Source organism: Hylemonella sp. P2_B10, assembly GCF_056404875.1.
Genome location: NZ_JBFUDE010000001.1, coordinates 503,974 through 559,838, shown reverse-complemented (window position 1 = coordinate 559,838; position 55,865 = coordinate 503,974). Strand labels below are relative to the sequence as shown.

Annotated in this window: 53 protein-coding genes and 1 tRNA gene (2 of these 54 only partly in view); 23 read left to right on the top strand and 31 right to left on the bottom strand. The window is 64.8% G+C overall.

The annotated features are described in order from the left end of the window. The 9 genes from AC1DX2_RS02620 to AC1DX2_RS02580 all read right to left on the bottom strand — a co-directional run. Window positions 1-663, bottom strand: partial view of a glutathione S-transferase N-terminal domain-containing protein gene (locus AC1DX2_RS02620; protein ID WP_477194725.1) — the 5' portion only. The gene continues 108 nt to the left of window position 1, outside the view; the window shows 663 of its 771 coding nt (coding positions 1-663); its start codon is at window positions 661-663; its stop codon lies off the left edge, out of view. 27 nt (window positions 664-690) lie between these two features. Then, window positions 691-1,590 carry a peptidylprolyl isomerase gene (locus tag AC1DX2_RS02615; protein WP_477194724.1) on the bottom strand — a complete coding sequence of 300 codons (900 nt, stop codon included), beginning with the start codon at window positions 1,588-1,590 and terminating at the stop codon, window positions 691-693. A 60-nt stretch (window positions 1,591-1,650) separates the two neighbouring features. Beyond that, window positions 1,651-2,496, bottom strand: a complete 846-nt coding sequence (locus AC1DX2_RS02610) for a 2OG-Fe(II) oxygenase family protein (protein WP_477194723.1) — start codon at window positions 2,494-2,496, stop codon at window positions 1,651-1,653. A 33-nt stretch (window positions 2,497-2,529) separates the two neighbouring features. Next, the gene (locus AC1DX2_RS02605; RefSeq protein WP_477194722.1) at window positions 2,530-3,516 is read right to left on the bottom strand and encodes a nucleoside hydrolase; all 987 of its coding nucleotides are present in this window, start codon (window positions 3,514-3,516) and stop codon (window positions 2,530-2,532) included. Between the two features lie 38 nt (window positions 3,517-3,554). After that, window positions 3,555-4,490 (bottom strand): ribokinase, encoded by a 936-nt coding sequence (locus AC1DX2_RS02600; protein ID WP_477194721.1) that lies wholly within the window; start codon window positions 4,488-4,490, stop codon window positions 3,555-3,557. A gap of 67 nt (window positions 4,491-4,557) precedes the next feature. After that, window positions 4,558-5,523, bottom strand: a complete 966-nt coding sequence (locus AC1DX2_RS02595) for an ABC transporter permease (RefSeq protein WP_477194720.1) — start codon at window positions 5,521-5,523, stop codon at window positions 4,558-4,560. Next, the gene (locus AC1DX2_RS02590) at window positions 5,523-6,632 is read right to left on the bottom strand and encodes an ABC transporter permease (RefSeq protein WP_477194719.1); all 1,110 of its coding nucleotides are present in this window, start codon (window positions 6,630-6,632) and stop codon (window positions 5,523-5,525) included. Before AC1DX2_RS02590 ends, AC1DX2_RS02595 begins: the two co-directional genes overlap by 1 nt. After that, window positions 6,629-8,161 carry an ABC transporter ATP-binding protein gene (locus AC1DX2_RS02585; RefSeq protein WP_477194718.1) on the bottom strand — a complete coding sequence of 511 codons (1,533 nt, stop codon included), beginning with the start codon at window positions 8,159-8,161 and terminating at the stop codon, window positions 6,629-6,631. Before AC1DX2_RS02585 ends, AC1DX2_RS02590 begins: the two co-directional genes overlap by 4 nt. Before the next feature lie 58 nt (window positions 8,162-8,219). After that, window positions 8,220-9,215, bottom strand: coding sequence for a BMP family lipoprotein (locus AC1DX2_RS02580; RefSeq protein WP_477194717.1), 996 nt, complete (start codon window positions 9,213-9,215; stop codon window positions 8,220-8,222). 216 nt (window positions 9,216-9,431) lie between these two features. Here AC1DX2_RS02580 and AC1DX2_RS02575 point away from each other — a divergent pair, with 216 nt between their 5' ends. Continuing rightward, window positions 9,432-10,214: a response regulator gene (locus AC1DX2_RS02575; protein ID WP_477194716.1), complete on the top strand. Its 783-nt coding sequence runs from the start codon at window positions 9,432-9,434 to the stop codon at window positions 10,212-10,214. Between the two features lie 35 nt (window positions 10,215-10,249). Here the strand turns inward: AC1DX2_RS02575 and mnmC1 are convergent, their stop codons facing one another. Continuing rightward, a complete protein-coding gene (gene mnmC1, locus AC1DX2_RS02570) occupies window positions 10,250-11,986 on the bottom strand; it encodes an FAD-dependent 5-carboxymethylaminomethyl-2-thiouridine(34) oxidoreductase MnmC1 (RefSeq protein ID WP_477194715.1) in 1,737 nt (578 codons plus the stop codon). A gap of 26 nt (window positions 11,987-12,012) precedes the next feature. After that, the gene (locus AC1DX2_RS02565) at window positions 12,013-12,285 is read right to left on the bottom strand and encodes an oxidative damage protection protein (protein ID WP_477194714.1); all 273 of its coding nucleotides are present in this window, start codon (window positions 12,283-12,285) and stop codon (window positions 12,013-12,015) included. Window positions 12,286-12,408: 123 nt separating this feature from the next. Between AC1DX2_RS02565 and AC1DX2_RS02560 the strand changes: the two genes are divergently transcribed. Beyond that, entirely contained in the window at window positions 12,409-13,443 is a 1,035-nt protein-coding gene (locus AC1DX2_RS02560) for a sulfate ABC transporter substrate-binding protein (protein WP_477194713.1), read from the top strand. Between the two features lie 61 nt (window positions 13,444-13,504). Here the strand turns inward: AC1DX2_RS02560 and AC1DX2_RS02555 are convergent, their stop codons facing one another. The 7 genes from AC1DX2_RS02555 to AC1DX2_RS02525 all read right to left on the bottom strand — a co-directional run bounded on the left by AC1DX2_RS02555 (window position 13,505) and on the right by AC1DX2_RS02525 (window position 19,045). Further along, on the bottom strand, window positions 13,505-14,302 hold the full coding sequence (locus tag AC1DX2_RS02555; RefSeq protein ID WP_477194712.1) for a DUF6065 family protein: 798 nt from the start codon (window positions 14,300-14,302) through the stop codon (window positions 13,505-13,507). 39 nt (window positions 14,303-14,341) lie between these two features. Beyond that, the gene (locus tag AC1DX2_RS02550; RefSeq protein ID WP_477194711.1) at window positions 14,342-14,530 is read right to left on the bottom strand and encodes a hypothetical protein; all 189 of its coding nucleotides are present in this window, start codon (window positions 14,528-14,530) and stop codon (window positions 14,342-14,344) included. Between the two features lie 203 nt (window positions 14,531-14,733). Next, window positions 14,734-14,931 carry a hypothetical protein gene (locus AC1DX2_RS02545; protein ID WP_477194710.1) on the bottom strand — a complete coding sequence of 66 codons (198 nt, stop codon included), beginning with the start codon at window positions 14,929-14,931 and terminating at the stop codon, window positions 14,734-14,736. Window positions 14,932-14,995: 64 nt separating this feature from the next. Further along, window positions 14,996-16,810: an adenylate/guanylate cyclase domain-containing protein gene (locus AC1DX2_RS02540; RefSeq protein ID WP_477194709.1), complete on the bottom strand. Its 1,815-nt coding sequence runs from the start codon at window positions 16,808-16,810 to the stop codon at window positions 14,996-14,998. Between the two features lie 86 nt (window positions 16,811-16,896). Next, window positions 16,897-17,559 carry a Crp/Fnr family transcriptional regulator gene (locus tag AC1DX2_RS02535; protein ID WP_477194708.1) on the bottom strand — a complete coding sequence of 221 codons (663 nt, stop codon included), beginning with the start codon at window positions 17,557-17,559 and terminating at the stop codon, window positions 16,897-16,899. 124 nt (window positions 17,560-17,683) lie between these two features. Next, window positions 17,684-18,427: a helix-turn-helix transcriptional regulator gene (locus AC1DX2_RS02530; protein WP_477194707.1), complete on the bottom strand. Its 744-nt coding sequence runs from the start codon at window positions 18,425-18,427 to the stop codon at window positions 17,684-17,686. A gap of 252 nt (window positions 18,428-18,679) precedes the next feature. Then, window positions 18,680-19,045 carry a thioredoxin family protein gene (locus AC1DX2_RS02525; protein ID WP_477194706.1) on the bottom strand — a complete coding sequence of 122 codons (366 nt, stop codon included), beginning with the start codon at window positions 19,043-19,045 and terminating at the stop codon, window positions 18,680-18,682. Between the two features lie 122 nt (window positions 19,046-19,167). Here AC1DX2_RS02525 and AC1DX2_RS02520 point away from each other — a divergent pair, with 122 nt between their 5' ends. From AC1DX2_RS02520 to AC1DX2_RS02480, 9 genes are all read left to right on the top strand, one after another. After that, window positions 19,168-19,752, top strand: a complete 585-nt coding sequence (locus AC1DX2_RS02520; protein ID WP_477194705.1) for an RBBP9/YdeN family alpha/beta hydrolase — start codon at window positions 19,168-19,170, stop codon at window positions 19,750-19,752. After that, window positions 19,749-20,780: a sulfate ABC transporter substrate-binding protein gene (locus AC1DX2_RS02515; protein ID WP_477194704.1), complete on the top strand. Its 1,032-nt coding sequence runs from the start codon at window positions 19,749-19,751 to the stop codon at window positions 20,778-20,780. The genes AC1DX2_RS02520 and AC1DX2_RS02515 overlap by 4 nt, the downstream gene beginning before the upstream one ends. After that, complete coding sequence (cysT, locus tag AC1DX2_RS02510; protein ID WP_477194703.1) at window positions 20,781-21,665, top strand: sulfate ABC transporter permease subunit CysT; 885 nt, start codon at window positions 20,781-20,783, stop codon at window positions 21,663-21,665. A 55-nt stretch (window positions 21,666-21,720) separates the two neighbouring features. Further along, window positions 21,721-22,677: a sulfate ABC transporter permease subunit CysW gene (gene cysW / locus AC1DX2_RS02505; protein WP_477194702.1), complete on the top strand. Its 957-nt coding sequence runs from the start codon at window positions 21,721-21,723 to the stop codon at window positions 22,675-22,677. Then, entirely contained in the window at window positions 22,674-23,786 is a 1,113-nt protein-coding gene (locus AC1DX2_RS02500; protein WP_477194701.1) for a sulfate/molybdate ABC transporter ATP-binding protein, read from the top strand. The genes cysW and AC1DX2_RS02500 overlap by 4 nt, the downstream gene beginning before the upstream one ends. 62 nt (window positions 23,787-23,848) lie before the next feature. Continuing rightward, window positions 23,849-24,499, top strand: coding sequence for a DUF2306 domain-containing protein (locus AC1DX2_RS02495; protein ID WP_477194700.1), 651 nt, complete (start codon window positions 23,849-23,851; stop codon window positions 24,497-24,499). Beyond that, entirely contained in the window at window positions 24,496-25,008 is a 513-nt protein-coding gene (locus AC1DX2_RS02490) for a TlpA family protein disulfide reductase (RefSeq protein WP_477194699.1), read from the top strand. The genes AC1DX2_RS02495 and AC1DX2_RS02490 overlap by 4 nt, the downstream gene beginning before the upstream one ends. A gap of 69 nt (window positions 25,009-25,077) precedes the next feature. After that, on the top strand, window positions 25,078-26,208 hold the full coding sequence (locus AC1DX2_RS02485) for a transglutaminase-like domain-containing protein (protein WP_477194698.1): 1,131 nt from the start codon (window positions 25,078-25,080) through the stop codon (window positions 26,206-26,208). A 153-nt stretch (window positions 26,209-26,361) separates the two neighbouring features. Then, window positions 26,362-26,871: a disulfide bond formation protein B gene (locus tag AC1DX2_RS02480; protein ID WP_477195748.1), complete on the top strand. Its 510-nt coding sequence runs from the start codon at window positions 26,362-26,364 to the stop codon at window positions 26,869-26,871. Between the two features lie 11 nt (window positions 26,872-26,882). Here AC1DX2_RS02480 and AC1DX2_RS02475 read toward each other — a convergent pair whose 3' ends face one another. Continuing rightward, window positions 26,883-28,151, bottom strand: coding sequence for an SGNH/GDSL hydrolase family protein (locus AC1DX2_RS02475; protein ID WP_477194697.1), 1,269 nt, complete (start codon window positions 28,149-28,151; stop codon window positions 26,883-26,885). Between the two features lie 167 nt (window positions 28,152-28,318). On the opposite strand from AC1DX2_RS02475, the gene AC1DX2_RS02470 reads away from it, so the two are divergent. Continuing rightward, a complete protein-coding gene (locus tag AC1DX2_RS02470) occupies window positions 28,319-29,227 on the top strand; it encodes a LysR family transcriptional regulator (protein WP_477194696.1) in 909 nt (302 codons plus the stop codon). Window positions 29,228-29,280: 53 nt separating this feature from the next. On the opposite strand, the gene argA is transcribed toward AC1DX2_RS02470, so the two are convergent. After that, window positions 29,281-30,633: an amino-acid N-acetyltransferase gene (gene argA, locus AC1DX2_RS02465; protein WP_477194695.1), complete on the bottom strand. Its 1,353-nt coding sequence runs from the start codon at window positions 30,631-30,633 to the stop codon at window positions 29,281-29,283. A gap of 215 nt (window positions 30,634-30,848) precedes the next feature. Between argA and hrpA the strand changes: the two genes are divergently transcribed. After that, window positions 30,849-34,670 carry an ATP-dependent RNA helicase HrpA gene (hrpA, locus tag AC1DX2_RS02460; RefSeq protein WP_477195747.1) on the top strand — a complete coding sequence of 1,274 codons (3,822 nt, stop codon included), beginning with the start codon at window positions 30,849-30,851 and terminating at the stop codon, window positions 34,668-34,670. Window positions 34,671-34,709: 39 nt separating this feature from the next. Here the strand turns inward: hrpA and AC1DX2_RS02455 are convergent, their stop codons facing one another. Beyond that, complete coding sequence (locus tag AC1DX2_RS02455; RefSeq protein ID WP_477194694.1) at window positions 34,710-35,477, bottom strand: tetratricopeptide repeat protein; 768 nt, start codon at window positions 35,475-35,477, stop codon at window positions 34,710-34,712. A gap of 170 nt (window positions 35,478-35,647) precedes the next feature. Here AC1DX2_RS02455 and AC1DX2_RS02450 point away from each other — a divergent pair, with 170 nt between their 5' ends. Further along, the gene (locus tag AC1DX2_RS02450; protein WP_477194693.1) at window positions 35,648-35,977 is read left to right on the top strand and encodes a hypothetical protein; all 330 of its coding nucleotides are present in this window, start codon (window positions 35,648-35,650) and stop codon (window positions 35,975-35,977) included. Between the two features lie 293 nt (window positions 35,978-36,270). Next, window positions 36,271-36,777, top strand: a complete 507-nt coding sequence (locus AC1DX2_RS02445) for a lysozyme inhibitor LprI family protein (RefSeq protein ID WP_477194692.1) — start codon at window positions 36,271-36,273, stop codon at window positions 36,775-36,777. A 217-nt stretch (window positions 36,778-36,994) separates the two neighbouring features. On the opposite strand, the gene AC1DX2_RS02440 is transcribed toward AC1DX2_RS02445, so the two are convergent. The 3 genes from AC1DX2_RS02440 to AC1DX2_RS02430 are packed head-to-tail and all read right to left on the bottom strand — an operon-like array spanning window position 36,995 to window position 40,702. Next, window positions 36,995-38,734, bottom strand: a complete 1,740-nt coding sequence (locus AC1DX2_RS02440; protein WP_477194691.1) for an ABC transporter ATP-binding protein — start codon at window positions 38,732-38,734, stop codon at window positions 36,995-36,997. Next, the gene (locus tag AC1DX2_RS02435) at window positions 38,709-39,767 is read right to left on the bottom strand and encodes an ABC transporter permease (RefSeq protein ID WP_477194690.1); all 1,059 of its coding nucleotides are present in this window, start codon (window positions 39,765-39,767) and stop codon (window positions 38,709-38,711) included. The genes AC1DX2_RS02440 and AC1DX2_RS02435 overlap by 26 nt, the downstream gene beginning before the upstream one ends. Continuing rightward, window positions 39,764-40,702, bottom strand: coding sequence for an ABC transporter permease (locus AC1DX2_RS02430; protein WP_477194689.1), 939 nt, complete (start codon window positions 40,700-40,702; stop codon window positions 39,764-39,766). The genes AC1DX2_RS02435 and AC1DX2_RS02430 overlap by 4 nt, the downstream gene beginning before the upstream one ends. Before the next feature lie 284 nt (window positions 40,703-40,986). Here AC1DX2_RS02430 and AC1DX2_RS02425 point away from each other — a divergent pair, with 284 nt between their 5' ends. Genes AC1DX2_RS02425 through AC1DX2_RS02415 form a run of 3 tightly spaced genes read left to right on the top strand, consistent with a single transcriptional unit; the run spans window position 40,987 to window position 46,374 of the window. Further along, window positions 40,987-42,633, top strand: coding sequence for an ABC transporter substrate-binding protein (locus AC1DX2_RS02425; protein ID WP_477194688.1), 1,647 nt, complete (start codon window positions 40,987-40,989; stop codon window positions 42,631-42,633). A 23-nt stretch (window positions 42,634-42,656) separates the two neighbouring features. Continuing rightward, window positions 42,657-44,486, top strand: coding sequence for an ABC transporter substrate-binding protein (locus AC1DX2_RS02420; protein ID WP_477194687.1), 1,830 nt, complete (start codon window positions 42,657-42,659; stop codon window positions 44,484-44,486). Between the two features lie 52 nt (window positions 44,487-44,538). After that, complete coding sequence (locus AC1DX2_RS02415; protein ID WP_477194686.1) at window positions 44,539-46,374, top strand: ABC transporter substrate-binding protein; 1,836 nt, start codon at window positions 44,539-44,541, stop codon at window positions 46,372-46,374. Window positions 46,375-46,449: 75 nt separating this feature from the next. Here the strand turns inward: AC1DX2_RS02415 and AC1DX2_RS02410 are convergent, their stop codons facing one another. From AC1DX2_RS02410 to lptF, 5 genes are all read right to left on the bottom strand, one after another. After that, window positions 46,450-47,598 (bottom strand): pyridoxal phosphate-dependent aminotransferase, encoded by a 1,149-nt coding sequence (locus AC1DX2_RS02410; protein ID WP_477194685.1) that lies wholly within the window; start codon window positions 47,596-47,598, stop codon window positions 46,450-46,452. Between the two features lie 134 nt (window positions 47,599-47,732). Continuing rightward, entirely contained in the window at window positions 47,733-48,686 is a 954-nt protein-coding gene (locus AC1DX2_RS02405; protein ID WP_477194684.1) for a CysB family HTH-type transcriptional regulator, read from the bottom strand. A 52-nt stretch (window positions 48,687-48,738) separates the two neighbouring features. Further along, window positions 48,739-49,104, bottom strand: coding sequence for a sirohydrochlorin chelatase (locus AC1DX2_RS02400; protein WP_477194683.1), 366 nt, complete (start codon window positions 49,102-49,104; stop codon window positions 48,739-48,741). A gap of 11 nt (window positions 49,105-49,115) precedes the next feature. Beyond that, window positions 49,116-50,228 (bottom strand): LPS export ABC transporter permease LptG, encoded by a 1,113-nt coding sequence (gene lptG / locus AC1DX2_RS02395; RefSeq protein WP_477194682.1) that lies wholly within the window; start codon window positions 50,226-50,228, stop codon window positions 49,116-49,118. Further along, a complete protein-coding gene (gene lptF, locus AC1DX2_RS02390; protein ID WP_477194681.1) occupies window positions 50,225-51,340 on the bottom strand; it encodes an LPS export ABC transporter permease LptF in 1,116 nt (371 codons plus the stop codon). The genes lptG and lptF overlap by 4 nt, the downstream gene beginning before the upstream one ends. Before the next feature lie 25 nt (window positions 51,341-51,365). On the opposite strand from lptF, the gene AC1DX2_RS02385 reads away from it, so the two are divergent. The 5 genes from AC1DX2_RS02385 to AC1DX2_RS02365 all read left to right on the top strand — a co-directional run bounded on the left by AC1DX2_RS02385 (window position 51,366) and on the right by AC1DX2_RS02365 (window position 55,178). Then, window positions 51,366-52,859: a leucyl aminopeptidase gene (locus AC1DX2_RS02385; RefSeq protein ID WP_477194680.1), complete on the top strand. Its 1,494-nt coding sequence runs from the start codon at window positions 51,366-51,368 to the stop codon at window positions 52,857-52,859. Window positions 52,860-52,885: 26 nt separating this feature from the next. After that, window positions 52,886-53,311 (top strand): DNA polymerase III subunit chi, encoded by a 426-nt coding sequence (locus AC1DX2_RS02380; protein WP_477194679.1) that lies wholly within the window; start codon window positions 52,886-52,888, stop codon window positions 53,309-53,311. An 8-nt stretch (window positions 53,312-53,319) separates the two neighbouring features. After that, the gene (locus AC1DX2_RS02375) at window positions 53,320-53,658 is read left to right on the top strand and encodes a hypothetical protein (protein ID WP_477194678.1); all 339 of its coding nucleotides are present in this window, start codon (window positions 53,320-53,322) and stop codon (window positions 53,656-53,658) included. Between the two features lie 163 nt (window positions 53,659-53,821). After that, a complete protein-coding gene (locus AC1DX2_RS02370) occupies window positions 53,822-54,952 on the top strand; it encodes a branched-chain amino acid ABC transporter substrate-binding protein (RefSeq protein WP_477194677.1) in 1,131 nt (376 codons plus the stop codon). 136 nt (window positions 54,953-55,088) lie between these two features. Next, window positions 55,089-55,178, top strand: a tRNA-Ser gene (locus AC1DX2_RS02365). 77 nt (window positions 55,179-55,255) lie between these two features. On the opposite strand, the gene AC1DX2_RS02360 is transcribed toward AC1DX2_RS02365, so the two are convergent. Both AC1DX2_RS02360 and AC1DX2_RS02355 read right to left on the bottom strand, forming a co-directional pair. Further along, window positions 55,256-55,849 carry a hypothetical protein gene (locus AC1DX2_RS02360; protein ID WP_477194676.1) on the bottom strand — a complete coding sequence of 198 codons (594 nt, stop codon included), beginning with the start codon at window positions 55,847-55,849 and terminating at the stop codon, window positions 55,256-55,258. Further along, a protein-coding gene (locus AC1DX2_RS02355; protein ID WP_477194675.1) for an SCO family protein crosses the window boundary here: on the bottom strand, window positions 55,846-55,865 show its 3' portion. 637 nt of this gene lie beyond the right edge of the window; the window shows 20 of its 657 coding nt (coding positions 638-657); its start codon lies beyond the right edge, outside the window; the stop codon is at window positions 55,846-55,848. Before AC1DX2_RS02355 ends, AC1DX2_RS02360 begins: the two co-directional genes overlap by 4 nt.

The following is a 55,865-nucleotide window of genomic DNA, read 5'->3' as shown; positions in this document are numbered from 1 at the left end:
TTGCAGCACCTGCTCGCGCTTGCCGCCCTGTTTCGGCTGGTAGGGGCCGGGCTTGACGCGCATCGCCGCCGGCCCCAGGTCGGCCCATTGCTCCTTGCCCAGGTTGTGCAGGGTGTAGGGCAACTCCAGCTCGGTCAGGCGTTCGCGCACCAGGCGCGAATAAGGGCTGGACTCAAAACTCCACAGGTCCAACAGCTTCTTGGGCGACTTCGACGGCCGGGCCTGCTGCCCGCGTTCGCCGCGTACCAGCTTGCCCACCAGGCTGGCAGCGCTGGCCCCGGGATGCGCCTGGTAGTCGGCCGGTACCGCGCCGCCACCATAGGTCTGAAACAGGTAGGCGATGATGTCATCCGGCCGGTGCAGGCGTGTGTCGCTGTTGGCGTCCACCAGCAGCGGCGGCGAGGGCTGGCCGCCCAGGCGCAGCAACTCGGCGCCAAAGCGTTGGCCGCCCAGGGGGCAGGGGTAGATCTGCGCGTCCAGGCCCAGCGCTGTCAGGGCTTCACGCACCAGTCGGCAGTCGGGGTCACCCTCGCGGTCATACAGTTTCAGTGGTTGCGCGGGTTGTTGCGCCGCCCGCCTGACCCGGGTGCCGCGCCACAGCGCCAGCGTGGAGACTGCCACCGAACCCAGCACGGCGAGTTGGTGCTTGGCGGCTTTGAGCATGTGGGGCCCGTCTGGAAGGAAGGGCCGTCAGGGCTTGGCCGGCGGCGTGCGGGTGGGCACGTTGACATTGCACACATTGGTGTGCCCGGGCTTGTAGACAAACCAGTCGCTGGCCGGGTTGCGTCCGGCTTCCACCACAGCGGCAAATGCGGGCGTGTCGGTGCGCATCACCTCCAGCGCCGGGCGTTCAGCAGCGGGAATGTCCGCCAGCAGCCGGGTGCGGCCCAGTGGGATGTGCTGCTCGGGCTTGTCGTAAAAGCCCAGGTTGCCGGTGCCGCGCGGCAGCGCCGAAAGCAACTCCATGCCTTTGAGCACGCGCCCCACGGTGGTGATGTTCAGGTCCAGCCGGCGCGGTGCCTGGCCGATGATGACGTACAGGCTGACGCCGGTACCGCTGTCGGCCTCGGTGCCGCGCGCCACGCCCACCACGCCGTAGCAGTGTGGCAGCCAGGCCTGGTCCTTGGCCGGGTTGGCGGCTGCGGGCATGCCGTCGACGAAGCCGGTTACCGCGGCCCATTCGTCGGTATCGGCCAGTTTGGTGATGGGCAGGTCCTTGTAGCTGACCGAGAACTCTGCGGGTACCTTGGTCTTGGCGCTGCCCAGTGGCAGCGCCTTGGCCTTGTCTTCGTCGTTGGGGTCGCCCCACTGGGTGACGTAGTTGTCTTGCACGCGGATCACCGAAGACTTGCTGTAGAAGCCCTCGCGTGCCAGCGTGCGGATGTTGGCGGCACTCTGAGGTGCGAAACGCGGCGCGAGCTCGATGATGACCTGCCCGCCCTTGAACTCCATCACCAGCGTGTTCTGCGGGTCCAGCGGCCGCCAATCGGTGGGTTTGGAATCCTTCAGGATGTCGGCCACCGAGCGGGCGGGCGCGGTGGTTTGCGCGCCGGCGCTCAGGGTGGCGGCTGTTGCGACGGCCAACAGCATAGCGCGGGCGAGGGCGGGGCGGGTCAGCGGCATGGTGGTTCTTTTTCTTGGTGAGCAGGTTCAGCCGTTGGAGCGCAGCTCGCGCATGCGCTCATCAAAATAGCTTTGCACGGTGTGGCGCTCCGACAGCACCACCTCGCGGCGCGGATGCAGGAACAGCGGCAGCGATATGCGCGACTTGAAACGCCCCTCGCCGGTGGGGTTCAGCACCCGGTGCACGGTGGACGGGTAATAGTGCCCGGAGGCCTCTTCCAGCATGTCGCCGGTGTTGACGATCAACAGGCCGAAGTCGCAGGGCACGTCGTTCCAGCTGCCGTCCTTGCCCAGCACCTGCAGGCCCGGCTCGTTGGCGGCCGGCAGCAGCGTCAGCAGGTTGATGTCGCCATGCGGCGCGGCGCGCAGCGCGCCGGGCTCCTCCTTGCCGGTCAGCGGCGGATAGCGCAACACGCGCAGCAGCGTGCGCTCGCAGCCTTCTATCATCTTGGGCAGCGGCATCGAATAGCGTGCCTTGATGTCGGGCGGCGAGTTGTCCTCCACCCAACCCAGCAGTTCGGCGGCCAATGCCGAACCCGCCGCGTAGTAGCGGCGCGCCGCGTCCGACAGGTTCGTGGGGTACTGGCCATCGGGATAGATGTGGAAGAACTCCTTCAAGTCCCGGTGGGCGTGGTTCTTGGCGGTTTCCGAGATGGAGGGCGGGAAGTAGCCGTCCGAGCCGGCGTCGCCCTTGGCTGTGTACTCGTACTTGACGTCGGTGTCGAAGAAGTCCAACCATTCGCGGTAGATGCCCTCCACCAGGTTCTGGTCCAGCGGGTGGTTGGCCAGCACGCCGAAACCGGTCTCGTGCAGGCTTTGGCAAAACGCCTGGGCGGCGTTGGGGCTGCGATAGTCAACGATGGGGAGTTGCATGGTGCTGCGCCTCTTGGATCTTGTGAAATCTCTTCAATGCCGGAGCCAGTCGCTCATCAGCGCCTGTTCGAACACGCGTATGCAAGCCGGCGCGTCCACCTCCATGCACACCTGGGTCAGCGGCACGTCGGCTTCCCAGCCGGCCTGGGCGTAGGTGATGCCCTTGCGGTCCATCATGGTCTGGCCGTGGGCAATGCCTTCCACCTCGACCCGTATGCGGCCACTTTGCAGCTTGAACAACTCGGGGTTGGTCAGGTAGATGAAGGCCAACACGTCATGGCCGAAGCAGCCTTGTATGGCGGCCACGTGCTCGTACAGGTCGCTGTAAAAGCCGGCATAGAACGTGACCGCATGCAGCAGCGTATCGGTGGCGATGTGCTGGTGCTTGTTGGCCACCTGCTGCACCAGGGCCAGCGGCACGATGACCTGGTGGGTCACGTCCAGGCCCACCATGGTCAGCTTCCAGCCGGCGGTGAACACCAGGTCGGCGGCGTGCGGGTCGTTCCACACATTGGCCTCGGCCACCGGCGACACGTTGCCGGGCTCCACAATGGTGCCGGCCATCAAGATGACCTCTTTCAGCAGCCGGGGCAGCTCGGGCTCCAGCTTCAGTGCCAGCGCCAGGTTGCCCATGGGGCCCACCGCCACCAGCGTGATCTCGCCCGGATGGGCGCGCGCCGTGTCGACGATGAATTGCGCCGCCGCCCGCGGGTCCAGCTGGTTGTGCGTGGCCATGCGCGAGACCAGGTTGCCCAGGCCGTCGGCGCCGTGGATAAAGTCGGGTGGCGTGCCGCTGGTCTTGATCCAGGGTGTTTTCACGCCTTTGGTGACCGGAATGTCGCGCCCGGCGATGGCCGTCAGGTACAGCGCATTGGTGGCGGCTTGCTCCACATAGACGTTGCCGAAGGTGGTGGTGATGCCAATGACATCGATGGCCGGATGCGCCAGCGCGTAATACAGCGCCATGGCGTCGTCGACGCCTGGGTCGGTGTCAAAAATAACTTTCGCGGGGGAACTCATGTTGTGATGGTGCTCAGAGGAATAAGGCTTTCGAGCGGTCAGGCTGGAAAACCACAGAATTTTCGCAGGTCTGCGTCGGCCTGCACAGAAGTGGCTGGCGTGGCCGCCACCAGCGCCGCCACATCGGCCTGGCGCGGGATGCTGGATTGCGCACCCAGCGCGGTGCAGGCCAGGGCGCCGGCGGCGCTGGCTTGCGCCAGTGCCTGAGGCAGCGCCTGGCCTTGGCTGAGTGCTGCGGCCAGCGTGCCGCAGAAGGTGTCGCCAGCGGCAGTGGTGTCCACCGGCTTGACGGGAAAGGCCGCTTGCGTCAGCACCTGCTGGCCAACGCGGGCCACGCAGCCGCGCGCGCCCAGCGTGACCACCACGCAGGGCACGTCCAGCTTGGCCAGGCATTCGGCCACGGAACCACCCTGGCCGGCCACCACGGCCAGCTCGCCCTCGTTGACCACCAGCACGTCCAACAGCCCCAGCAGCTCGGCCGGCAGCGCCTGGGCCGGGGCGGCGTTCAGCACCACCTTGACGCCGGCCTGGTGCGCCGCGCGGGCATAGGCCAGCACCGTGTCCACCGGTGTTTCCAGCTGCATCAGCAGGTGGCTGCAGCCGGTGAGCGCCGGCAGGTGCTGGGGGCGCAGCTTCAGGTTGGCGCCGGGCGCTACAGTGATGGCGTTCTCGCTGTCATCAGAGACGCAGATGAAGGCGGTGCCGGTAGGCTCATCGTCGGCACGCACGATGTGCATGCGCACGCCGTCTGCTGCCAGCGAGGCTTCCAGCGGCGCGGCATAGGCGTCGCGCCCCAGGGCCAGCAGCATGTCGGTGGCCACGGCGCCGGCACGGGCGCAGGCGATGGCCTGGTTGGCGCCCTTGCCACCGGGGAAGGTCTTGAAGTCCCGACCCAGCACGGTTTCCCCAGGGGCGGGGATGTGGTTGGCGCGCACCACGAAATCCAGATTGGCGGAACCAGCGACGAGGATCATTTTTGAACTCTGCGAATGAAAGGCCGGCCCGCAGCGCGGCTGCGTGGGTGCGGCGGTTACGGATGTGTCAACGGGACTTGACGAAAGGCACGCCAATGGCCTTGGGCGCCACCGAGCGCGCCATGAAGCCGGCCAGGATGATGACGGTGACCACGTAGGGGATCATCTGTATCAGCGAGCCGGGTATCTTGCCGATGATGGGAAACGCCACGCCCTCGGCCTGGATCTGCAGCGCGCTGAAAAACGCGAACATCAGGCAGCCCAGCGCCGTGTACAGTGGCCGCCAGTTGCCGAACACCAACGCGGCCAGTGCCAGGAAACCGTTGCCGGCCGACATGTCACGGATGAAGAAGCCGCTTTGCACCAACGCCAGGTAAGAGCCCGACAGCGCGCACATGAAACCGGCCACCAGCAACGCCGAGTAACGTGTCCACGCCACGCTGATGCCGGCGGTGTCGGCCGCATGCGGGTTCTCGCCCACGGAGCGCAGGCGCAGGCCAAAGCGCGTGTGGTTGACGATCCAGTGCACCAGCGGCACTGCCAGGAAGGCCAGGTAGGCCAGGATGGTGTGGCCGCCCAGCAGCTTGCCGTATAGCCAGCCCAGCACCGGCACGTTGGCGATCGCCGCAGCGCCGGGGAAGTCTATCGGCAGGAAGCGTCCGTCGTTCAGGTCGGGCGTGCGCCCGCCCAGCTGGAAGAAATACTGCGCCAGCACAAAGGTCAGCCCGCTGACAGCGATGTTGATGGCCATGCCCGAGACCAGCTGGTTGCCGCGCTGGTTGATGCTGACGTAACCGTGCAGCAGCGACAGCAGGCAGGACACGGCGATCGCCGCCCCGACACCCCACCACGGGTTCTGCGTGGCATAGGCCACGGCCGCTGAGGTGAAGGCGCTGGCCAGCATCTTGCCTTCCAGGCTCAGGTCGACGACGCCGGAGCGTTCGGCAAACAGCCCACCCATGGCGGCGAACAGCAGGATGGGTGCGCTGCGCACCATGGCCACAAAAATGCTGGAGAGTTGGATGTCGTCCATCAGGCGGCTCCCCCGGCAGGCTTGGAAGAAGAGGGCAGGCGCTTGAGCAATGCCGCCAGCGCTGGTGCGTACAGGTTTTCCATGGCGCCGCAAAACAGGATGATCAAGCCCTGGATGAAGACAAAGGTTTCCGGCGGAATATTCGACTTCTCCAGCGACAAATCGAACCCACCTTGTATCAGCCCGCCAAACAGGATGCTGGACAGCAGGATGCCCACCGGGTGGTTGCGCCCCATCAGCGCGACCGCAATGCCGATGAAGCCGGCGCCGTTGGTGAAATTCAACCCCAGGTGATGGGACGAGCCCATTTCACTGTTCACCGCCGCCATGCCGGCCAGTGCGCCCGACACCGCCATCACCACCACGATGGTGGTCTTGATCGACACGCCGGCGTAGTGCGCCGCATGCGGGTTCAGGCCGACAGCGCGCACGCCATAGCCCCAGGGCGTGCGCCAGATGGCAATGGCGTACAGCACCAGCGCGGCCAGCGCGATGGCAAAGCTGATGTTCAGCGGGCTCTGGCCCATGAATTCGAACACGCTGCCCAGGCGCGGCAACCAGGCGCTTTGCGCGAACTGGCGGCTGGAGGTGGTCTGCTCGCCGGCCGGGATCATGTAGCTGACGACCACAAAATTCATCAGGCTGGCGGCGATGAAGTTGAACATGATGGTGGTCACCACGATGTGGCTGCCACGCCTGGCCTGCAAGTACCCGGGGATGAAGGCCCAGGCGGCGCCAAACACCGCGCTGGCCACCAGCGCCAGCGGGATCAGCAGCCAGCCGGGCAGGGTGGCGTCGAACAACAGCACCACCAGCGCCATGCCGAAGCCGCCTATGTACAGCTGGCCTTCGCCGCCGATGTTGAACAGGCCGGCCTGCACCGCCACCGACACCGCCAGCGCGGTGAAGATGAAGGTGGTGGCATAGAACAGCGTGTAGCCCAAGCCCTCGGGGCTCAGGAAGGCGCTCTTGACCAGGATGCCCATGGATTCGACCGGGCTTTCGCCCAGGCCATAAATCACCAAGGCCGCAACCAGCAGGGCCGACAGCAGGTTCAGCAGCGGCAGCACCAGGCTGGTAGCCCAGCGGGGCAAGTTATGGCCGCTCATTTGCTCACCCCGCCCATCATCATGCCTATGCGGGTGGTGTCGAAGTCTTGTGCCATCAGCTCACCGGTGATGCGCCCGCCACACATCACGTAGATGCGGTCGGCAAGGGCCCGTATTTCTTCCAGTTCCACCGACACCAGCACGATGGCGATGCCGGCATCGCGTAATTGCAGCAGGCGTTTGTGGATGGTTTCTATGGAGCCAATGTCCACGCCCCGGGTGGGTTGGCCCACCAGGATCAGCTTCGGCTTGGCGGCAATCTCGCGCCCCAGCACCACTTTCTGCTGGTTGCCGCCAGACAGCTGGCCGATGCGCAGCGCGGCGTTGGCCGGGCGGACGTCGAAGTCGGCAATCAACTGGTTGGCCTGCGCCGTCATGGCCTGCGGGCTCATCCAGCCCTTGTGCGAGAACTGGGGCAGGCTCTGGCGGCCCAGCGCGCAGTTTTCCGCCACCGAGTTGCTCTTGACCAGGCCATCACGCAGCCGGTCCTCCGGCGCGTGCGAGATGCCCAGGCGGCGGTAGACGTCTGGCAGGCCATCGGCGTCATGCCGTTTGGCATAGGGCAGGGCCTGGCCCAGGAATTCGATGGCGCCGTCTCCCGGCAGCTTCATGCCCGACAGCACTTCCAGCAGTTCGGTCTGGCCGTTGCCGGAGACGCCCGCCACGGCGACGATTTCACCGGCGCGCACCTGCAGGTCTATGCCCTCCAGCAATTTGACGCCTTGCTTGTCGGTCAGTCCCAGTTGACGGGTCTGCAGCACCACCTCGCCCGGCTTGTAGGGGCCGCGTGTCAGCGTGGCTTCCACGCTGCGGCCGATCATCAGCGTCGCCACTTCCTCGCGGGAGCTGGTGGCGGTGTCCACCTCTCCCACCACGGTGCCAGCGCGCATCACGGTGACGCGGTCGGTCAAGGCGAAGATCTCCTGCAGCTTGTGGGTGATCAGGATGATGGTCTTGCCCTCGTCGCGGAAGCGCCGCAGGATGGCGAACAGCGAATCGGCCTCTTGCGGCGTCAGCACGGCGGTGGGCTCGTCCAGGATCAGGATGTCGGCCCCACGGAAGATCAGCTTCAGGATTTCCACCCGCTGCTGCTCGCCCACCGACAGGTGCTCCACCAAGGACTGCGGATCCACTTCCAGGTGGTACTGCGCTTCCAGCTCCTTCAGCCGCGCCTCGGCGGCCTTGAAGCGCTTGTCCAGCACGAAGGCGCCTTCCACCCCCAGCATGATGTTTTCCAGCACCGTGAAGCTGTCCACCAGCATGAAATGCTGGTGCACCATGCCGATGCCGCGTTGTATCGCGTCCTGGCTGTGGCGTATGGCGGCCGGCTTGCCGTCCAGCAGGATCTCGCCGCTGTCGGCCTGGTAGTAGCCGTACAGGATGCTCATCAGCGTGGACTTGCCAGCGCCGTTTTCACCCACGATGCCGTGGATGGAGCCTTTGCGCACGGCGAAGCTCACGCCGGCATTGGCGCGCACTTCACCGAACTGCTTGCAGATGTTGCGGAATTCGATCAGCGGGATGGTCATGGGGCAACCGGGGGCAGGTATGTCACCGGAAAACGGAAAGCAAGACTCAGACCGGATCTCAGATCGGGCAGCTGTTCTTGTCCCTGTAGTCCACCACCTTGACCTTGCCAGCCACGATGTCCTTGGCGGCCTGGTTGATGCGGGTTTCCATGGCCGGCGTGACCAGCTTGCGGTTGTGTTCGTCCAGCGCCCAGCCGATGCCGCCTTCCTTCAGGCCCATCACCGTGACGCCGGGCTTCCAGGTGCCGTTCTTGGCCGCCATGAAGCCTTCGTACACGGCGTTATCCACGCGCTTGAGCATGGAGGTCAGGATGACGCCGGGGTGCAGGTAGTTCTGGTTGGAATCCACGCCAATGCCCAGCTTGCCCTTGTCCTTGATCACCTGCAGCGCGGCCAGGCCGCTGCCGCCGGCGGCGACGAAGATCACGTCCACGCCGCGGTCGATCTGCGCGCGGCTCAGCTCGCTGCCCTTGGCCGGGTCGTTCCAGGCCGCTGGGGTGGTGCCGACCATGTTTTGCGTCACGTCGATCTTGGGGTCCACCGCCTTGGCACCCTGGGCGTAGCCGCAGGAGAAGGCGCGAATCAACGGGATGTCCATGCCGCCGATGAAGCCCACCTTCTTGCTCTGGCTGGCCAGCGCGGCCGCCACGCCCACCAGGTAGGAGCCTTCCTGCTCCTTGAACACCACGGAGTTGACGTTGGGGTTCTTGACCTCGCTGTCAATGATCATGAAGTGCACCTTGGGGAATTCCTTGGACACGGTTTCCACCGCCTTGGCCATGGAAAAACCGATCGACACCACCAGGTCCACGTCCTTGCGGGCCATGTTGCGCAACACCTGCTCGCTTTGCGCGTCGGAGGTGATCTGGGCTTCCAGGTAGTTGATCTTGGTTTCCTTCTTGAACCGCTCGGCACCGTCATAGCCGGACTGGTTGAAGGACTTGTCGAACTTGCCCCCGCCACCGTAGACGACAGCCAGTTTCGGGTCGGCGGCGTGCGCAGACAGGGCCAGCATGGCGCTTGCAACGGCCAACGAGAGGAATTTCAGTTTCATGGTGGCGATGAAAAGTGATGAAAAATTGACAAACAGATGGCAAGGATAAACGCATCGCCCTGCCGTGGCCGCCCATTTTTGGCCATTTGGCATCATACGGGCTCGGGCGAGCCCGCTGAAAGGCGGTTATTGTCGCCGATTCGGCGTGCACAATCCTGGGGCCTGGATGGCATTTATGATTTGTAAAGTTCTGCATCAACAACGGTTTCGCAACTCATGGCGTTGACCATATTCGTCAAGGTGGTGGGGTTCGGAGAGGTGGAGCGCCACGCGATCAACACCATGTTCCGGCTCTCACAGGAGCACGAACCCACCTACAACCTGTGGACGCCCGACTGCGGCATGGCGCCGCAACTGGCGCTGGTGGATGTGGACAGCTACGGTTGGGCGCTGGAGTTGGCTTCGCCGGGCACCAGCCCCAGCCTGAAGCTGATCTGCGTCGGCGCCCAGCCGCCGCCCCAGGCTTGGCGCGCGTTCCCGCGTCCCATCCACTGGCCCGACATCGTGGCGGCCATGGACAGTCTGTTTTTGATGGAACTGGCCGCGCCGGAGGCTGAGTCTGCCACGGGCGTGGACATCGATTTCGACCTGCTGGGCGAAGCGCCCCCCACGTTGGCGCCGCCCGTGCCCGCGCTGCCCGGCGTGAAGCTGGTGCTGCTGGTGGATGCCGTGCGCGAGCACCGGCTCTACCTGCGCGCGCGCCTGGCCTTGGCCGGCCTGGTGGCGGTGGAAGATGCGCAAACCGGTGCCGAAGCGCTGGAGCTGGCAGGCCGGCGCCATTTTGACCTCGTGATCACCAGCCTGGACCTGTACGACGTCAGCGGCTGGAAGCTGGTGGCGCAACTGGTGTCGCTGGAGCCGGCCATTGGCGCGGTGGTGCTGACCACCAGCGACGCGTCCTGGGAGATGCACGAGCAGGCCGAGCATGCCGGCTGCCGTGGCGTATTGGTGCGGCCATTTGACCCTTTACAGGTGCAGCAGCTTTTGCAGCGGGTCTAAGGCGGCCTGAGAGACGCGCAGACCGTCCAAGGCGGTCATGGGGTGCCTGCGGTGCCCGCCGTACGCCTGCGCCCCCGCTGCGCGCTGAGCAGGCGGGCCAGGCTGGTTTCCAGCGGCAGCGGTTCGCCGCACAGCTGCGCGGCCAGCAATTCGGCGCACAGCACGCTCAGGCTCAGGCCGCGTGCGCCCATGGCGGTGCTGATCCACAGTGATGCCGGCGCATGGTCCGGGCTCAGGCGGCCCACCAGTGGCAGCCGGTCGGTGCTGGTGCAGCGGGTGTTGCGCCAGACCTGGGCGCTGCCGTCTGCCAGCGCGCCGCGCAACAGGGCGGCGCCTTCGGGCAGCAGTTGCGCCAGCCGCGTCAGGTTGGCCTGATGCGCCTCGCCCACCGACAACGCGTCGTGCTCGAAAGTGCTGCCGGTATACCAGGCCTGTTGCCCACCCAGCGGCAGGTGCGAGACAAAGCTGCCCATGCCGTTGACCGGGCAGGGCGGCAGCGGCGGCTCACCCGCGCGGTGCAGGCCCCAGGAGACCTGGCCGTGCACTGCCGACAGCGGTGGCCGGCCCGGCAGCAGGTCACCCGCCAGCGCGGCGGCCCCCCAGGCATTGGCCAGCACCACGTGACTGCTCTCGGCCAGCAACTGGCCCTGGCTGTTCCGCAGCAGCCAATGGTCACCTGCCGGCACCAGTGAGGCCACCGCAGTGTTGCCGATAAAGCGCACGCCCTCCGACGCCAGCCAGGCCCGCACCAGCGCCGCGGGCTTGACCCAGGCGCCCGCCCGGTGCCACAGCGCAGGCGCGTCCAGCAGGTGGTTGACCCCGGGGGAAGGGCTGTTGCCAACGTCGCACACGTCGCTCCAGTCCCGGCCCGCTTGGCCCCAAGGGGTGGGCAGCACTGCGTCGGATTGCAGGCAGCGTTCCAGCACGCCGCTGTGGTCCCAGTCTTCACCGCGCTGCAGTCTGGCGTCGGCCTGCTGCAGGCTCAGGCGCAGGCCGGCGCGTGACAGGCGGGCACGCGTGCCGTCATCTGACGACACCATGGGCACCATCAACCCCACCGGCAGGCCCGATGCCTGGGCGGCCGGGTGGGCGGCCGCGTCCAGCACGTCCACGCGCACGCCGCGTCGCGCCAGGGACGCGGCCACGCTGGCGCCGGCCAGCCCGGCGCCCACCACGGTGCAATGGCTGGGCGGGGTGGGTGGGGTGCCGGTTTCCGCTTGCGCGGATTTCAGGGTCCAGCGCGGGTTGAAGCGGGCCTGCAAGCCCTGCGGGCCGTCGTCCTGGGTGATGTCAAAACCGCATTGGTGCAGCAACTGGCGCGACGCCTCCGTCAGCGGCGCAGTCGTCAGCCGCGTGCCGCGCCGGCAGAGACGGACCAGCGCCTTGACGTGCCACAGGTCCCAGTCGGGGGCATGCAGATGGACGGCGTCGGCCAGAAACGCTTGCTCGCGCAAGGCCGCCAGCGGCTCGCCCACGCACAGCGTCAGCAGCACCTGCCCACCGTCCAGCATCAGCCGGTGGAAGCCGGGCAGCAGGCCGAACCACTGCGAGGCCAGTGCCGCGATCAGTTCCGCCGGGGCGCCGCCGGCCTGCAAGTCAGGCAGCTTGGGCGCCTGTCCGCCGCACAGCGCCACATAGTGCAGCAGGCGTGGCCGCGCATTGGCGCGACGCCAAGTCTGCCAGGTGTCGAAAAACTGCTGGCCTTGGCCGAAACCGGTGTCCAGCACCCGCCAGGCACCGTGGTGTGCCCAGTCAGCGGGTGGGGCGTGCATGCTGGAAGGTGGACGGCGCGGAGGGCTTATTCGCTGGGCGGCACGTAGCCCTGGGCCACATCGGCGCCGGAGCCGAAGAAGTGGTTTTCCATCTGGCGCGCCAGGTACTGGCGGGCACGCAGATCGGCCAGGTTCAGCCGGTTTTCATTGACCAGCATGGTCTGGTGCTTCAGCCAGGCGGCCCAGGCCTCTTTGCTGACGCCTTCCCAGATGCGCTTGCCCAGCTCGCCGGGATAGGGCGGAAAGTCCAGCCCTTCGGCTTCCTTACCCAGTTTGATGCAATTCACCATGCGTGCCATGTGCGACTCTTTTCGGACCAAAGATGATTTGGTAATTAATAACAGATATTTTATTCGTTCCAGTTTTCAGGCATCTTTCCCAGAATGCAGTTGTTTCCATTCAACCTCTCCCGAGACCTGCAGATGACCCCCAAAAACCAACGCCGTCACTTTATCAAGCTTTCCTTCGCCATCGCGCTGGCAGGGTCGGCCCTGGGCCTGGCCGGCAGCGCGCTGGCCCAACCGGCCGTGACACTGCTGAACGTGTCCTACGACCCCACGCGCGAACTGTACGTGGATTTCAATGCCGCCTTTGCCAAGTACTGGAAAGCCAAGACCGGCCAGGACATCACCATCAAGCAATCCCACGGCGGCTCTGGCAAGCAGGCGCGCTCCATCATTGACGGGCTGGATGCCGATGTCGCCACCTTGGCGCTGGCCGGCGACACAGACGCGCTGGTGAAGAACGGCGGCTGGGTCGCGGCAGACTGGCAAAAGCGCCTGCCGCACAATTCGTCGCCCTACACCTCGACCATCGTCTTTGCCGTGCGCCAGGGCAACCCCAAGGGCATCAAGGACTGGGACGATCTGGTCAAACCCGGTGTCAGTGTGATCACGCCCAACCCCAAGACATCGGGTGGCGCCCGCTGGAACTACCTGGCGGCCTGGGAGTTTGCCAAGCGCAAGTATGGCGGCGACGCCAAGGCCAAGGAATTCGTCGCCAAGCTGTTTGCCAATGTGCCGGTGCTGGACACCGGTGCGCGCGGCTCCACCATCACCTTCGCACAACGCGGCCAAGGCGATGTGCTGATTGCCTGGGAGAACGAGGCCTACCTGCTGGACAAGGAATTCGGCGCCAAGTTCGACATCGTGGCACCGCCCTTGAGCATCCTGGCCGAGCCCGCCGTGGCCGTGGTGGACAAGAACGTGGACAAGAAGGGCACACGCAAGATCGCTGAAGAGTACCTGAAGTACCTGTATTCCGAAGAGGGCCAGGACATTGCCGGCCGCAATTTCTACCGCCCCGCCGTGTCACAGAAGGCGCAGGCCAAGTACGCCAAACAGTTCGCCAAGCTGGAGCTGTTCACCATCGACCAGGCGTTTGGCGGCTGGGGGACGGCCGACAAGGCGCATTTCGCCGATGGCGGCAGCTTCGACCAGATCTACGTCAAAAAGTGAGCCGGCACCGGCCTGGGCCGGCGAGCACTGAGCCGGTCGGCCCGGCCCAGCTCGATCTGCATCAAGCCGGCCGGGGGGTCTGCTGCTTGGCGCGCTTGCGCACCTCGGCGCCATAGCGGCCCACATCGTGCGGGCGGGTGGGGGAGATGCTGCGCACGGTGTTGCGCAGGCCTTCCCAGTCTTGCGGCGACATGCCGTCCTCATGGCCGGCCTCGCGCGGGTGCAGGCCCACATGCTCGACAAAGCCGCTCATGGCGCTGGTGTAGCTGGGCCGGTAGACCGGCTGCAACTGGAACAGCGGCTTGGTGCGGCGGATCTCGATCGGCGTGTCCACCGCCGTCAGCCGGATGTTGACGAACAACGGCACCGGTTTGAACCAGTCGGCCTCCACAATGCCTTCGAAGCAGGCGTAGGACCGGCTGTGTGCCAGGTTGGCCGGTGGGCGGGCCAGCACGCTCCACTCTGGCGCCGTGCTGACCAACAGGCCTGACCAGATCTGGACGATGCCCGGCACGAACAGTGCCGACAGGTAGGGCGGAGCGCCGCCCTGCATGTCCGCGGGGCAATGGTCGTCCCAGTAGTCGGCCAGCTCCGGGTCCACCACGCTGCTCAGCGGCTCCCATTCGCCGTTTTGCTCATGGAACACCTCGCTGCCGTCCCAGCGCAGGCGGATGTCGCGCGGCGGGAAGATGTACCAGCCGTAGCTGGAGGCCATGCGCAGCGCCTCGCAATATTGGTGCGCCGCCGCCGGCATGCTGCCCAGTGCCGATTTGTCGGCGTGCATGGGTGACACCGCGCCGGGGCTGATCTTGTGGAAGGCGACGATGGGGGTACCGTCGAAGTTGTCGCGCATGCCCATGGTCTGGATCTCCGCCGGGTGGGGGCTGGTGGAGGCCGCTCAGCGGCCTTGCAGGTGCTTGGCCACGACCAGGTGGCAACCGTCGCCACTCAATGCTGGCGTGGTGGCCTTGGTCGGGGTGGATGGCGCCGCGGGCTGCGGCAGGGCCTGCTGTTGCACGTGCCAGGCCAGCGACGGATGCATGCCGCCGCCGCCGATGACGGCTGCTGGGGTGGGTGTGTCGTTCATGCGATGCTCCGATGATGTGTTTGAATGGTTTTGGGCAAACCCGGTCCCTGCGGTGCCGTGATGACACTGTTGGTGGACTACGTCGGACAAAAGGGTTCCGGCCACCGGAAAAGAACCGGCGGTCGGGCAGGTGTAGCCCACGATCAAAACTGGGATGGGGCCGGACTTGTCAGGCCGGGCAGGGGCCGGGCGCTAAGGGGCCTTCAGCGCTGGATCGGCTTTTGCGCTTGCACGTGCTTGGCGATGCTGGGGTGGTAGCCGCCGCCACCCATCCCCGATCCCGGCGTCACTGTCTTCGTGGCGCTGCCATCGCCTCGCTGCGGCGGCTGCCAAGTCGTGGCGGCCACATGGGAGTCAATGTGGGCTTGATCGGGTCTGCCGGGGTTTTGGGTGATGTCCATGGTGAGTCCTTGAAAGAAGTTGGAAGCGGTCGTGGTGAGAAACGGCAAATCGGGACGATGGGGATCAGCATCGCGGCAGGCCAACCCTGGCCATGGCTTCGCCAAAGCGTTGGCGCAAGCTGTTGGCGCCGCCGGGGGCTTGGTCCAGGTAGCTGCGGACTGTCAACTGCGGGTCCAGCCGGCGCAGTTCGGTCAATTGGACGCGCGCCAATTCGTGTCGGCCCAACTCCGAGTTGGCGATCACGAGGGCCCGCACAGTGGGCAGGTGGGAGCGGTTCAAGCGCCAGGATTGCGAGGCTAGGTCCGCAGCCTTCAACCATTGGCCATCGGACAGCGCGGCCGAGCCGGCCAGGCTGAGGTAGTAATAGCGCAGCGGGTCTGTGGGAGACAAGGCCATGGCGTGCTCGGCGCAGTTGACCGCGCCTGCGGTATTGCCGCGCAGGCTGTCCACCGTGCTTTTGAATAGCCAGGCCAATGCGTTGCAAGGGTCCAGTTCCAGCGCGCTCACCAACTTGTGCTCGGCTGTGGCAGTGTCCTTCTTCATGTGGCAATGGACAAAGGCCTCCATCGCCAGCGCCAGCGAACTGTTCGGGTCGATGTCCAGCGCGCGTTGCGTATGGTCCAGTGCCGTGCGGGATTCGCGCTGTGCGTCCCTGGCCATGCCGCGCGTGGTCCGTAGCACGTACCACATGGCCAGCCAGGTACGGGCATTCGCCGACAAGCGGTGCCGCTCCAGCAGCAGTTCCAGCACCTGACGGCTCATGTCGAATTCGCGCGGCGTGGAGCGATGCATCAAATGCACGCCGCCAAGCATCAGCGAATAGCTTTGCAGCGTGGGCAGCGGCTGCGTCAGCGTTTTCTGCACTTCGGTGTCCAGCAAGGCCTTTTGCGTGGCGTCCGCGATCTGATGGCTGAGTTCGCTTTCGGCCTGCAGAAGATCCTGGACTTCGCCGCTGAGCCTGTCAGCCCAGGCGATGTGGTGGTCCCGAGTCTGCGCCAATTCGACATTGATCAGCAGTCGGCTGCCGCTGACCACGTAGCTGCCCGAAAGCACATAATCGGCGCCCAGATGAGTCTTCAATTGCTTCAGCGCAGCGTTGCGCTGACGAAAGACTGTGGCCGACAATCGGGAAATCACCTTGAGTTGCCCAGAACGGCTCAACAACGCGATGATTCCGTCGGCTATCAACTCGCCGATGTCGAAATGCTCGGGTTCGTTGGAGCGGGTCAGGAACGGGATGACCGCGATGGTGGGCAGCAACTGTGCCGGCTGTTCCTGCGGCCTGACCGCCTCGCGTACAGGGCTAATCCGGTAGGCGCGCACCGGCTCCTGCACATGCTTCACATAGCAGTCGCCCAGGTCGTGCACCTGGGCATCCAGCCCGTCGGTGAGCTCGTCGCGGACGCCCGCGGAAATGATGGTTTCGCCGGGTTGCGCCAAGTTTGCCAGGCGCGACGTCAGGTTGACGCCGTTGCCATAGATGTCGTGTTCGCTGCTGTACACCTGGCTGGTGTTGATGCCGGCGCGCAGGCGCATGTGGCGCTCGGGCGGCAGGCCGGCATTGCCTTGCTCCAACGTGTCGTGCAGGGTCTGCGCGGCGGCTACCGCCTGGCGCGGTTGCTCGAACTCCACCATCAGGCCGTCGCCCAGGCTCTTGACCAACCGACCCTGGTGCGCCGGTATCACTTTGTTTTCGGCATGGCGGGTGAAGTCCAGCCAACGGCTGACCGTGCCCACCTCGTCGCTGGCCATCAAACGCACGGACTCCACCAGATCCAACACCAGCACCACCTTCTTCTGGCTCCGCAGCAGCGCCTGTTGCAGAAAATCTGCCGGCTGTTGCGCGTCACCTGGGTCCATGATGCCGGGCTGGGGCATTGGGTGAATCCTTCAAAGTGTTGATGGATTATGCGGGGCATCCATCAATTGCGTGATGTTTTTGTGTCAGCGCCGATGTAGGCGCGCTACCAGCGCAGTGGCAGTTTTTTCACCAGCACGATCTGGCGGTCTTCCACCCGCACGTAGCCGCCATGGGTCAGGTCCTTCAGGATGCGGCTGACCATCTCGCGGCTGCAGCCGGCGCGGCTGGCGATCTCCTGATGGGTGATGCGCTGCAGGATGCGTTGGGTGCCGTCGGCCTGCGGCGTGGCCAGGCCGTACAGGCAGCCGGTGAGGCGGCCATAGACGTCGATGAAGGCCAGGCTGCGCGCGCTCGCGGTGGCGTTGCGCAAGCGCCGTATCACCCGGGTCAGCAATTCAAAGGCGAACTCGGGTTGCTTGGCGATGAACTGGCGCAGCGTGGCGCGCGTTACCAGCGCGCACACCGTGGGCTCCAGCGTGATGACGCTGGCCGAGCGAGGGCCGCCGTCCAGTGCCATCTCACCAAAGTAGTCACCCGGGCCGAACACGCCGAAGGTGATCTCCTTGTCGCGCGCGTTGGCGCTGTACGCCTTGACCTGGCCGGCCAGGATGATGAACAGGGTGTCGCCCACATCGGCTTCGTGGATCAGCACCGTGCCCTTGCGGTAGCGCCGCGCCTCGCCCAGCGCCGCCAGTTTGCGCAGGTTGGCTGGCAGGTTGTCATCTTCAGCAAAGGCTTTGGTAAGGGCGGCGAGGTCTGCAGTCATAAAGGGGTTGCGCGAACAGCTTGGCCTGATTTGTAACAGAACTCACAGAATCCTGGCCTGCTGTGGCACAAATGGCGCGGCGCTGGCTCTGCGATCAGGCCGCGCGCTGAGCACGCAGACGGCGTCAGGCCGGCTGGAACTGCCTGGCCGGAGCGCCCGCCACCCGCGCCTGGCGCGGTGCCACGGGTGCTGGCGCCTCCCACGGAATGTGGCGCGACAGTGAGGGCAGCATGGCCACCTCCTTGACCAGCTCGCGCAGGTTGCCGGCGCCGGTTTTCTGGCGGATGCTGCGCATCTGGGTGCGCACAGTGGACACCTGCACCTGGTGGCGCTCGGCAATGTCGTTTGGGCGCAGACCCTGGCACAGCTGCGCCAGCACCTGCCCCTCGACACAAGACAGGCCATGCTCGCGTGCGAACAGCGTGATGGTGGTGGCATCGCACAGGCGCGGCTTGGCAAACACCAGCAACACGTGGCAGGCGCCCATGCCACCCAGGGAGCCGCCGCCCAAGTCCAGGCCGCGCAGTGTCTGCATGGGCATGAAGGCCAGCGTGGTCCGTGTTTTGCCCTGTTCCAGGCTGAGCAGGCCGCGCAGCCGCATGCGGGCGCGCTCCAGCGCCTGGTCCAGCGGCCGTGAAGGCACGCCCGCGCGGGTGCCCAGCCGGCCGTCCTGCACGCACAATCCGCCGGACAGCGGGTTGTCCAGGCTCAGCATCTGGCGCGCCGGCGTGTTGGCGTACAGCAGCCGGCGGGAATACGCGTCCACCACCGCCAGGCCGTAGTCGACCTCGTTGAGCACCGCCAGCAAGACCCCGGCGTCCACTTCCGCGCCTGTGGTCCAGGCGTCATCCATGTCATTGGCCATCATCAGCGAGTTTCCTTCTGCCGCGCTGTGCCGACGGGTGCCGGCGTGTGTTTCTTTCAGCGTGCAGGGCCAAGCGTAGGCGTATGCTTGACGGCCGGGTGGGCACTGTGACCGTGTGCTTTTGTGACGCACGCACAAAATCACGGGCAGCTTCCATGCTAGGCGTGTGAAGCCTATGTGAAGCGAGGCGGATTATGCGGGGATGTGGGCGCGGCCGCATCCCCTGATTGGAGGATGTTTGGCGCCCCCTGGCCTTCAGCCGGCTCGGGGGTAGGCGCCAACGATCCGCTGCAACAGGGCCTGCGCCTCGCTCTGGGCGGGCAGGGGCCGCGCGTCGTCAGCCAGGCTGGCCTGCAGCAGCCGCTCCAGCGTCTCCGGCTGCGGCGTCAGCGGGCCCAGGAAACGCGCCTGGCCCTGAGCGGCGATCAGCAGGGTGGGGAAATTCTCCACCTCCACCGGGTCCACCAGTTCGGAGTCGTTCTCCACGTCCAACCACAGGAAGCGCGCCTGGGGGAAGCGCGCCTGCACCGCCTGGAAGGTGGCCGTGTAGTCGCGGCAGCTGCCGCACCACTGGGCGCACAGGCAGACCACCAGGGCTGACGCAGGGCTGGGTTCACGCATGGGGAGAAATGATCGCAGGTTTTGCAAGGCCCTAGGGCGCACTTGATATTCAAATGCACACATAAACAAACAATTAAATGTTCGTTTGTGTATGAAGCACCTTTCCGGACAATGGCAGGCACATGAGCAAACAGCCTGCCATCGTCATCGTGCCCGGTTGGCGGGACTCCGGTCCCGGCCACTGGCAAAGCCTGTGGGCCCAGCGTCTGGCGGGTGCGGTGCGCGTGCAGCAGGCCGAGGACGACTGGCACAACCCCAAGCGCCAGCCCTGGGTGGACGCCATCGCCAGCACCGTGCAGCAGCAGCCAGGGCCGGTGGTGCTGGTGGCGCACAGCCTGGGCTGCATCGCCGCTGCCAACTTGCCGCCAGAAGCTGCAGCCAAGGTGCATGCTGCCTTGCTGGTGGCGCCGGCTGACCCTGAGCGCAAGGCGCAGTTGGCCGATTTCGCCCCGGTGCCGTCGACCCGGCTGCCTTACCGCAGCGTGCTGGTGGCCAGCGGTAACGACCCCTTTTGCCCGGTGCGCCTGGCCGGTGCCTTCGCCCGTGCCTGGGGCAGCGAATTCATGCGCCTGCACGACGCCGGTCACATCAACGTCGAGTCCGGCCACGGCGAATGGCCGCTGGGCCTGGCGCTGTTGCAGTCGCTGGTGGCCGAGGTGTCGGCCGGCGCTCCGCCTTCTTTTCTCCCCGCATTGGAACCTGCATGACCCCCGATAACAAGATCTTCAAGACCCGCAAGACCTACAAGACCCTGCACGGCCTGCTTGCCGCCGCGCTGCTGACCGCCAGCAGCGTGGCCTCGGCACAGACGCTGCTGAACGCCTCCTACGACGTGGCGCGCGAGTTTTACAAGGATTACAACGCCGCCTTCGTGGCCCAGTACAAGAAGACCACCGGCAAGGACATCAAGATCGACCAGGCCCATGGCGGCTCCAGCACCCAGGCGCGTGCCGTGGCCGACGGCCTGGACGCCGACGTGGTGACCATGAACGCCTCCACCGACATCGACTTCCTGGCCGACACCGGCGTGGTGGCCAAGGACTGGGCCAAGCGCTTCCCCGACAACGCCGCGCCCACCGTCTCCACCATGCTGTTCCTGACGCGCAACGGCAACCCCAAGGGCATCAAGGATTGGGACGACCTGGTCAAGCCGGGCGTGTCCGTCATCATGGTCAACCCCAAGACCGGCGGCAACGGCCGCTATGCCTACCTGGGCGCCTGGGGCTACGTCAAGAAAAAGGGCGGCACCGACGCCCAGGCGGCCGAGTTCGTCGGCAAGCTGCTTAAAAACGTGCCTGTGCTGGACAAGGGCGGCCGCGCCGCCACCACCACCTTCTTGCAACGCAACATCGGTGACGTGCTGATCACCTTCGAGTCCGAGGTGCTGTCCATCAACCGCGAGTTTGGCGAAGGCAAGGTCGACGCCGTCTACCCCTCGGTCAGCGTGTTGGCCGAAAACCCGGTGGCGGTGGTGGAGCGCACTGTGGGCAAGAAGGGCACGGGCGAACTGGCCAAGGCCTACCTGACCTACCTGTATTCCGACGAGGCGCAGGAGATCGCCGCCAAGCACGCGCTGCGCCCGCGCTCGGCCGCTGTGTTGAAGAAGTACGCCAGCACCTTCAAGCCGGTGCAGCTGTTCACCGTCAACGAGCTGTTTGGCAGCCTGGGCAATGCGCAGAAGGTGCATTTCAACGATGGCGGCCAGTTCGACAAGCTCTACACCGCCGGGAAGTAAATGACTGCTGCGCATGTTTTGGCGTCGCCCCCCGGCTTAGGTGGTGGTGGCGCGCAGCGCGCCGGCCGCCGCGTGCTGCCCGGCTTTGGGCTGACGCTGGGCTACACGCTGTTCTACCTCAGCATCATCGTGCTGATCCCGCTGTCGGCGCTGTTGTTCAAGACCTTTTCGCTGAGCTGGGACCAGTTTGTGGCCGCCGTCACCGGCCCGCGCGTGATGGCTTCCTACCGGCTGACGTTTGGCGCTTCGCTGCTGGCGGCGCTGGTCAATCTGGTGTTCGGCCTGCTGGTGGCCTGGGTGCTGGTGCGCTATGAATTCCCTGGCAAGCGCATCGTGGATGCGCTGGTGGACCTGCCCTTTGCGCTGCCCACCGCGGTGGCCGGCATCTCGCTCACCGCCTTGCTGGCCGGCAATGGCTGGATAGGGCAGTACCTGGAGCCGATGGGCATCAAGCTGGCGTTCACGCCGGCCGGCGTTGTGATCGCGCTGATTTTCATTGGCCTGCCCTTCGTGGTGCGCACCGTGCAGCCGGTGCTGGAAGACACAGAGAAGGAGCTGGAAGAGGCCGCCGCATCGCTGGGCGCCAACCGCTGGCAGATCTTCACCCGTGTGATCCTGCCGCACATCGGCCCGGCGCTGTTGACCGGTTTTGCCATGGCCTTCGCGCGCGCCATTGGTGAATACGGCTCGGTGATCTTCATCGCTGGCAACATGCCGATGATCTCCGAGATCACGCCGCTGATCATCATCGGCAAGCTGGAGCAGTACGACTACGCTGGCGCCACCGCCGTGGCGGTGGTGATGCTGGCCATCTCCTTCGTGCTGCTGCTGGTCATCAACGCGCTGCAGGCCTGGCAGCGCCGGGTGTCGGGGGCGCAGTTATGAGCCGCTGGGCCGTTCCCAAGGCGAATATCGCAGCGCGCAGCGCGGAGGTCTCACCATGAGCGCTGTGCTGCCTTTGAACCAGGTGCAACCGGCCCCAGCCGCACCAGTGGCGCGGCGCGGCAACACGCGTGCCACCCTCAGCACCACCGAACCCACCTGGGTACGCTGGCTGCTGATTGGCGTGGCGCTGAGCTTCTTGCTGCTGTTCCTGGTGCTGCCGCTGGCGGCAGTGTTCACCGAGGCGCTGCGCAAAGGGTTTGGTGCCTACCTGGCCGCCCTGCAAGAGCCCGATGCCTGGTCCGCCATCAAGCTGACGCTGATTGCCGCCGCCATCTCCGTGCCGTTGAACCTGGTGTTTGGCGTCTCGGCGGCCTGGGCGGTGGCCAAGTTCCAGTTCCCCGGCAAGGCCTTTCTCACCACGTTGATTGACCTGCCGTTTTCGGTCTCGCCGGTGGTGGCGGGCCTGATCTATGTGCTGATGTTCGGTGCCCAGGGCTGGTTCGGCCCCTGGCTGCAGGCGCATGACGTGAAGGTGATCTTCGCCGTGCCGGGCATCGTGCTGGCCACCATCTTCGTCACCTTCCCCTTCATCGCCCGCGAGCTGATCCCGTTGATGCAGGCGCAGGGTACGGACGAAGAGCAGGCCGCCGTGGTGCTGGGCGCCACAGGCTGGCAGATCTTCTGGCATGTGACGCTGCCCAACATCAAGTGGGGCCTGGTTTATGGCGTGATCCTGTGCAATGCGCGCGCCATGGGCGAATTCGGTGCCGTGTCGGTCGTCTCTGGCCACATACGCGGGCAGACCAACACGCTGCCGCTGCACGTGGAGATCCTCTACAACGAGTACCAGTCGGTGGCGGCGTTTGCAGTGGCCTCGCTGCTGGCCATCCTGGCGCTGGTCACGCTGGTGATCAAGCAGGTGGCGCAGTGGCGCCACGAGCAGGACGTGAAGGCCGCGGCCCAACTGCCGCCCGAACGCCCGCACACGCCTACACAAGTGAGCCCATCATGAGCATAGAAATACGCAACATCAGCAAGCAGTTTGGTGACTTCACCGCGCTGGGCGACGTCAGCCTGGACATCGCCTCAGGCGAGCTGGTGGCGCTGCTGGGCCCCTCGGGCTGCGGCAAGACCACGCTGCTGCGCATCATCGCCGGGCTGGAGACGGCAGACGCCGGCAGCATCCTGTTCAGCGGCGAGGACACCACGGCGGTGCACGTGCGCGAACGTCAAGTGGGCTTCGTCTTCCAGCACTATGCGCTGTTCCGCCACATGACGGTGTTCGACAACGTGGCTTTCGGCCTGCGCGTGAAGCCGCGCGGCCAACGCCCCAGCGAGGCCGCCATCAAGGAAAAAGTGCACGCGCTGCTGAACCTGGTGCAACTGGACTGGCTGGCCGACCGTTACCCGTCGCAGCTCTCCGGCGGCCAGCGCCAGCGCATCGCCCTGGCGCGCGCGCTGGCGGTGGAGCCCAAGGTGCTGCTGTTGGACGAGCCCTTTGGCGCGCTGGACGCCAAGGTGCGCAAAGAGCTGCGCCGCTGGCTGCGCCGCCTGCACGACGACCTGCACGTCACCAGCATTTTCGTCACCCACGACCAGGAGGAAGCGCTGGAAGTGGCCGACCGCGTGGTGCTGATGAACGCGGGCAAGGTGGAGCAGATCGGCTCGCCGCAGCAGGTGTGGGACCACCCGGCCAGCCCCTTTGTCTATGGCTTCCTGGGCGACGTCAACCTGTTCCACGGCCGCGCCCACCATGGTGAGGTGCAGCTGGAGGGGCTGCGGCTGGATTCTCCCGAGCACCGCGACGCGCAAGACGCCAAGGCCTTTGCCTATGTGCGCCCGCACGACATCGATGTAGAGCGCTACGCCCCCGGCGCCCAGGGCCTGGTGGCGCAGCTGACGCGTGCCATCGTCATCGGCCCCATCGCGCGGCTGGAGTTCACGCCAGTGGATGGGCCAGGTGCCAAGCCGGGCGGCAAACAGGGTGGGGTGGACGAGGGCGAGCGCATCATCGAGGTGCAACTCTCCTCCGAGCAGTTCAACGCCAACGGCTACCGCGAAGGCGAGACGCTGGTGCTGACGCCGCAGCGCGCCCGTGTGTTTGTGGACGCTGCTGTCTGAACCGCCGTTGCGTCAACCCGCTGGCCGAGGCTGGCCACCCCTGGCACCTAGAATGGCCAGCCATGACACCCGCCCATCTGTTGAACCTGGCCGTGCACATTGGCGCCGGTGCGGTGGGCATCCTGCTGGGTGGGGTGTTGCTGGCTCGGGCCAAGGGCACGCGCCAGCATGTGCGGCTGGGCCGCGTGTTCGTCGCACTGGCCGGCGCGGTGGGCCTGTCGGCGCTGGTGGGCAGTGTGTTCTTCCGCTTCATTCCGCTGTTTGCGGTGCTGACGCTGCTGGTGCCCTATGTGTTGCTGAGCGGCTGGCATGTCATCTACACCAAGACCCTTGGCCCCGACACCTGGGACGCCCTGCTGTTGCTGGTGGCCGTCGCAGCCGCCGTGCTGCTGGTGCCGGTGCTGCTGGCTGCGCCGCCGGGCGGAGGCAGCAACAGCGCGGTGGTGGTCAAGGCCACGCTGGGTGCGCTGGCCGTGGTGCTGGTGTATGACGCCGCGCGTTGGCTCTTTCCCCGCCGCTGGCATGCGCACACCTGGCGCTACGAACACATCTACAAGATCTTTTCGGCCCTGTTTGGCATGTTGTCCGCCGCCGTAGGCAACCTGCTGGGCGGTGTGCCGGTGGCGCAACTGGCGCCTTCGGTGCTGGGTGTCTTGGCCATTGCCTGGTTTTTCTGGCGTGAGGCACGAGCGCGAAAGTTGGCGGCGGCATGACCAAGCGCCGCCACTGGCTGGTCGCCAGCGCCTGTGCCGTCGCCGCCTGGCCCGCAGCCGCCGCCACGGACGGGCTGCGCCAGGCCTGGCCGCGCCAGCGCGCCACGCCCGACTTGCGGCTGCACGGCATGGACGGCGCCGAATGGCGCTTGGCCTCAACCCTGGGACGCCCCGTGCTGCTGAATTTTTGGGCCAGCTGGTGCGAGCCCTGCCGCAGCGAGATGCCGGCGCTGGAGCTGCTGGCCACGCGCCACGAAGCCCAGGGCCTGCAGGTGGTGCCCGTCAACTTCCGCGAAACCGATGCCGCCGTGCGCCGCTTTGTGGACGCCACCGCTTTCAGCTTGCCCGTGCTGCGCGACCGCGATGGCGGCGCGGCCAAGGCATGGGGCGTACGCAGCTTTCCCACCACCGTGGCCATCAACCGCGCGGGCCAGGCGCTGTTCACCGTGGTGGGCGAATGCGACTGGGCCAGCGCCACCGCGAGACAATGGCTGGCCGAGGTGCTGTAAGGCATCGAGAAAGCATCGAGATCATTGGGCTGCATTTCACCCCGCCCGCATAGCCACAGGAAAAAATCCATGAGTCACCCCAACCGCCGCACGCTGCTGAAGACCGGCCTGGCCGCCGCCACTGCCGTCGCCGTCCCAAGCTTGCCGCTGGCTGCTCGCGCACAGGCCGCTGCTGTAGCGCCGCGCTTCCAGCCCCAGGTGGGTGCCTGGCGCAGTTTTGAGGTCACCACCACCGTCAACGTGGCAGATGTGAAGGGTGCCACGCAGCTGTGGTTGCCCGTGCCCGACCTGGAAACCGATTACCAGCATGCGCTGGACAACGCCTGGAGCGGCAACGCCACCGCTGTGCGCCTGGTGGCCGACCCCAAGGAAGGCGTGCGCATGTTGCGCGCCGAGTTCCCGGCCAGCGAAACAGCGCCCACGCTGAGCCTGACCAGCCGCGTGCGCACCCGCAACCGCGCAGTGGATTGGTCCCACCCCGCCAAGGCGCATGAAGACCCCGCCGTGCTGCGCTTCAACCTGGCGCCCACCGAATGGCAGCCGCTGGACGGCATCGTGCGCCAGACCGCCACCAAGGTCACCCAGGGCAGCCATGGCGATGTGGCCAAGGTGCGCGCCATCTACAACTGGGTGGTGGCCAACTCTTACCGCGAGCCCAAGGTGCGCGGCTGCGGCACGGGTGACATCAAGGCCATGCTGGAGACCGGCAACCTGGGCGGCAAGTGTGCCGACTTGAATGCGCTGTTTGTCGGCCTGTGCCGCGCTGTGGGCGTGCCCGCCCGCGACGTCTATGGCCTGCGCCTGGTGCCGTCTGAATTTGGCTATCGCGAACTGGGCGGCAACCCCACCAACCTGAAAGGCGCGCAACACTGCCGCGCCGAAGTCTGGCTGCAGCAATACGGCTGGGTGGCCATGGACCCGGCCGACGTGCTGAAGGTGATGCGGCAGGAAAAGCCGGAATGGATCAAGGACGTGCAGCATCCGCTGATCGCCCCCGTCAACCAGGCGCTGTTTGGCAGCTGGGAAGGCAACTGGTTGGGCTGGAACACCGCGCACGACATCAACCTGCCTGGCAGCGGCGCCAAGACCAGCCTGCCCTTCCTGATGTACCCACAGGGGCAGAACGAGAGCGGCCGCTTTGACGAGCTGGCGCCAGACAGCTTCCGCTACACCATCACGGCGCGCGAACTGAAGGCCTGATCCATGTCAAAGTTCAGGGTAGTGCGTGCGGGAACTTTTCAGGCTGCCGCGCCCTCCATCCGGGCGGTGCCTCGTTGGCACCCCTGTGGTCAAATCTGGTCATAGGGTGTTTCCGGATTTCAAAACAACTCTTTTCTCGCGCCGCCCATGTCCCTGCTGCTGAACCTGTTTGACCAAACCCCCCGCCGTGTCTTCTGGCTGCTGAGCCTGGTGTGCCTGGGCCTGCTGGGCTTTGCCTTGTACCTGCAGCACGTGGGCGGCCTGGAGCCTTGCCCCATGTGCATCGTGCAGCGCGAGGTGTTTATCGCCGTGGCCGTGGTGGCTGTCATCTGCGGGCTGCTCAAGGGCAGAGGTGCCCACATGGCCGGCAGCGGGCTGCTGGCGCTGCTGGCCGCCCTGGGCGCCTTCGTGGCCGCGAAACAGAGCTTGCTGCAGTGGAATCCGCCAGACAACTTTTCCTGCGGCCGCGACCTCTACGGCATGATCGAAGCCTTCCCGCTGTCGCGCGTGATCCCGATGGTGCTCAAGGGCAGTGGGGATTGCTCCAAAGTGGACTGGACCTTCCTGACGCTGTCCATCGCCAACTGGTCGTTCGTGTGTTTCGCGTGCATCTTGGTGGTGGCACTGGTGATGATCTGGCGGCGCAAAAGCGCTGTACGTTGATATCTGCCTGATCAGCGGGTGGGCTGTGCCGCTGGCAGCAGAAGCTTCAGGTCAATGCCTTCGGCCAGTGCCCGGTTACCCGCGTCTCCCAGATGCAGGTGGTCACCCGAGTCAAAGGCCGGGTAGAGGCGCAGCGGATGCGCCGGGTCGCGCGCCACGGCATCCAGGTCCACCACCGCGTCAAAATTGCTGCTGGTCCTGATCCAGGCGTTGACCTGTTGGCGCAGCTTTTCCTTGTCGGGGTTGTGGTAGTCGGCCAGCGGCGTGCCGGGTAGGGCGCCTTCGAAGGGCGTCAGCGTGGCACCGATCACCCGCACACCCCGGCTGTGCGCACGTTCTACCAACTGTCGATAGCCTGTGGCCATGGCCTGTACCGAAGGGCGCACGCCCCGCGGGTTGAAGGCCGTGCCGGGCCAACTGATGTCGTTGATGCCCAGCAGCACGATGACGGTGCGCACGCCGGGCTGCGCCAGCACGTCACGCTCAAAACGGGCCAATGCGTTCACACCCATGCCATCGGACAGCAGCCGCGCGCCGGAGATGCCGGCATTGATCACGGCGACGCCACGGGGTGCCAGCCGCTCAGCCAACGCGTCCGGCCAGCGGCTGTCGGCATCCAGGCTCGCGGTGGCGCCATCCGTGATCGAATCACCCAAGACGGCCACCGTCTGCGCGGGGCCAGGGGTCTCGACCAGAATGCCGCTAAGCAACAGGCGCGCCGTGGTGGTTTGCTCCGCGCCTGGCTTGACGTTCAGTACGGGGGCCGCAGTGCGGTCACCTTGCACGATCCATGACGTCTGGCGCCCATCCCAATGAAAGGTGCTGGTCGCGATGGGCTGGGGCAGATGGACGCTCACCGTCAGCTGGGCCAGCAATGCCACGGGTAGCGCCACCGGGTCACTGACCAGCGGCGCACCCGGTGGAATCGTGGCCGAAGCGTGGCCCCCGAAGGTGACAGCGCGCAGGCTTTCGGTGCGGATGGCAGACCCCGCGCCAGCCAGCGCAACCGTCACCGCGCCAACTTCCATCGGTTGGCGGCCGTAGGCATTCGACAGCACGATGCGCACGCGTTGACCACCCAGGCTGATGCGCGCAACCTGCCGCACCGTCTGGTCTTGCAGCAGCGGTGGCACATGGGTCGGAAACAAGAAGTCTGGGCCCCACACCGGCTGCGGGCTTGCCGTCCAGCTGGCCAGCCAGGCGGGGGCAGGCAAAGGCTCAGCTGCCCGCGCCAGCGCCCCGGCTAAACCCACCGTCAGCGCCAAGGCCGCCAGTGCCATGACGAAGCGACTCGCTGAGCGGGCTTGTGGCGCAGGTTTGTGATTCAAGTGGTTCAGAGTGGTCATGGTTTGGTGAGTTCATCGTTGCTTTGTAAGGGAATGATGAGTTCAAAGACATAGTTGCACTAGACTGCGCAATGGCAAAACACTTATGAACTGATCTCACAATGGGCAGGCTTGAAATCAACCGATCCGGGGAATTGGAGGTGTTTGTCCGCGCCATCGAACTGGGTGGCTTTTCAGCCGCTGCGCGGGCTTTCGGCATGACGCCTTCCGCGGTCAGCAAGCTGGTGACCCGCCTGGAGCAACGCCTGGGCGCGCGGCTGGTCAACCGCTCCACCCGCCAGCTTCAACTCACGCCAGAGGGCTGTGCCCTGTATGAGCGAGGGGCGAGGGTGCTGACCGACCTGGACGAGGCCGAACGCTGCGCTGGTTTGCACAGCACGCCGCGCGGCCGGTTACGGGTCAACGCCAATGTGCCCTTTGGCCACCACTTCCTGCTGCCGCTGGCGCCTGAATTCCTGCAGCGCTACCCCGATGTGGCACTGGACATTGTGCTGACCGATGAAGTGATCGACATCCTGGAGCAACGTACCGATGTGGCGGTGCGTGCCGGCCCGCTCAAAAGCTCGACGCTGATGGCGCGCAAGCTCGGCCAGACGCGGATGGTCATCGTGGGTGCGCCCGCATACTTGGCGCGCCACGAAACACCCAATGTGCCGGAAGACCTGCTGCAGCACAACCGCCTTGGCGCCAACTACGTGCGCGCCCATGCGGGTTGGCCGCTGCGGACCGACGCAGGTGAGGTGCGCATGGCCGTGACCGGCAACGCACAAGCCAGCGACGGCGAGGCACTGAGGCATTTGGCACTGGCTGGCTTGGGCCTGGCCCGGCTGGCGGCCTTCCAGGTGCGGGAGGACATGGCCGCAGGCCGCTTGCTGCCGGTGCTGGAAGACTTCAACCCGGGCGATGCCGAGGAAGTGCACGCGGTGTTCGTGGGGCAGGGTGGCCACATGCCGCTGCGCGTGCGTGCCTTGTTGGACTTTTTGGCAGAGCGGGTCAACCTCGCTGCCTGATCAAGAATTCGCACAGCCACGCGCAGCAGTGGCGTCGACTACCGCAGACCTGGTCAGCCCAGCTTCTTCACCAACACCTGGCTCTTGCGGTCCCAGTTGTACATGCGCCGCCGTGCTTCGGGCAGCCAGTCCGGGTCCACCAGCGCGAAGCCGCGCTTCAAAAACCAGTGCGTTGTGCGGGTGGTCAGCACAAAGATGCTGTCCAGCCCGGCAGCCTTGGCGCGCTGCTCAATGCGCTTGAGCACGCGCTCGCCGTCGCCCTGGCCCTGCACATCGGGCGACACCGTCAGCGCGGCCATTTCACCGGTCTTGGCCTCGGGGTAGGGGTAGAGCGCGGCGCAGGCGAAGATGACGCCGTCGTGCTCGATGATGGTGTAGTGGTCGGCGTCGCGCTCGATCTCGGTGCGGCTGCGCTTGACCAGCGTGCCGTCGTTCTCAAACGGCTCGATCAGCCGCAGAATGCCGCCGACATCGTCCATGTCGGCTTCGCGCAGGCTTTCCAGCTTTTCGTCGATCACCATGGTGCCTATGCCGTCGTGCACGTAGATTTCCAGCAGCAGCGAGCCGTCCATGGCAAAGGGGATGATGTGGCTGCGCTCCACGCCGGCCTTGCAGGCCTTCACGCAGTGCTGCAGGTAGAAGCCCACATCAGTGGGCTGGTTGGCGCGCGGCAGCTCGGCCAGCAGCTTTTCGGCGGCGGCCAGCGGCAGCTCGGTGTCTATGGGGTTGTCGTCGCTCTCCGGTTCCGTGGGGTGCACACGGATGCCGGGCACCTCGGTCAGGAAGATCAGCTTGTCGGCCTGCAGCTCGCTGGCCACCGAGGTGGCCACCTCTTCCATGCTGAGGTTGAAGGCGTCGCCGGTGGGGGAGAAACCAAACGGCGAGATCAGCACCAGCGCGCCCATGTCCAGCGTGCGGCTGATGCCGCCGATGTCCACCTTGCGCACCAGGCCCGAGTGTTGGAAGTCCACGCCGTCCACAATGCCCACCGGCCGTGCGGTGAGGAAGTTGCCCGAAATCACCCGCACGGTGGAGCCGGCCATGGGCGTGTTGGGCAGGCCCTGGCTGAAGGCGGCTTCGATCTCGTAGCGCAGCTGGCCGGCGGCCTCTTGCGCGCAGTCCAGCGCCACCTCGTCGGTGATGCGCATGCCGTGCGAGTATTTGGCGGCATGGCCCTTGGCCTTCAGCTGCTCGTTCACCTGCGGGCGAAAGCCGTGCACCAGCACGATCTTCACCCCCATGCTCTGGATCATGGCCAGGTCCTGCGCCAGGTTGGGCAGCTTGCCGGCGGCAATCGCCTCACCGGCGACGCCCACCACGAAAGTCTGGTTGCGAAACTTGTGGATATACGGCGCCACCGAGCGGAACCAGGGCACAAAGGTGAAATTGAAGACGGCGGAGGTCATGGGCGGGTGGCTGGGCGCGGGGGGCTTCGGGCTGGGATAATTGCGGATTGTCCACGAAGTTTGACCGCGAAGTCCCCACCTTGTCCCAGCCAGCCGCCAAGCGCGCCCCAACCGCACCTGCTGACGCCCCCCCAGCAGCGCCCGCCGCCCCACGACCGCCCCTGGTCATCGAATTTCCCGAGTCGTTGCCGGTTTCCGGCCGGCGCGACGAGATCATGGCCGCCATGGAGACGCACCAGGTCATCATCGTCTGCGGCGAGACCGGCTCCGGCAAGACCACCCAGCTGCCCAAGATCGCGCTGGCCATGGGCCGGGGCAAGTGCAATGCGCCGCCCGGCAAGGGCCGGCTGATTGGCCATACCCAGCCGCGCCGCATTGCTGCCAGCAGCGTGGCCAAGCGCATTGCCGAGGAGTTGAAGACACCGCTGGGCGATGTGGTGGGCTTCAAGGTGCGCTTTCAGGACCGGCTGAGCCGCGATGCCTCTGTCAAGCTGATGACGGACGGCATCTTGCTGGCCGAGACGCAGACCGACCCGCTGCTGAAGGCCTACGACACCATCATCATTGACGAGGCGCACGAGCGCAGCCTGAACATCGACTTCTTGCTGGGCTACCTGCGGCAGATCCTGCCGCGCCGGCCTGACTTGAAGATCGTCGTCACCTCGGCCACCATCGATGCGCAGCGCTTTGCCGACCACTTTGCCTCTGCCAAGGGGCCGGCGCCGGTGATCATGGTGTCCGGGCGCATGTTCCCGGTGGAGCAGCGCTACCGGCCGTTCGAGGAATCGCGCGACTACGACCTGAACGACGCCATGGCCGACGCCGTGGACGAGCTGTGGCACGACCCGCGCCAGGGTGGCGACATCCTGATCTTTTTGCCCGGTGAGCGCGAGATCCGCGAGGCGGCGGACCACCTGCGCAAGCACCTGGCGCACCAGCCGCTGTTGCGCAACGCCGACGTGCTGCCGCTGTTCGCCCGCCTGAGCCCGGCCGAGCAGGACCGCATTTTTGACGGCCACACCGGCCGGCGCATCGTGCTGGCCACCAACGTGGCCGAAACCTCGCTCACCGTGCCGGGAACGCGCTATGTGATTGACGCCGGCACGGCGCGCGTGAAGCGCTACAGTTTCCGGAGCAAGGTGGAGCAGTTGCTGGTGGAGCCCATCAGCCAGGCCGCCGCCAACCAGCGCGCTGGCCGCTGCGGCCGCGTGGCCAACGGCATTTGCATACGCCTGTACGACGAGAAGGACTTCAACGAGCGCCCGCGCTTCACCGACCCGGAAATCCTGCGCTCGTCGCTGGCCGGGGTGATTCTGCGCATGAAGGCGCTGCACCTGGGCATCGTGGAAGACTTCCCTTTCATCGAACCGCCGCAGCGCCGCGCCATTGCCGACGGCTACCAGTTGCTGAACGAGCTGGGCGCGGTAGACGACGCCAACGAGCTGACCCCCATGGGCGCCGAGCTGGCCCGGCTGCCGCTGGACCCGCGCGTGGGCCGCATGATCCTGGAGGCGCGCGACCGCCAAGCGCTGGACGAGGTACTGGTGATTGCCAGCGCCCTGAGCGTGCAGGACGTGCGCGACCGGCCGATGGAAGCCCAGGCCGCCGCCGACCAGGCGCATGTGAAGTTTGACGACGAGAAGAGCGAGTTCAGCGGCTACCTGAAGCTGTGGAAATGGCTGGACGCCAGCCGGGGTGGGCACGGTGCCGAGCACAAGCTGTCCAACCGCCAATACGAGCAGTTGCTGCGGCAAAACTTCGTCAACATCCGCCGCGTGCGCGAGTGGCGTGACATCCATTCCCAACTGCACACCGTGGTGGCCGAGCACAAGTGGCGGCTCAACGCCGCGCCAGCCACCTATGAGCAGATCCACCTGTCCATGCTGTCGGGCCTGCTGGGCAACATCGGCTGCAAGCAGGACGAGGAAGAGGTGTACCTGGGCGCGCGTGGCATCAAGTTCTACCGCCACCCCGGTGCCCACCTGAGCAAGAAACCGGGGCGCTGGATCGTCGCCGCCGAGCTGGTGGAGACCACGCGCCTTTTTGGCCGGGGCCTGGCCAACATCGAGCCGCAATGGATAGAGCAGGTGGCCGGCCATTTGTTGAAGAGGCAGCTGCTGGACCCGCATTGGGAGAAGAAGGCTGCCGAGGTGGTGGCGCTGGAGCGTGCCACGCTGTATGGCATCGTGGTCTACAGTGGCCGGCGCATCAATTTCGGCCGCGTGGACCCGGTGACAGCGCGCGAAATCTTCATGCGCGAGGCACTGGTGGCCGGCGAATGGGAAACGAAGCTTCCCTTCCTGGCCGCCAACCAGAAGATGGTCAAGCAGGTACAAGACCTGGAACACAAGGCGCGCCGGCAGGACGTGCTGGTGGATGAGGAGTTGATCTACGCCTTCTACGACCAGCAATTGCCCGCCGACGTGTGCAGCGGCCACAGCTTTGAGCAGTGGTTCCGTGCCGAGCAGCAACGCAACCCCAAACTGCTGCTGCTGACGCGCGACGAGCTGATGCGCCACGAGGCCGCCGGCATCACCACCAACGCCTTTCCGAAGACGCTGCGCCTGGGCGGCGTGGACTGTGCCGCCACCTACTTGCACGAGCCCGGCGATGCCCGCGACGGCCTCACGGTGACGGTGCCTCTCTTTGTGCTGAACCAGGTCAGCGAAGAGCGCTGTGAATGGCTGGTGCCCGGCATGCTGAAGGACAAGGCGCRGGCGCTGTTGAAGACGCTGCACCAGCGCCCGCGTTCGCGCCTGGTGCCGCTGCCGGAGACGGCCACGCGCATTGCCGAGCAGTTCAACCAGCCGGAGGTGTTCGGCAGCGGTTCATTGACCGATGCCGTGCTGAAGTGGGTGCGCGATGCCACCTCGCTGGACGTGAAGCGCGCCGACTTCAAGCTGGACATGCTGAGCCCGCATTTCTTCATGAACTTCCGCGTGGTGGACGAGCACGGCCGCCAGCTGGGCACGGGACGCAACCTGGGCGCGCTGAAGGCGGAGTGGGGCGCCAAGGCGCGCGGTGCCTTCCAGGCGCTGGCGAATTTGAAGCTGGGCCAGCAGGTGGCTGCGGCAGCCGAAACGGTTGATGCACCTGCCGCTGCCCCGGCTGCCGCCAGCGGCAAAGGCAGGGGCGGTGTGACAGCCCAGGTGGTCAACTCCAAAGCCATCCCCGCCGCCAGCACCGACCAGCGCTACACCGCCTGGACCTTTGGCGAGCTGCCCGAGCTGATGGAAATCCGCAAAAGCGGCCAGACGCTGATCGGTTTTCCGGCGCTGATCGATGCCGGCGACGCCGTCACCATCGAGGTGTTTGATGAGCCCGAGGCGGCCGCTGCCAAGCACCGCGCCGGCCTGCGTCGCCTGTTTGCCTTGCAGATCAAGGACGCGCTGAAGTACCTGGAAAAGAACATCCCCGACCTGCAGAAGATGGCCGTGGCCTTCATGACGCTGGGCGGCACGCAGGAAGAGTTGCGCGCGCAGGTCATCGATGTGGCGCTGGACCGCGCCTTCCTGCTGGACCCGCTGCCCACCAACGAGGCCGACTTCAAGCGCCGCGTGGAGGAGGGCCGAGGCCGCCTGACGCTGATCGCCAACGAGGTGGCCCGCCTGGCCGCCACCGTCCTGGCCGAATACGCCGTGGCGGCCCGCAAGATCAAGGACACCAAGAACGCCCCCGAAGCCACGGCAGACGCCACCCAGCAACTGCAACGCCTGATGCCCAAGCGTTTCCTGGCCACCACGCCGTGGAGCCAGTTACCGCACTTCGCCCGCTACCTGAAGGCCATCACGCTGCGGCTGGAGAAATATCGCGCCGACCCGGCCCGCGACGCCGCCAAGCTGGCCGAGCTGCGCCCGCAGGAGCAGCGCTACTGGCGCCTGGTGGCCGAGCGCAAGGGTGTGCAGGACGAGCGTCTGCTGGAATTCCGCTGGCTGCTGGAGGAATTGCGCGTCAGCTTTTTCGCGCAGGAGTTGCGCACGCCGCAGCCGGTCAGCGTGAAGCGGCTGGACAAGGCCTGGTTGCAACTGGGGGCCTGAGCGACCTGGCCCGGCTGCATGGCGAGCCGTGTACTGGCGTTACCGGGCGGGGCACAGTGTCGTGTTGATTGAGGCAGCGGTCTTTGCGCAGATAAGCGCTATCCTCTGCTGGGCTTCTACAGCCGTGTCAGGCTTGGCGGCTGCCTTTCGCAGGTACTGCAGCCCCAACGCGGGGTCCTGCTCAAAAGCCACACCAAACGCATACATGGTGCCCAAATCCATCTGCGCTTTGGCGTGGCCCTGCTGCGCTGCCAAGGCAAACCATTTGCCCGCTTCGACCAGATCTTTGGGAATGCCACCCGTTCCTTGGGCATGGATGGCCCCCAGGTTGTACTGGGCCGACGCATAGCCTTGTTGTGCAGCCTTGCGGTACCAGGCGATGCCTTGGTCCACGTCCCTCGGGAAGTCATCCCTGCCGGTCGTGTAGAGATTACCCAAGTTGAAGGCCGCTTCGATGTCGCCGTCGGCCCACGCGCTCTCCAACAGCGCCGCGGCTTTGCGCGTGTCCCGGGGCAGTCCTCCTTTTCCTTCTTCGTAGAAATTGGAGAGGTTGAATTTGGCCTGCGATACGCCTCTCTCTGCTGCCTTTTTGAACCACTTGGCCGCTAGAACATCGTCCTTGGGACCACCCAAGCCCTCTGCATACAAGCCGCCCAAGTTGGCTTGCGCGCTGGCGTTGCCGCCATAGGCACCGACCTTGTACCACCATCGAGCCGCCTTGTAGTTGCCATCGGCAGTGGCCATGCGCGCGAACATGTGGGCCTTGAGCACCATGCCGATTGGCAATGCCACCAACGCGACGCACACCAGTGCTATCCAGAAACCTCGCCTGACCATTGGACTCCCTGTGAATCATTGGAAACATAACGGAGTCTACGGCGTTTGGAGCAGGCAATGCTTCCAGGCCGGCTCTCTGGTGCAGTGCCGGCCGGCAGAGGTATATTCGGCTTTCTTTGAAAACACATGAGGAGCACCCCATGAAAAAAGCAACCCTTGCCGCCGCACTGGCCCTGTCCACCTGTTTCGGCTCGACCATGGCCGCCGACGCCCTGCTGGGACCGGACGATGGCCCGCCCAAGTGCAGCACCTGGAACACGGACAAGGCGAACCGCGAGCTTTACAAGGCCTGGTTGATCGGCTACCTGTCGGGTCTCGTGACCGGCCAAAAATCAGACTTCCTGAAGGGCTCGGAAGCCGATCAGCATGCCGCCTGGATGGACCGCTACTGCGCCGACAACCCCAACGATCTGACGTCGGTGGGCGCGATGAAGCTGTCGCGTGAGCTCAAGCGCAAGCTGGGGCTTTGACGCGCTTTGGCGCTGAATACCGCTGTCGCCAATCGTTGATCCTGGGCGAGCGCACCGGGCGTCCGTAGCCGGACTGCCTCCGGACCTCGCGCAGATGATGTGTGTGGCGCGCCATGCTGGCGGGCGCGACCACCATGGTTTGGCCGCGTGACTCTGTAGCATGCGCGAATGCCTGCGGCAACCCGGCTACAGCCACCCGCCACGCCTGCGAGGCTTGGCTATCATGAGGAGCGGGAATAGCAGGCTCTGCCGGTCACGTTTCCACAAGCAGTCAAGCGTCTAGGGGGATGTAAATGCCAAGTGTTCGCTTCGGCGGGGTGATTCTTGCCTTTGCCATCATGTTTTTGCCAATGACGGCATCGGCGCAAGTCGATTCCAAGGAGAAGAAGCAGTTCTGGCCTGAAGGAAGGGCACTGCAGTTGTTTTTATTCGATAAGCTGGCAGAACTCAATCGACAATTGGCCAGTCAACATGCGGAACTGGTGAAGGTTCTGGCTTCGGCGACTTCATCCGATGGTGAAGTCCTTGCGGATGGGAATCTGGTCGATGCACTGCGAGAGCAACAAGTGGCCTGGCTCAAATACAGGTCAGCGGAGTGCAATTTGGTCGGCGCGATGATGGGCGGAGCTAACGCGTGGCCGCAGATGAATGCGCAGCAATGCGAGATCGATCTCAGCGAGTCGCGTCTGCAGCGAGTCAAGTCTTCATTGCGATGCATTCAGAAAATACCGGCCGAAAACCTTTCAATAAAGCAAGACACCTGCTTGCAACAGCTTGCGCCTCTGACCAAAGAACGGTAGTTAGACCAAACCTAGCTCCGCAGGCGTGCCGGGTGGCTGTAGCCGGGTTGCCGCAGGCATTCGCGCATGCTACAGAGTCACGCGAACAAACTGCGGTGGTCGCGCCAGCCAGCATGGTGTGCCACAAGCATCATCTGCGCGAGGTCCGGAGGCAGTCCGGCTACGGACGCCCGGTGCGCTCGCCCAGGATGAACGACTGGCGCCAGCGGTATTAAGATTAAGCAGCCGCCGGAGCAGCAGTGCCTTGATAGCCCTTCGGGATGGCGCCAAGCAGCTTCTTCGTGTACTCATGCTGCGGATTGGCATAGATGGCTTGCGCGTCGCCGCGTTCCACCACCTCGCCCTGGTTCATCACCAGGATCTCGTCGGCCATGTACTTCACCACCGCCAGGTCGTGGCTGATGAAGACGTAGGTTAGGCCGAACTCTTCCTGCAGGTCCAGCAGCAAATTTAAAACCGTGGCCTGCACGCTGACGTCCAGCGCGCTGACGCTTTCGTCGCAGACGATGATCTCCGGCTTCATGCTCAGACAGCGCGCGATGGCGATGCGCTGGCGCTGGCCGCCCGAGAACTCGTGCGGGTACTTGCCGAAGGCCTCGCGCGTCAGGCCCACCTTTTCAATCAGGGCCAGCGCCATGCGGGCGCGCTCGTCGTCGTTGGCGCCAATCTTGTGGATGCGCATCGGCTCCATCAGGATCTGGCCAACGGTGAAGCGCGGGTTCAGGCTGGCATAGGGGTTCTGGAAAATGATCTGGATTCGGCTGCGGTAGCCGCGCATCTGGTTGGCGTTGAGTTGCGCCAAGTCCTTGCCCTCGAACATGATGCTGCCGGTGGTGGCATCGGTCAGGCGCGTCAGCATCATGCCCACGGTGGTCTTGCCCGAGCCGGATTCACCCACCACGCCCAGCGTGCGGCCCTTGTGCAGCGTGAAGTCGGCGTTTTTCACCGCCTCCACCATCTTGCGGCTGAACAGGCCCGTCTTCAGGTGGTATTCCTTGCGCAGGCCCTTCACCTCGATCAGCGGGGCGCCGGACAACGGCCTCACTTCCCGCTGTTCGGTCACCAGCGCCCGGTTGTTGACGATGTCGTCGATCACCGGCAGGCGCTTGGGCCGCGTGTCCAGGCTGGGGCGGCAGGCGATCAGCGCGCGGGTGTAGGGGTCCTTGGGGGCGTTGAAGATGGTCTGCACGTCGCCCGCTTCGCGGATTTCGCCGTGGCGCATCACCACCACCTGGTCGGAGATTTCGCCCACCAGGCCGAGGTCGTGGCTGATGAACAGCACGCTCATGTGGTGGCGCTGCTGCAGCTTGGCGATCAGGTCGGTGATCTGGCGCTGCACCGTCACGTCCAGCGCGGTGGTGGGCTCGTCGGCAATCAGCAGCTTGGGCTCGCAGGCGATGGCAATGGCGATCATCACGCGCTGCTGCTGGCCGCCGGAGAGCTCGTGCGGGTAGGCCTTCAGGCGCTGCTGCGCGTTGGGGATGCCGACCTCGTTCATCAGCTCCAGCGCGCGGTCCATGGCCTGCCGCGGTGTCATGTTCATGTGGATGCGCAGCACCTCGGCGATCTGCTCGCCCACCGTGAACACCGGGTTCAGCGAACTCATGGGCTCCTGGAACACCACCGAGATGTCCTTGCCGCGCAGCGCGCGCATGTCTTCCACCGGTGCCTTCAGCAGGTCGCGGCCGTTGTAGAGGATCTGGCTCTCGGGCGCCACGATGGCGTTCTCGGGCAGCAGGCGCACGATGCTCATGGCGCTGACGCTCTTGCCGCTGCCCGATTCGCCCACCAGGGCCACGGTGGCGTTGGTGGGGATGTCAAAGCTCACCCGCTTGACGGCCTGGGCCGTGTGCGTCTTGCTCATGCGAAAACCCACCTGCAGGTTTTGCACGCTGATCAGATTGTTGCTTGTCATGTTCTTGTCGTCCTGATTAGCGCAGCTTCGGGTCGAGCGCATCGCGCAGCGCGTCGGTCAGCAGCGCGAAGGCGGTCACAAACGTGGCCATGAAGGCGGTGGCGGCCACCAGTTGCCACCACTTGCCCTGCACCAGCTCGTTTTGCGCCTCCGACAGCATGGTGCCCCAGCTCACCATGTCGATGGGCACGCCCAGCCCCAGGAACGACAGAATCACCTCGGCCTTGATGAAGCTCACCACATGCAGGCTGAGCTGCACCAGCACCACGTGGCTGATGTTGGGCAGGATGTGCACGAACATGCGCGACGCGTGGCTGGCGCCGATGGCCTCGGCGGCGCGCACGTATTCGCGGTTGCGGTGCTTGATGTATTCGGCCCGCACCAGGCGGTAGATGCCGGTCCAACCCACCACGCTCAAGATGATGATGACGGTCCAGACCCCACTGCCCAGCACGCTGGCCAGCGGCCCCGACTTCAGCACGGCCGCGACTGTGAACATCAGCAGGATGTAGGGGATGGAGGTGAACACGTTGTACACCCACTCCAGAAAGTCGCCCATCCAGCCGCCGAAGTAGCCACCCAGTGCGCCCAGCACGGTGCCGATGATGGTGGCGAACAAGGCCGCGATCAGGCCGACGGTGATGGACACCTGTGCCCCTTTGATCACCTTGCTCAGCACGTCACGCCCCAACTGGTCGCCGCCGAAGGTCAGCGTGTCGGATTTTTCGGTGACGGTGGCCTTGAACTTGGAGGCGCGCTCTTCCCATTCCTTGTAGCGCGGTGCCAGCGGGTCCACATCGGTCAGGTCCACGTTGGGCCCACTGGCCCCTTCGACGACGGCTGTTTGCGAGCCGTCGACGATCTTGCCGACGAAGTGGGGCGGGGCGAATGGCGTGCCCACTTCCTTTTGCCAGTCCTTGGCGACCCAGCCCAGCTGGGCAAAGGCCACCATGACGATGAACAACAGCGTGATCACCATGGCGATCATGCCAACGCGGTCGTTCCTCAGCCGCTTCCAGGCCGAAGCCCAGACGCCCGGCGACTGGGGCAGTTCTTGCAACTCAACCGCGCTCATTTCAGCACCACCCTTGGGTCAACAAACTTGTAAAGCACATCGGTAATCAGGTTGATCAGCATGGTCAGCGCCGCCAGGTAAACCGTGGCGGCTTGGATGACCGGGTAGTCGCTGCGGTTGACCGCGGTCAACACCTCGCGCCCCAGGCCGGGAATGGAGAAGAAGAACTCGATCAGGAACGAGCCGATGAACACCCCGGGCAACTGGGTAGCCACGTTGGTCAGGATGGGAATCAGCGCGTTGCGCAGCACGTGCTTGAACAGGATGGTGTTCTCCGGCACGCCTTTGGCGCGCGCGGTGCGCACATAGTCATGGCCCATTTCGTCGAGGAAGAAGCTGCGGTACAGCCGGGTCTGCGGCGCCAGGCTGACCAGCACGGCCAGCATCACCGGCAGCGGCGCGAAGGTGCTCAGGTTTTTCCAGAACGAGTCCGACCAGCCCTGCACCGGGAACCATCCGAGTCGGAACGCGAACACATACTGGCCGACCACCACATAGACCAGGAAGCTGATGGACAGCGCCACGGTGGTGATCAGCATGATGGCGCGGTCGGTCAGGCTGCCGCGCACATAGGCCACGGCCATGCCGGCCACGATGGCCAGGGCCACTTCCAGCACCAGGATGGGGATCATGATGGTCAGGGTGGCGGGCAGGCGGGTGGCAAAGATGTTGGAGATGGCCTCGTTGGTGGTCCAGCTCTTGCCCCAGTTGAAGGTGAAGATTTGCTGGATGAAGATCCACAGCTGCTCGATCACCGGCCTGTCAAGACCCAGCTGGGTGCGGATGGAGGCGATCTGGGCCTTGGTGGCCGATATGCCGGCCAGGATGTCGGCGGGATCTCCGCCGAACCATTTGAACAGGAAAAAGATCAGCAAAATGACGCCCGCCAAGGTGGGAATCATCTGCAAAACCCGTCTGAAGATGTAAGAGAACATAGAATTATTGGTTCACTAAGGTGAAATGCCCATGGAACTGGCGTAAGGCGCAGATTATGCTTGCATGTTAAGCGTTTGGCATCGGTGTTTGTCTGAGGAATGGAATGGCGGTCGCGAAGTTTTTTGCCGGTTTGATTGTGCTAGCGCTTGTGTGCTGCAACTTGGGCGCTGCCGAGAAAGCGCAGGCGCCGGAGAAGGTTTTGCGCTATGGCTGGCGGGTGGCGGAAACCGGTTTTGACCCGGCAAAAGTCTCTGACATCTATTCGCGCACGGCGACAGAGCATATGTTCGAGGCCCTCTACACCTACGACTACCTGGCGCGTCCCGTTAAGGTCATTCCGCTGGTGGCTGACGGCATGCCGGTGATCGCTGACGACTTCAAGAGCTACACCGTCAAGATCAAGCCCGGCATCTACTTTGCCGACGACCCGGCGTTCTGCGATGCCGATGGCAAGAACTGCAAGAAGCGCGAGTTGACGGCGCAGGATTTCGTCTACAGCATCAAGCGCATCTTCGACCCCAAGACCAAGAGCCCTTCTCTCACCGACTATGAAGAAGCGCAACTGATAGGCATGAACGAGGTGCGCGCCAGTGCCGACAAGCCGGGCGGTGTGTTTGACTATGACAAGGAGGTCGAGGGCCTGAAGGCGCTGGACCGCTACACCATCCAGTTCAAGCTGGCTGTCACCCGCCCCCGGTTCATCTACAACCTGGCGGACTCCAGCGTCAGTGGCGCGGTGGCCCGCGAGGTGATCGAAAAATACGCCGACAAAACCATGGAGCACCCGGTGGGCACCGGTCCGTACAAGCTGGACAAGTGGCAGCGCTCGGCGCACATGAGCTTCGTCAAGAACCCGAATTTCCGCGAGATGTATTTCGATGCCCACCCGGCGGCTGACGACAAGCTGGCGCAGGCCATCTACCAGCAGATGAAGGGCAAGCGCATCCCGATGGTGGACAGGGTAGAGGTGTCTGTCATTGAAGAGGAACAACCGCGCTGGCTGGCGTTCCAGGGCAACGAGCACGATTTTTACGAGCGCCTGGCGCCCACCTTTGCCTACCAGGCCATTCCCGGTGGCAAGCTGGCGCCCAATCTGGCCAAACGCGGGATTGTGATGCAACGCACCATCGCCGCCGACGCGATCATCCATTACTTTGCCATGACCGACCCGATTGTGGGCGGCTACACGCCTGACAAGGTGGCGTTGCGCAGGGCCATTGCGCTGGCCTACGACGCCGGACAGGAAATCCGTTTGCCCAGGCGCAACCAGGCCATCAGGGCCCAGGGGCCCATTGTTCCCATGGTCTTTGGGTACGACCCGTCGTTCAAAACCGAAATGAGCGACTTCAACCCAGCCAAGGCCAAGGCCTTGCTCGACATGTTCGGCTACGTGGACAAGGACGGTGACGGCTGGCGCGATCTGCCCAACGGCAAACCGATGGTGATCCAGTACGCCACCCAGCCCGATGGGCTGTCGCGCGAATTGGCGGAGGTGTGGCGCAAGAGCATGGACGCCATCGGCGTCAAGATGGAATTCAAAGTGGCCAAATGGCCCGAGAACCTGAAGGCCGCGCGCGCCAACAGGCTGATGATGTGGGGCCTGGCGTCCAGCGCCGACACGCCAGACAGCAGTGGTCAGCTGCAGCGCTATTTCGGCCCCGCCAAGGGAGAGGCGAACCTGTCGGGGTTTGACCTGCCGGAATTCAACAAGATGTTCGTGCAGCAGCAGTTCATGGCAGACGGGCCGGAACGGCTGGCGCTGCTGCAAAAGGCGGTCAAGCTGGTGGTGGCCTACATGCCCTACAAAGTCAGCGGGCATCGCATCCTGACGGACATGTCTCACCCCTGGTGCCTGGGCTACATGCGCAACCCCATCAGCCTGGGCTTCTGGCAGTACATGGATATCGACACATCCAAATTGCCGAAATAGTCGTTTTGGTCTCGAGGATTGACATGAAGACATACAAAATTCTGGTGGGTTTGGCGGCCGCTGTGCTGGCCTGGGGTGGCGCATCCGCGGCTGAAAAGGGCGGCCAGCCGGAGAAGGTGCTGCGCTATGCCTTTCGCGCGGCTGAAACCGGCTTTGATCCGGCGCAGCTCTCCGACCTGTATTCGCGCACCATCGTGCGCAATATTTTTGAGTCGCTCTACACGTTTGACTACCTGGCGCGCCCGGCGAAGGTTGTGCCCGGCGTGGCCGATGGCATGCCCGTCATCAGCGAGGACTTCAAGACCTACACGGTCAAGATCAAGCGGGGCATCTACTTTGACGATGACCCGGCTTTTTGCGACAAAGACGGCAAGAATTGCAAGAAACGCGAGTTGACGGCGCAAGATTTTGTCTACAGCTACAAGCGCATTTTTGATCCGAAGACCAGGAGCCCATCCGTCAGCGGCCTGGAGGAACTGAAGCTGGTGGGCCTGAACGCGCTGCGCGCGCAGGCCGACAAGGCCGACGGTGTGTTTGATTACGACAAAGAGGTCGAAGGGCTGCGCGCGCTGGACCGCTACACGATCCAGTTCAAATCCGAGATCGGCCAGCCGCGCCTGGTCTATGACATGGCCGATCCCAGCATCGTGGGCGCGGTGGCGCGCGAGGTGGTGGAGAGGTATGGCGACAAGATCATGGAGCACCCGGTGGGCACCGGGCCTTTCAAGCTGGACAAGTGGACGCGCTCTTCCAAGATCGAACTGGTCCGCAACCCCAACTTCCGCGAGCAGTTTTTTGAAGCCGACCCGCCCGCCAATGACGCCCAGGCCCAGGAGATCTACAAGCGATTGAAGGGCAAGCGGCTGCCGCTGCTTGATCGCGTGGTGGTGTCCATCATCGAAGAGGAGCAACCGCGCTGGCTCTCCTTCCTGGGCAATGAGCACGATTTTTATGAGCGTCTGGCGCCCACCTTCGCCTACAACGCCATCCCCAACAACAAGCTGGCACCGAATCTTTCAAAGCGCGGTATCGGCATGGAGCGCACGACGGCGGCGGACATCATGATGACCTACTTCAACATGGATGACCCCGTCGTGGGCGGCTATACGCCCGACAAGGTGGCGCTGCGCCGTGCCATTGCGCTGGGCTTCAACGTGGGTGAGGAAATCCGCCTGCCGTTTCGCAACCAGGCTGCATTGGCGCAGAGTCCGTTTCCACCGTTCACCTTTGGCTACGACGAAAAGTTCAAGTCGGCCATGAGCGAGTACGACCCGATCAAGGCCAAGGCCCTGCTGGACATGTACGGCTACATCGACAAGGACGGTGATGGCTGGCGCGAGCAGCCGAATGGCAAGCCCCTGGTGATCAACTTCTCCAGCGAGCCCGTGGGTTTCCAGCGTGAGCGTCTGGAGGTCTGGCGCAAGAGCATGGCCGCCATCGGCATCAAGCTGGAATTCAAGATGGCCAAGTGGCCCGAGAACCTGAAAGGCGCGCGCGCGGGCAAGCTGATGATGTGGCATCTGGGCAACTCAGCCTCTGTGCCTGACGGTGGGGACTATCTGAAGCTGGCGTATGGCCCGAGCGCAGGCCAGCAAAACTTCCCGCGCTTTGACAACGCGAAATTCAATGCCTTGTACCAGCAGCAGGTGAGCATGCCCGATGGCCCTGAACGCCTGGCCGTCATGCAACAGGCCGCCAAGATCATGGTCGCCTACATGCCGATCAAGGTGGAGCTGCACCGGGTGTACACCGACATGTGGCATCCCTGGATGGTCGGCTACACGCGCCACCCCATGGCCCAGGGGCTGTTTTGGCGGTATGTGGACATTGATGTGGCCAAGTTGCCGAAGTGACCCTGATTTCGGCGTGGCAGGCTGCCGGCGGCCTGCACGCCTTGTTCGTTGAGTGTTCAATTTGAGATTCGCAAGACTGGTTGGTTTTCTTCTGGCAGGCGCGCTGGGCGCTGGCCACGCCTTTGTCGCGGCCCAGACCAAGCCGCCCGAGAAAGTGCTGCGCTATGCCTTTCGCGTGGCTGAGACGGGGTTCGATCCGGCGCAGGTGTCCGACCTGTACTCACGCACCATCACCGAGAACGTGTTTGATGGCCTGTATGCCTATGACTACCTGGCCCGTCCCGTCAAGGTCATTCCGAATGTGGCCGAAGGCATGCCCGAGATTGCCGACAACTACAAGACCTTCACCATCAAGGTCAAGCGTGGCATCTATTTCGCTGACGACCCGGCGTTCTGCGACGCCGAGGGCAAGAACTGCAAGAAGCGGGAGCTGACGGCGCAGGATTTCGTCTACAGCATCAAGCGGCTTTACGACCCCAAGCACCGCAGCCCGCTGGCCAGCGACATGGAAGAGTACAAGCTGATTGGCCTCAACGAGTTGCGTGCCAAGGCCGACAAACTGGGCGCCAAGTTCGACTACGACACCGAGGTGGAGGGCTTGCGCGCGCTGGACCGCTACACCTTGCAGATCAAGCTGGCCGAGACGCGGCCGCGCTTTGTCTACCAACTGGCCGATGGCAGCGTGCTGGGGGCGGTGGCGCGAGAAGTGGTGGAAAAGTACGGCGACAAGATCATGGAGCACCCGGTGGGCACGGGACCGTTCATGCTGGACAAATGGCGGCGTTCCTCCAAGATCAGTTTCGTGCGCAATCCCAATTTCCGCGAGGTGTATTTCGACGCGCAGCCGGCGGCGGATGATGCCAGGGCGCAAGCCATCTACCAGCAGCTCAAGGGCAAGCGCTTGCCCCTGCTGGACCGGGTGGAGGTGGACATCATTGAAGAGGAGCAGCCGCGCTGGCTGGCCTTCCTGGGCGGCGAGCATGACGTGTACGAGCAGATGGCGCCGACCTTTGCCTACCAGGCCATCCCCAACAACCAGTTGGCGCCCAACCTGGCCAAGCGCGGCATTGTGATGGAGCGCTCGGCCGTCCCTGATATCACGGTGCATTACTTTTCCATGGAAGATGCGGTGGTGGGCGGCTACACGCCCGAGAAAGTGGCGCTGCGCCGTGCGCTGGCGCTGGCCTTCAACGCGGAGGAGGAAATCCGCCTGCCCTACCGCAACCAGGCCTTGCGGGCCCAGAGCCCGATCCAGCCCATGACTTATGGTTTTGACGCCGGCCTGAAGACCGAGATGGGTGAGTTCAACCGGCCCAAGGCCATGGCGCTGCTGGACATGTATGGCTACGTCGACAAGGACGGCGATGGCTGGCGCGACAAGCCCGATGGCAGGCCGCTGGTCATTGAATACGCCACCCAGCCCGACGGCTTGTCGCGCGAGCGCATAGAGATCTGGAAGAAATGCATGGATGCCATAGGCGTGCGGATGGAGTTCAAGGTGTCCAAGTGGCCGGAAAACCTGCGCGCGGCCCGGGCCGGCAAGCTGATGATGTGGGGCCTGGGCTACAAGGCCAGCTCACCTGACGGCGATGGTTCACTTGCCCTGATGTATGGGCCCAACAAGGGCCAGGGCAACCTGTCGCGCTTTGACAATGCCGAATACAACAAGCTGTACACGCAGCAACAACTGCTGCCCGACGGGCCGCAACGGCTGGCGGTGATGCAAAAGGCCATCAAGCTGTGGGTGGCCTACATGCCCATGAAGATAGGCTCGCACCGGGTCATGACCGACATGTCGCAGCCATGGCTGCTGGGCTACAGGCGCCACCCCATCGCGCGCGCCTTCTGGGCTTACGTGGACGTGGACACCAGCAAGCTGCCCAAGTAAGGCAGGACAGCTACGAAATGTTGAGGACAGGGCAAATTGCTTTGCAATTTGGTCTGTCCCGCAAGGTCTCAGGTTTCAGAGTTTCGCCAACCGCTCCAGCGCCTGGTTCAGCGTCTCATCCTTCTTGGCAAAGCAAAAGCGCACCACGCGCTGATCAAAGCCGTTGCCGTAAAAGGCTGACAGCGGGATGGCAGCGACGCCGATCTCGCGGGTCAGCCACTTGCAGAAATCGGCTTCGCCCAGGTCGCTCACCGCCGAAATGTCCACGCACTGGAAGTAGCTGCCCTCACTGGGCAGCAGCTTGAAGCGCGTCTTTTGCTGCAAGCCGGCACGGAACAGGTCGCGCTTGTGCTGGTAGAAGGCCGGCAGGTCCAAGTAGGGCTTGGGGTCTTCCATGTAGGCGGCCAGCGCGTGCTGCACGGGTGTGTTGACGGTGAACACGTTGAACTGGTGCACCTTGCGAAACTCAGCCGTCAGTTCCTGCGGCGCGGCCACATAGCCCACCTTCCAGCCGGTCACGTGGTAAGTCTTGCCGAAGCTGGAAACAATGAAGGCGCGCGCCGCCAGGCCCGGGTAGCCCGCGGCGCTGTGGTGTTGGCGGTCATCGAACACCATGTGCTCGTACACCTCGTCGCTGATCAGCAGCACGTTGGTGGGGGCCAGCAACTCCTGCAGTTGCAGCATCTCCTCGTGCGTCCACACGGTGGCGCTGGGGTTGTGCGGCGAATTGATGATGATGGCGCGGGTGCGCGGCGTGATGGCGGCAGAGATCTTGGCAAAGTCGGGGCGGAAGCTGCCCGGCGTCAGCGGCACGCGCACTGCCACGCCGCCTGCCAACTCGATGTTGGGCACGTAGCTGTCGTAGCAGGGCTCCAGCACGATGACCTCGTCACCCGCATGCACGATGGCCAGGATGGCGGTCAGGATGGCCTGGGTGGCGCCGGCGGTGATGGTGATCTCGCTGGCCGGCCAGTAGGCGTGGCCGTACATGGTCTCGATCTTGGCCGCCACCGCTTCGCGCAGGCCTGGCACGCCAGGCATGGGCGGGTATTGGTTGAGACCGCGGCCCATGGCATTGGCGACCTGGGCGATCAGCGCCGGGTCGCAGTTGAAATCCGGAAAGCCCTGGCCCAGGTTGACGGCGTTGTGCTCGGTGGCCAGCGCGGACATCACGGTGAAGATGGTGGTGCCGACGGAGGGCAGCTTGCTTTCTATGGCTTGCACGCGCGATGCCTTTCTATCTAAAGTGTTGAGGACAGAGCAAACTCGCTACGCAAATGTTGGTCTGTCCCGCAAGTTAAAAAATGTTGGGGACAGAGCTTGTCCGCTACGCGGCCTGCGGTCTGTCCCACAAGGTCTTACAACTCATAGTCATTCACATGCCCCGTCATGGCTTTGGCGATCAGGTTACGGCTCAGCCGGTCGCTCAGCAGCTCGGCGAAGGTGTAGACGAAGTTGCGCAGGTAGGCGCCGCGCTTGAAGGCCACGCGGGTGACGTTCTGGCCGAACAGCTGGCCGGCGGGGCGCACCACCAGGTCGGCCTTGTCGCCTTCGGCGATCACGTCGCGCACCGCCATTTCGGCCGCCAGGCCCACGCCCAGGCCCAGACGCACATAGGTCTTGATGACGTCGGAGTCAATCGCTTCCAGCGCAATGCGCGGATGCAGCTTGCGGGTGGCAAAGGCGGTGTCGATGCGGGTGCGGCCGGTGAACGACGGGTGGTAGGTGATCAGCGGCTCCTGGGCCACGTCTTCCAGCGTGATGTGTTCTTTCTTGGCCAGCGGGTGGTCAGGCGGCAACACCAGCATGTGCTGCCATTCGTAGCAGGGCAGGGTGACCAGCTCGCTGTAGTCGGCCAGCGATTCGGTGGCGATGCCGATCTCGGCCACTTCGTCCAGCAGCATCTGCGCCACCTGGCCGGGCGAGCCCTGGTGCAGGCTGACGTTGACCTTGGGGTAGGCCTGGCGCAGCTTGGCCACGTGCACCGGTAACACATAGCGGGCCTGCGTGTGGGTGGTGGCGATGGACAGGGTGCCGCTGTCCTGGGCGCTGTACTGCTCGCCTATGCGCTTGAGGTTGCCCACCTCGCGCATGATCAGCTCTATGCTCTTGAGCACATGCTGGCCGGGTTCGGTGATGCGCTTGAGCCGTTTGCCGTGGCGGGCGAAGATTTCCACCCCCAGCTCCTCTTCCAGCTCAATGATGGCCTTGGACACGCCGGGCTGCGAGGTGTGCAGCGCCTTGGCAGCCTCGGTCAGGTTCAGGTTGCGGCGGGCGGCTTCCTGAACAAAACGGAATTGATGCAGGTTCATGTCAAATATCGGCTAAAGATGTCATTTATTATGCATCAAAGCGTCTATTGATTCAGCGGCGCAGGGCAATTTGCGCCAGAAGGTCCAGCAACAAAGGGTTTTCGCCCACGGCGGGCTGCTGCTCAAACACCACGTGCGGGTGTTGTTGCCGCAGTTGGTGGGCCAGYAGCGGCAGGTCTTCCCGCGCGTGCTTGCCCAGGCCGAGGAACATGGGGACGATGCGGATATGGGTTGCGCCGCCGGAGATCAGGGTTTCCGCACTGTGGGCCAGGTCTGGCCGCGCCAGCTCCAAGTAGGCGCATTGCACCGCCACGGCAGGTTCCAGCTCGCGCATGCGCTGGGCGACCGCTTCCATGGGCTGGCGCCACAGCGGGTCGCGCGAGCCGTGGGCCAGCAGGATGATGGCGCGTTCAGTCATGGCGGGGAGCGCTATCGCCGCAGCACCAGCCAGCTGAAGGCGCCCAGCGACAGCATGCTGTAGATCAACCCGGGCGCCGCCGCCGTCAACCAGGGCTGCCAGTTCTGCAGGTTGCCGATGTAGCCGAACACGTCGGTCAGCAGGAAGAAGCTGATGCCCGCCATCACGCCGCCGAATACATAGCCGGTGATGGGCCCGGAGCGGAAGTGGAAGTACGCAAAGGGCAGGGCCAGCACCACCATCACCAGGCAGCTCAAGGGGTAGAACACCTTCTTCCAGAACTCGATCTCGTAGCGCTGGGCGGTCTGGCCGTTGGCGTCCAGGTGCTGGATATTGTTGAACAGGTCCAGCGTGCCCATGCGCTCGGGCTTCAGGATGGCGGCCGACACCATGTCGGCCGTCAGGTCGGTGGGCCAGCGAAAGCTCGCCACCCGGCTGCGCTCGAACTTGGGCGTTGGCGCGCCACGGCGCGACAACTCGGTGTGCTCGGCATTGTCCAGGTACCAGGCGTCGGTCCCGAAACGGGCCAGGTCGGCCTTGGTCATGGAGACCAGCAGGTCGTGGTTGTCGAACTCGAACAGGCGCACCGCGTGCATGCTGCCGTCGGCCGGATTCAGCGCCCCGACATTGATGGCATAGTGCGCATAGCCCTGCTTGTCCTTGGCGCGCAGCCAGGCGCCGGTCTGGCCGACGGTGATCTTGCCCTGAAATTGCGCCTTCAGAAGCTGGGCCGCGTGGTCGCTGGCGGGTGCCAGGTAATCACCGACGGCAAAGGTCAGCACCACGAAGCCGGCGCCCAGCACCAGCAGTGCGCGCAGCGCCCGCCACGGCCCCAGGCCGCTGGTGCGCAGGATGGTGAACTCGGAGCTCTGGGCCAGGCGCGCCATGACGAAGATGGTGCCTATCAGCACGGTGATGGGCAGCAACTCATACAGTCGGCTGGGAACCAGCAGCGTCACATAGGTCAGCGCATGGCGCAGCTGGTAGGCCTCGTTGCCGCGCCGGCCTATGGCTTGCAGCTCTTCGACGAAGTCGAAGAAAAAGAACAGCGCCAGAAAACCCAGGGTGACCAGCGCCACCGAGGAGATCACCTCGCCATAGATCAGGCGGCGTATGGTTTTCATGCGTCTTGTGCCTTCGGCAGTGCGGGGGCCTTGCGCCGCATCAGGCTGCCCAGCGTCCAGTTGTTGTGGCGCTTGGCCAGCCACAGCAGGCCGACGACGAAGGCGCCGCCGTGCAGGGCCAGCATGAAGCCGCTGAAGTTGGCCTTGCCGCCATGGATCCAGTCCTGTCCCAGCGCCAGCAGGTTGAAGTACAGCACGAAGGCGAAGAAGGCAAAAGCCAGGCTGCCGCTGCGGCCCACGCGCGGGTTCACATTGGCGATGGCCAGCGCCAGGATCACCAGGTTGAAGGCGGTCAGCCCCCAGCCCAGCCGCCAGGACAACTCACCCAGGTAGGGCGCCGTGGGCGTCAGCACCAGTTGCGCGGTGGAGACCATATTGGGCTGCAGCATGGCCTGCGGCGTGACCTCGCCGACCTCTGCCTTGGTGCTGTAGCCCTCGAATTCGCTGATCTTCAGCTCGGACTTGCCGACTTCGCTCTCGACCCGCTGGCCGTTGTTGAGCACCAGGAAGCGGTCATTGCCCTGGTTCTGTATGCGCCCGCTGTCGGCCGAGATCAGCGTCTCGCGCTTGTTCTCGGTGATGGCGATGAACACATGGTTGCCGGTGACCTTGTCGGCGGTCTGTTTCTCGACGAAAAACACCCGGGTGCCGCCTGCCGATTCCTGGAACTGCCCGGGCGAGATGCGCTCGACATCGCCGCGCTTCCCATAGCTCTCCTTCAGGTCGTCCACCTGGCGCATGGACCAGGGGACCACGAACAGCGCCAGCACCGCCACCACCAGCAAAATGGGCCAGGCAAAACGGTACAACGGGCGCAAAAAGGCCGACAGGCCGGCACCGCTGGCGAACCAGATCACCATCTCGCTGTCGCGGTACAGGCGCGCCAGCGTGGCCACCATGGCCAGGAACAGGCTCAACGTTAGAATCGCCGGCATCTGCGCCAGCACCGTATACCCCATCACCAGCATCACGTCGGAGGGGTTGAAGGTGCCGCGCGAGGCTTCCCCCAGCCGGCGTATCAGGACGATGGTCATGACCACGGTCACCAACACGATCGAGGTGGCGCCAAAACTGCGAGCCAGCTCCTTGCGGATGGAGGAATGGAATAACATCAGGTGATAAAGGAAAAGCCGAATTATGAACTTTGAACTCAAGTCCCTGGCGCTGGCCGGCGCAGCCTCTGAAAAATGCGATGCCCTGGTGGTGCTGGTGAGCGACAGCTACAAGCTGGCCAAGGACGCGCTGTCGGACATCATAGGCCAGGCGCAAAAGGCGGGCGATTTCGAGGCCAAGGCCGGCAAGCTGCTGTCGTTGTACAAGCCCGCCGGCGTGGCCAGCGCGCGCGTGCTGCTGGTGGGTGCCGGTGACGGCTCAGCCAAGCAAACCCGCCAGGCGGTGGCCGCCGGTGTGGGCGCGTTGAAGGGTGTCAAGGCCAAGAAGCTGGTGCTGGTGTTCGCCGATGGCGGCAGCGCGGAGGGCGCGCGCGCTGCCGTGCTGGGCGCCGCCGAGGCCAGCTACGTCTACACCACCACCAAGTCCAAGCCCGAGCCGCGCAGCCTGCAAGGCGTGCTTGTGGGCGTGGCCGATGCCGCTGCTGCCAAGCCGCTGTTTGAGCGTGCCGTGGCCACCGTCAGCGGCGTGGAGCTGGCCAAGGAATGGGCCAACCGCCCGGCCAACCACGCCACCCCCAGCCACCTGGCCAGCACCGCGCAGGCGATCGCCAAGGCCGGCAAGATGAAGTGCGAGGTGCTGGACCACAAGGCCGTGGCCAAGTTGGGCATGGGCTCCTTCATGTCGGTGGCACAGGGCTCGGCTGAGCCGCTGCGTTTCATCGTGCTGCAGTACCAGGGCGGGCCCAAGGGCGATGCCCCCACGGTGCTGGTGGGCAAGGGCATCACCTTCGACAGCGGCGGCATCTCCATCAAGCCGGCCCCGGAAATGGACGAGATGAAGTTCGACATGTCGGGCGCGGCCAGCGTGCTGGGCGTGTTCAAGGCGCTGGGCGAGTTGAAGCCGGCCATCAACGTGGTGGGCCTGATTCCCTCGTGCGAAAACCTGCTGGACGGCAAGTCCGTCAAGCCCGGCGACGTGGTCACCAGCATGAGCGGCCAGACCATCGAGATTTTGAACACCGACGCCGAAGGCCGGCTGATCCTGTGCGACGCCATCACCTACGCCGAGCGCTTCAAGCCGCGCGCGGTGATCGACATCGCCACGCTGACCGGTGCCTGCATGATCGCGCTGGGCGGCGTGCGCAGCGGCCTGTTCGCCAGCACCGACGAGCTGGCCACCGCGCTGTCTGCCGCCGGCGACGCCGCTGGCGACCTGGTCTGGCGCCTGCCGCTGGATGATGACTACGCCGAAGGCTTGAAGACCAACTTCGCCGACGTGGCCAATGTGGCTGGCCGGGCCGGCGGCGCCATCACCGCCGCCAAGTTCCTGCAGCGCTTTGTCGGCAAGTTCCCCTGGGCGCATCTGGACATTGCCGGTACCGCCTGGAAGAGCGGCGCCGCCAAGGGTGCCACCGGCCGCCCGGTGGGCCTGCTGTTGGAGTACCTGTTGGCACAGCAGCTGTCCGCAGCCAAACCTGCTGCCAAGGCGGCGCCGAAGAAGAAGACGGCCAGCGCCTGAACTGACCCCATTGGGCGCGCCTTGCCGTGACTGAGATCGCCTTCCACTTCAACGCGCCGGACAAGCTGGCCTACGCCTGTCGCCTGCTGCGCAAGGCGTATGGGGGACGGTCCCTGGTGGTGGTGGTGGGCGAACCGGTCGATCTGACCGAGCTGGACCAGGCCTTGTGGACTTTTTCCGCGCTGGATTTCATTCCGCACAGCCGTGCCGGTGAGCCCGGCGCCCAGGCCGCGCCGGTGCTGCTGACCGATTCGCTGAACGATGCCACGCCCCACAACCAGGTGCTGCTGAACCTGGGTATTGAAGTGCCCGGGGGCTTTGAGCGCTTCGAGCGGCTGATCGAAGTGGTCAGCCTGGACGATGCCGACCGCCAAGGCGCGCGCGGCCGCTGGAAGCATTACGCCGATCGCGGCTATGCCATCACCCGCCATGACCTGGCATTGAAAGGCTGAGCCGCGCCATGAGCAGTCCCCCATCAGGCCCACCATCTGGCGCGCCAAAAGGCCCACCACGCTTCCTGCCCACGCTCACCGAGGTGGTGCACCCGCAGGATTTGGCAGGCACGCGCGCGGTGCACAGCGGCAACCCCGTGCATCAGGCACAGGGTCTGCAGCAGGAACAACTGGTACGCGAGGTGATGCGCCGGCTGAATTCTTCGCTGGAGGTGCGCCTGCGCGAGGCCATTGGCACCGTGGTGGTGGAGCAGGTGCAGCTGCTGGCGCCGCGCCTGCGCCAGGAAATCGAGATGGTGGTGCGCCAGGTGGTGGCCGATGCCGCAGGCGAGCAGGCCGACAGCTAGGAAACCCCTGATGAAATCGGGGCTGCGCGGTGGTGGCCTGGCCCGATTTTCGCGTTAGGATGATCCCTATGGCTTTGTCGCGCGATTGGCATTATCGTGCTGGGCGGCAAACCTGTTGGACCTACAGGTTCTTTTTTTTCGTATTCATCAATCGGAGTTCGCAATGCAAATGAAACTGAAACTTTCCGTGGCTGCGGTCGTGGCCGCCGTCGCCGGTATCGCCTCGGCGCAGGACATGGTTGTCCGTATCGGCCATGTGGGCCCGGTCTCCGGCGCGCAGGCCGCCTATGGCCGCGACAATGAAAACGGCGCGCGCATGGCGATCGAAGACCTGAACACCCAGGGCGTGGTGATCGCCGGCAAGAAAGTCAAGTTTGAGCTGATGGCCGAGGACGATGGCGCTGACCCCAAGCAGGGTGCTGCCGTGGCGCAGAAGCTGTGCGACGCCAAGGTCAATGGCATCGTTGGTCACCTGAATTCGGGCACCACGATTCCCGCCTCCAAGATTTACAACCAGTGCGGCATCCCCCACATCACACCGTCGGCCACCAACCCCGACCTGATGAAGCCCGGCTACAAGACCACGTTCCGCCTGCTGGCCAATGACAATGCCTTGGGCGCCGGTTTGGCCTTCTATGCCGCCGATGGCCTGAAGCTCAAGCGCGTGGCCGTGGTGAACGACCGCACCGCCTATGGCGAGGGTGTGTCCGCCGTGTTCAAGAAGACCGCGCTGACCAAGGGCATCACCATCGTCGATGAGCATGGCACCAACGACAAGGCGGTGGACTTCATGGCCATCCTGACGTCCATCAAGGGCAAGAACCCTGACGCCATCTTCTTTGGCGGCATGGACCCGCAGGGCGGCCCCATGCTGCGCCAGATGGAGCAGCTGGGCCTGACCAACGTCAAGTACTTCGGCGGCGACGGCATCTGCACCGCCGAGCTGGTCAAGCAGTCGGCAGGCGCCAAGACGCTGGAAAACGTGATCTGCGCCGAAGGCGGCGCCTCGCTGGCCAAGATGCCCGGCGGCGATGCCTGGAAGAAGCGCTACGACGCCAAGTATCCCGGCCAGTTCCAGGTCTACAGCCCCTATGTGTATGACGCCGTGATGGTGCTGGCTGACGCCATGAAGCGTGCTGGCAGCGCCGATCCCAAGGTCTACCTGCCCAAGCTGGCCGACACCAACTACAAGGGCGTCACCACCACGGTGATGTTCGAGCCCAATGGCGAGCTGAAGAACCCCGCCATGACGCTGTACACCTACAAGGACGGCAAGAAGGTGCCGCTGAACTGATCCCCGCGCAGGTCCCGGCCCAACTCCGGTTGGGGCCTTGGCCGCAGCGCCCAAGCCGCCTGCGGGCGGCTTTTTTCATGCCGGCGCCGCTTGCTGCTGACACCAGGCTTTTCATGGGTTAGAATAGAGGGCTTCCGGAGAGGTGGATGAGTGGTTTAAGTCACACGCCTGGAAAGCGTGCGTGGGGTTAAACCCACCGCGGGTTCGAATCCCGCCTTCTCCGCCACACATCAAAAGAAAAACGGGCCTTCGCGGCCCGTTTTTCTTTGCCGCGCCTGGATTGAAAAGCGCGTGATCGGACACTCAGCGCTGCGGGGGTCGCGCGGTCAGCACCTTGGCAGTTGGTGCCATTGGCCCGCTGAGGCGCCACATCGCCACGCCCACCCAGGCCACGGCCAGCGCGGCCGAGCCCCAGACCAGCGCCGCGCCCAGACGCTGCTGGTCGTCCAGCAGGTAGGCATTGCACAGGCGCTGCGGCGCGTCCTGGTACAGCGTGCCCACGGTCACCCCCATCAGCAGCAGATTGCCCATGAAGAAGCCCTGCACCACCCAGCCGGCGGCGCGCCACGAAGGCCATGCCACGGCGCCGGCCAGCAGCAGGGCGGCGAACTTTGCGGCCTCCACTGCAGAGTCGGTCAGTGCCAGGTCCAGCAGGCGCGGAACCATCAGCACCGCCAGCGCCAGTGCGACGTAGCTCAGGCCGGCGATGCCCAAGGCGTTCCAGGCGCGCAGGCGCGGTGTCCACGAAGCGGGCAGGGCGGTCGCCAGCAAGGCGCCGGCCAACAGCAGCGCCGGGTACTGCACCAGCATCTGCAGGCGCATGCTGGCCTCCAGCGCCTGCCGTGTCACGGGCAGCAGCAACAGCGCCAGCAAGGCGGCGCCCAGGGAGGTTTTCAAGCGCCGCCACCTCGCG

Coding starts and splice junctions, on each gene's coding strand:
- AC1DX2_RS02450 (WP_477194693.1), top strand. CDS start 35,648: ATGAAAAAAGCAACCCTTGCCGCCGCACTGGCCCTGTCCACCTGTTTC.
- AC1DX2_RS02490 (WP_477194699.1), top strand. CDS start 24,496: ATGACCAAGCGCCGCCACTGGCTGGTCGCCAGCGCCTGTGCCGTCGCC.
- AC1DX2_RS02375 (WP_477194678.1), top strand. CDS start 53,320: ATGAGCAGTCCCCCATCAGGCCCACCATCTGGCGCGCCAAAAGGCCCA.
- AC1DX2_RS02425 (WP_477194688.1), top strand. CDS start 40,987: ATGTTCGAGGCCCTCTACACCTACGACTACCTGGCGCGTCCCGTTAAG.
- AC1DX2_RS02435 (WP_477194690.1), bottom strand. CDS start 39,767: ATGAGCGCGGTTGAGTTGCAAGAACTGCCCCAGTCGCCGGGCGTCTGG.
- cysW (WP_477194702.1), top strand. CDS start 21,721: ATGAGCGCTGTGCTGCCTTTGAACCAGGTGCAACCGGCCCCAGCCGCA.
- AC1DX2_RS02475 (WP_477194697.1), bottom strand. CDS start 28,151: ATGGCACTGGCGGCCTTGGCGCTGACGGTGGGTTTAGCCGGGGCGCTG.
- cysT (WP_477194703.1), top strand. CDS start 20,781: ATGACTGCTGCGCATGTTTTGGCGTCGCCCCCCGGCTTAGGTGGTGGT.
- argA (WP_477194695.1), bottom strand. CDS start 30,633: ATGACCTCCGCCGTCTTCAATTTCACCTTTGTGCCCTGGTTCCGCTCG.
- AC1DX2_RS02555 (WP_477194712.1), bottom strand. CDS start 14,302: ATGGGCATGCGCGACAACTTCGACGGTACCCCCATCGTCGCCTTCCAC.
- lptG (WP_477194682.1), bottom strand. CDS start 50,228: ATGAAAACCATACGCCGCCTGATCTATGGCGAGGTGATCTCCTCGGTG.
- AC1DX2_RS02525 (WP_477194706.1), bottom strand. CDS start 19,045: ATGCGTGAACCCAGCCCTGCGTCAGCCCTGGTGGTCTGCCTGTGCGCC.
- AC1DX2_RS02560 (WP_477194713.1), top strand. CDS start 12,409: ATGACCCCCAAAAACCAACGCCGTCACTTTATCAAGCTTTCCTTCGCC.
- AC1DX2_RS02610 (WP_477194723.1), bottom strand. CDS start 2,496: ATGCAACTCCCCATCGTTGACTATCGCAGCCCCAACGCCGCCCAGGCG.
- AC1DX2_RS02430 (WP_477194689.1), bottom strand. CDS start 40,702: ATGTTCTCTTACATCTTCAGACGGGTTTTGCAGATGATTCCCACCTTG.
- lptF (WP_477194681.1), bottom strand. CDS start 51,340: ATGTTATTCCATTCCTCCATCCGCAAGGAGCTGGCTCGCAGTTTTGGC.
- AC1DX2_RS02605 (WP_477194722.1), bottom strand. CDS start 3,516: ATGAGTTCCCCCGCGAAAGTTATTTTTGACACCGACCCAGGCGTCGAC.
- AC1DX2_RS02615 (WP_477194724.1), bottom strand. CDS start 1,590: ATGCTGTTGGCCGTCGCAACAGCCGCCACCCTGAGCGCCGGCGCGCAA.
- AC1DX2_RS02470 (WP_477194696.1), top strand. CDS start 28,319: ATGGGCAGGCTTGAAATCAACCGATCCGGGGAATTGGAGGTGTTTGTC.
- AC1DX2_RS02500 (WP_477194701.1), top strand. CDS start 22,674: ATGAGCATAGAAATACGCAACATCAGCAAGCAGTTTGGTGACTTCACC.
- AC1DX2_RS02530 (WP_477194707.1), bottom strand. CDS start 18,427: ATGATGGCCAATGACATGGATGACGCCTGGACCACAGGCGCGGAAGTG.
- AC1DX2_RS02550 (WP_477194711.1), bottom strand. CDS start 14,530: ATGAACGACACACCCACCCCAGCAGCCGTCATCGGCGGCGGCGGCATG.
- AC1DX2_RS02440 (WP_477194691.1), bottom strand. CDS start 38,734: ATGCGCTCGACCCGAAGCTGCGCTAATCAGGACGACAAGAACATGACA.
- mnmC1 (WP_477194715.1), bottom strand. CDS start 11,986: ATGCACGCCCCACCCGCTGACTGGGCACACCACGGTGCCTGGCGGGTG.
- AC1DX2_RS02565 (WP_477194714.1), bottom strand. CDS start 12,285: ATGGCACGCATGGTGAATTGCATCAAACTGGGTAAGGAAGCCGAAGGG.
- AC1DX2_RS02515 (WP_477194704.1), top strand. CDS start 19,749: ATGACCCCCGATAACAAGATCTTCAAGACCCGCAAGACCTACAAGACC.
- AC1DX2_RS02600 (WP_477194721.1), bottom strand. CDS start 4,490: ATGATCCTCGTCGCTGGTTCCGCCAATCTGGATTTCGTGGTGCGCGCC.
- AC1DX2_RS02385 (WP_477194680.1), top strand. CDS start 51,366: ATGAACTTTGAACTCAAGTCCCTGGCGCTGGCCGGCGCAGCCTCTGAA.
- AC1DX2_RS02585 (WP_477194718.1), bottom strand. CDS start 8,161: ATGACCATCCCGCTGATCGAATTCCGCAACATCTGCAAGCAGTTCGGT.
- AC1DX2_RS02445 (WP_477194692.1), top strand. CDS start 36,271: ATGCCAAGTGTTCGCTTCGGCGGGGTGATTCTTGCCTTTGCCATCATG.
- AC1DX2_RS02485 (WP_477194698.1), top strand. CDS start 25,078: ATGAGTCACCCCAACCGCCGCACGCTGCTGAAGACCGGCCTGGCCGCC.
- AC1DX2_RS02540 (WP_477194709.1), bottom strand. CDS start 16,810: ATGCCCCAGCCCGGCATCATGGACCCAGGTGACGCGCAACAGCCGGCA.
- AC1DX2_RS02405 (WP_477194684.1), bottom strand. CDS start 48,686: ATGAACCTGCATCAATTCCGTTTTGTTCAGGAAGCCGCCCGCCGCAAC.
- AC1DX2_RS02595 (WP_477194720.1), bottom strand. CDS start 5,523: ATGGACGACATCCAACTCTCCAGCATTTTTGTGGCCATGGTGCGCAGC.
- AC1DX2_RS02545 (WP_477194710.1), bottom strand. CDS start 14,931: ATGGACATCACCCAAAACCCCGGCAGACCCGATCAAGCCCACATTGAC.
- AC1DX2_RS02495 (WP_477194700.1), top strand. CDS start 23,849: ATGACACCCGCCCATCTGTTGAACCTGGCCGTGCACATTGGCGCCGGT.
- AC1DX2_RS02590 (WP_477194719.1), bottom strand. CDS start 6,632: ATGAGCGGCCATAACTTGCCCCGCTGGGCTACCAGCCTGGTGCTGCCG.
- AC1DX2_RS02580 (WP_477194717.1), bottom strand. CDS start 9,215: ATGAAACTGAAATTCCTCTCGTTGGCCGTTGCAAGCGCCATGCTGGCC.
- AC1DX2_RS02520 (WP_477194705.1), top strand. CDS start 19,168: ATGAGCAAACAGCCTGCCATCGTCATCGTGCCCGGTTGGCGGGACTCC.
- AC1DX2_RS02575 (WP_477194716.1), top strand. CDS start 9,432: ATGGCGTTGACCATATTCGTCAAGGTGGTGGGGTTCGGAGAGGTGGAG.
- AC1DX2_RS02535 (WP_477194708.1), bottom strand. CDS start 17,559: ATGACTGCAGACCTCGCCGCCCTTACCAAAGCCTTTGCTGAAGATGAC.
- AC1DX2_RS02370 (WP_477194677.1), top strand. CDS start 53,822: ATGCAAATGAAACTGAAACTTTCCGTGGCTGCGGTCGTGGCCGCCGTC.
- AC1DX2_RS02420 (WP_477194687.1), top strand. CDS start 42,657: ATGAAGACATACAAAATTCTGGTGGGTTTGGCGGCCGCTGTGCTGGCC.